The sequence below is a fragment of the Leucothrix arctica genome (genome assembly GCF_003172895.1).
Lineage (GTDB): Bacteria > Pseudomonadota > Gammaproteobacteria > Thiotrichales > Thiotrichaceae > Leucothrix > Leucothrix arctica.
Window position 1 is genome coordinate 115,343 of record NZ_QGKL01000039.1, and the last position, 55,389, is coordinate 170,731.

Annotated in this window: 63 protein-coding genes (2 of these 63 only partly in view); 38 read left to right on the plus strand and 25 right to left on the minus strand. The window is 43.1% G+C overall.

All coding sequences use genetic code 11. The annotated features are described in order from the left end of the window. A protein-coding gene (locus DKT75_RS14670; RefSeq protein ID WP_109824187.1) for a cation diffusion facilitator family transporter crosses the window boundary here: on the minus strand, nt 1-915 show its 5' portion. It extends 222 nt beyond the left edge of the window; only the first 915 of its 1,137 coding nucleotides appear in the window; its start codon is at nt 913-915; its stop codon lies beyond the left edge, outside the window. Next, nucleotides 912-1,148, minus strand: a complete 237-nt coding sequence (locus DKT75_RS14675; protein WP_109824188.1) for a BolA family protein — start codon at nt 1,146-1,148, stop codon at nt 912-914. Before DKT75_RS14675 ends, DKT75_RS14670 begins: the two co-directional genes overlap by 4 nt. Nucleotides 1,149-1,259: 111 nt before the next feature. On the opposite strand from DKT75_RS14675, the gene DKT75_RS14680 reads away from it, so the two are divergent. The 7 genes from DKT75_RS14680 (at nt 1,260) to aroC (ending at nt 7,312) form a co-directional block, all read left to right on the plus strand. Further along, nucleotides 1,260-1,748: a Crp/Fnr family transcriptional regulator gene (locus DKT75_RS14680; RefSeq protein ID WP_109824189.1), complete on the plus strand. Its 489-nt coding sequence runs from the start codon at nt 1,260-1,262 to the stop codon at nt 1,746-1,748. Nucleotides 1,749-1,805: 57 nt separating this feature from the next. Further along, complete coding sequence (locus tag DKT75_RS14685) at nt 1,806-2,885, plus strand: hypothetical protein (protein WP_109824190.1); 1,080 nt, start codon at nt 1,806-1,808, stop codon at nt 2,883-2,885. A gap of 29 nt (nt 2,886-2,914) precedes the next feature. Next, complete coding sequence (locus tag DKT75_RS14690) at nt 2,915-3,229, plus strand: YbjQ family protein (protein WP_109824191.1); 315 nt, start codon at nt 2,915-2,917, stop codon at nt 3,227-3,229. Between the two features lie 6 nt (nt 3,230-3,235). Further along, the gene (locus DKT75_RS14695) at nt 3,236-3,703 is read left to right on the plus strand and encodes a YbjQ family protein (RefSeq protein ID WP_109824192.1); all 468 of its coding nucleotides are present in this window, start codon (nt 3,236-3,238) and stop codon (nt 3,701-3,703) included. Continuing rightward, the gene (locus DKT75_RS14700) at nt 3,693-4,526 is read left to right on the plus strand and encodes a M48 family metallopeptidase (protein WP_109824193.1); all 834 of its coding nucleotides are present in this window, start codon (nt 3,693-3,695) and stop codon (nt 4,524-4,526) included. The genes DKT75_RS14695 and DKT75_RS14700 overlap by 11 nt, the downstream gene beginning before the upstream one ends. A 530-nt stretch (nt 4,527-5,056) precedes the next feature. Then, nucleotides 5,057-6,202: a ribonuclease D gene (gene rnd, locus DKT75_RS14705; RefSeq protein ID WP_109824194.1), complete on the plus strand. Its 1,146-nt coding sequence runs from the start codon at nt 5,057-5,059 to the stop codon at nt 6,200-6,202. Between the two features lie 12 nt (nt 6,203-6,214). After that, nucleotides 6,215-7,312, plus strand: a complete 1,098-nt coding sequence (aroC, locus tag DKT75_RS14710) for a chorismate synthase (protein ID WP_109824195.1) — start codon at nt 6,215-6,217, stop codon at nt 7,310-7,312. Between the two features lie 86 nt (nt 7,313-7,398). Here aroC and DKT75_RS14715 read toward each other — a convergent pair whose 3' ends face one another. The 3 genes from DKT75_RS14715 to pilB all read right to left on the minus strand — a co-directional run bounded on the left by DKT75_RS14715 (nt 7,399) and on the right by pilB (nt 11,314). Beyond that, nucleotides 7,399-8,283: a prepilin peptidase gene (locus tag DKT75_RS14715; protein ID WP_109824196.1), complete on the minus strand. Its 885-nt coding sequence runs from the start codon at nt 8,281-8,283 to the stop codon at nt 7,399-7,401. Between the two features lie 89 nt (nt 8,284-8,372). Further along, complete coding sequence (locus tag DKT75_RS14720; RefSeq protein ID WP_109824197.1) at nt 8,373-9,602, minus strand: type II secretion system F family protein; 1,230 nt, start codon at nt 9,600-9,602, stop codon at nt 8,373-8,375. Between the two features lie 2 nt (nt 9,603-9,604). Next, nucleotides 9,605-11,314, minus strand: a complete 1,710-nt coding sequence (gene pilB / locus DKT75_RS14725; protein WP_109824198.1) for a type IV-A pilus assembly ATPase PilB — start codon at nt 11,312-11,314, stop codon at nt 9,605-9,607. A 358-nt stretch (nt 11,315-11,672) separates the two neighbouring features. Between pilB and ruvC the strand changes: the two genes are divergently transcribed. From ruvC to ybgF, 10 genes are read left to right on the plus strand one after another with little or no spacing between them, the layout of a single operon-like run. Beyond that, nucleotides 11,673-12,179 (plus strand): crossover junction endodeoxyribonuclease RuvC, encoded by a 507-nt coding sequence (ruvC, locus tag DKT75_RS14730; RefSeq protein ID WP_342767360.1) that lies wholly within the window; start codon nt 11,673-11,675, stop codon nt 12,177-12,179. A 40-nt stretch (nt 12,180-12,219) separates the two neighbouring features. Beyond that, complete coding sequence (ruvA, locus tag DKT75_RS14735; RefSeq protein WP_109824199.1) at nt 12,220-12,819, plus strand: Holliday junction branch migration protein RuvA; 600 nt, start codon at nt 12,220-12,222, stop codon at nt 12,817-12,819. Continuing rightward, the gene (gene ruvB / locus DKT75_RS14740) at nt 12,816-13,832 is read left to right on the plus strand and encodes a Holliday junction branch migration DNA helicase RuvB (RefSeq protein ID WP_109824200.1); all 1,017 of its coding nucleotides are present in this window, start codon (nt 12,816-12,818) and stop codon (nt 13,830-13,832) included. The genes ruvA and ruvB overlap by 4 nt, the downstream gene beginning before the upstream one ends. Before the next feature lie 60 nt (nt 13,833-13,892). Further along, nucleotides 13,893-14,342 carry a tol-pal system-associated acyl-CoA thioesterase gene (gene ybgC / locus DKT75_RS14745; RefSeq protein WP_109824201.1) on the plus strand — a complete coding sequence of 150 codons (450 nt, stop codon included), beginning with the start codon at nt 13,893-13,895 and terminating at the stop codon, nt 14,340-14,342. Nucleotides 14,343-14,370: 28 nt separating this feature from the next. Continuing rightward, entirely contained in the window at nt 14,371-15,051 is a 681-nt protein-coding gene (gene tolQ, locus DKT75_RS14750) for a protein TolQ (RefSeq protein ID WP_109824202.1), read from the plus strand. A 2-nt stretch (nt 15,052-15,053) separates the two neighbouring features. After that, complete coding sequence (gene tolR / locus DKT75_RS14755) at nt 15,054-15,476, plus strand: protein TolR (RefSeq protein WP_109824203.1); 423 nt, start codon at nt 15,054-15,056, stop codon at nt 15,474-15,476. 2 nt (nt 15,477-15,478) lie between these two features. Continuing rightward, the gene (tolA, locus tag DKT75_RS14760) at nt 15,479-16,960 is read left to right on the plus strand and encodes a cell envelope integrity protein TolA (protein WP_109824204.1); all 1,482 of its coding nucleotides are present in this window, start codon (nt 15,479-15,481) and stop codon (nt 16,958-16,960) included. Next, nucleotides 16,960-18,213 (plus strand): Tol-Pal system beta propeller repeat protein TolB, encoded by a 1,254-nt coding sequence (gene tolB / locus DKT75_RS14765; RefSeq protein WP_109824205.1) that lies wholly within the window; start codon nt 16,960-16,962, stop codon nt 18,211-18,213. The genes tolA and tolB overlap by 1 nt, the downstream gene beginning before the upstream one ends. A 13-nt stretch (nt 18,214-18,226) precedes the next feature. Continuing rightward, on the plus strand, nt 18,227-18,985 hold the full coding sequence (gene pal / locus DKT75_RS14770; RefSeq protein ID WP_109824206.1) for a peptidoglycan-associated lipoprotein Pal: 759 nt from the start codon (nt 18,227-18,229) through the stop codon (nt 18,983-18,985). Between the two features lie 4 nt (nt 18,986-18,989). Then, complete coding sequence (gene ybgF / locus DKT75_RS14775; protein WP_109824207.1) at nt 18,990-19,898, plus strand: tol-pal system protein YbgF; 909 nt, start codon at nt 18,990-18,992, stop codon at nt 19,896-19,898. A gap of 86 nt (nt 19,899-19,984) precedes the next feature. On the opposite strand, the gene rplI is transcribed toward ybgF, so the two are convergent. The 5 genes from rplI to DKT75_RS14800 all read right to left on the minus strand — a co-directional run bounded on the left by rplI (nt 19,985) and on the right by DKT75_RS14800 (nt 21,805). Next, nucleotides 19,985-20,488: a 50S ribosomal protein L9 gene (gene rplI / locus DKT75_RS14780; RefSeq protein WP_109824208.1), complete on the minus strand. Its 504-nt coding sequence runs from the start codon at nt 20,486-20,488 to the stop codon at nt 19,985-19,987. Nucleotides 20,489-20,514: 26 nt separating this feature from the next. Continuing rightward, complete coding sequence (gene rpsR, locus DKT75_RS14785; RefSeq protein ID WP_109824209.1) at nt 20,515-20,742, minus strand: 30S ribosomal protein S18; 228 nt, start codon at nt 20,740-20,742, stop codon at nt 20,515-20,517. 15 nt (nt 20,743-20,757) lie between these two features. Continuing rightward, entirely contained in the window at nt 20,758-21,126 is a 369-nt protein-coding gene (gene rpsF, locus DKT75_RS14790) for a 30S ribosomal protein S6 (RefSeq protein ID WP_109824210.1), read from the minus strand. A 128-nt stretch (nt 21,127-21,254) separates the two neighbouring features. Then, a complete protein-coding gene (locus DKT75_RS14795; RefSeq protein ID WP_109824211.1) occupies nt 21,255-21,560 on the minus strand; it encodes a cell division protein ZapA in 306 nt (101 codons plus the stop codon). A gap of 14 nt (nt 21,561-21,574) precedes the next feature. Further along, on the minus strand, nt 21,575-21,805 hold the full coding sequence (locus tag DKT75_RS14800; protein ID WP_109824212.1) for a TIGR02449 family protein: 231 nt from the start codon (nt 21,803-21,805) through the stop codon (nt 21,575-21,577). A gap of 91 nt (nt 21,806-21,896) precedes the next feature. Here DKT75_RS14800 and DKT75_RS14805 point away from each other — a divergent pair, with 91 nt between their 5' ends. The 6 genes from DKT75_RS14805 to DKT75_RS14830 all read left to right on the plus strand — a co-directional run bounded on the left by DKT75_RS14805 (nt 21,897) and on the right by DKT75_RS14830 (nt 27,899). Beyond that, nucleotides 21,897-22,457, plus strand: coding sequence for a UPF0149 family protein (locus tag DKT75_RS14805; RefSeq protein ID WP_158278883.1), 561 nt, complete (start codon nt 21,897-21,899; stop codon nt 22,455-22,457). 17 nt (nt 22,458-22,474) lie between these two features. Further along, nucleotides 22,475-23,818, plus strand: a complete 1,344-nt coding sequence (locus DKT75_RS14810) for an aminopeptidase P N-terminal domain-containing protein (protein WP_109824214.1) — start codon at nt 22,475-22,477, stop codon at nt 23,816-23,818. A 4-nt stretch (nt 23,819-23,822) separates the two neighbouring features. Further along, on the plus strand, nt 23,823-25,070 hold the full coding sequence (gene ubiH / locus DKT75_RS14815) for a 2-octaprenyl-6-methoxyphenyl hydroxylase (protein ID WP_109824215.1): 1,248 nt from the start codon (nt 23,823-23,825) through the stop codon (nt 25,068-25,070). Next, nucleotides 25,067-26,248 carry a UbiH/UbiF/VisC/COQ6 family ubiquinone biosynthesis hydroxylase gene (locus DKT75_RS14820; RefSeq protein WP_109824216.1) on the plus strand — a complete coding sequence of 394 codons (1,182 nt, stop codon included), beginning with the start codon at nt 25,067-25,069 and terminating at the stop codon, nt 26,246-26,248. The genes ubiH and DKT75_RS14820 overlap by 4 nt, the downstream gene beginning before the upstream one ends. A 29-nt stretch (nt 26,249-26,277) precedes the next feature. Further along, nucleotides 26,278-27,513 (plus strand): cation:proton antiporter, encoded by a 1,236-nt coding sequence (locus tag DKT75_RS14825; RefSeq protein ID WP_109824217.1) that lies wholly within the window; start codon nt 26,278-26,280, stop codon nt 27,511-27,513. 158 nt (nt 27,514-27,671) lie between these two features. Then, on the plus strand, nt 27,672-27,899 hold the full coding sequence (locus DKT75_RS14830; protein WP_109824218.1) for a hypothetical protein: 228 nt from the start codon (nt 27,672-27,674) through the stop codon (nt 27,897-27,899). A gap of 18 nt (nt 27,900-27,917) precedes the next feature. Here DKT75_RS14830 and DKT75_RS14835 read toward each other — a convergent pair whose 3' ends face one another. Further along, entirely contained in the window at nt 27,918-29,048 is a 1,131-nt protein-coding gene (locus DKT75_RS14835) for a DNA alkylation repair protein (protein ID WP_109824219.1), read from the minus strand. Nucleotides 29,049-29,355: 307 nt separating this feature from the next. On the opposite strand from DKT75_RS14835, the gene DKT75_RS14840 reads away from it, so the two are divergent. Next, a complete protein-coding gene (locus DKT75_RS14840) occupies nt 29,356-29,580 on the plus strand; it encodes a hypothetical protein (RefSeq protein WP_146201390.1) in 225 nt (74 codons plus the stop codon). After that, on the plus strand, nt 29,577-29,999 hold the full coding sequence (locus DKT75_RS14845) for a hypothetical protein (protein WP_109824221.1): 423 nt from the start codon (nt 29,577-29,579) through the stop codon (nt 29,997-29,999). Before DKT75_RS14840 ends, DKT75_RS14845 begins: the two co-directional genes overlap by 4 nt. Before the next feature lie 15 nt (nt 30,000-30,014). On the opposite strand, the gene msrA is transcribed toward DKT75_RS14845, so the two are convergent. Together msrA and DKT75_RS14855 are read right to left on the minus strand one after the other, a co-directional pair. Next, nucleotides 30,015-30,500 carry a peptide-methionine (S)-S-oxide reductase MsrA gene (gene msrA / locus DKT75_RS14850; protein WP_109824222.1) on the minus strand — a complete coding sequence of 162 codons (486 nt, stop codon included), beginning with the start codon at nt 30,498-30,500 and terminating at the stop codon, nt 30,015-30,017. A 116-nt stretch (nt 30,501-30,616) separates the two neighbouring features. After that, nucleotides 30,617-31,336 (minus strand): YebC/PmpR family DNA-binding transcriptional regulator, encoded by a 720-nt coding sequence (locus DKT75_RS14855; RefSeq protein WP_109824223.1) that lies wholly within the window; start codon nt 31,334-31,336, stop codon nt 30,617-30,619. A gap of 143 nt (nt 31,337-31,479) precedes the next feature. On the opposite strand from DKT75_RS14855, the gene DKT75_RS14860 reads away from it, so the two are divergent. After that, nucleotides 31,480-32,202 (plus strand): sulfite exporter TauE/SafE family protein, encoded by a 723-nt coding sequence (locus tag DKT75_RS14860; RefSeq protein WP_146201391.1) that lies wholly within the window; start codon nt 31,480-31,482, stop codon nt 32,200-32,202. A gap of 193 nt (nt 32,203-32,395) precedes the next feature. Here the strand turns inward: DKT75_RS14860 and DKT75_RS14865 are convergent, their stop codons facing one another. From DKT75_RS14865 to pyrE, 3 genes are all read right to left on the minus strand, one after another. Continuing rightward, the gene (locus tag DKT75_RS14865) at nt 32,396-32,746 is read right to left on the minus strand and encodes a DUF1127 domain-containing protein (RefSeq protein WP_109824225.1); all 351 of its coding nucleotides are present in this window, start codon (nt 32,744-32,746) and stop codon (nt 32,396-32,398) included. Between the two features lie 104 nt (nt 32,747-32,850). Continuing rightward, nucleotides 32,851-33,723, minus strand: coding sequence for a Rossmann-like and DUF2520 domain-containing protein (locus DKT75_RS14870; protein WP_109824226.1), 873 nt, complete (start codon nt 33,721-33,723; stop codon nt 32,851-32,853). Nucleotides 33,724-33,858: 135 nt separating this feature from the next. Continuing rightward, nucleotides 33,859-34,506 (minus strand): orotate phosphoribosyltransferase, encoded by a 648-nt coding sequence (gene pyrE, locus DKT75_RS14875; protein WP_109824227.1) that lies wholly within the window; start codon nt 34,504-34,506, stop codon nt 33,859-33,861. 163 nt (nt 34,507-34,669) lie between these two features. Between pyrE and DKT75_RS14880 the strand changes: the two genes are divergently transcribed. Continuing rightward, nucleotides 34,670-34,888 (plus strand): DUF3622 domain-containing protein, encoded by a 219-nt coding sequence (locus tag DKT75_RS14880; RefSeq protein WP_109824228.1) that lies wholly within the window; start codon nt 34,670-34,672, stop codon nt 34,886-34,888. Nucleotides 34,889-34,946: 58 nt separating this feature from the next. Here the strand turns inward: DKT75_RS14880 and DKT75_RS14885 are convergent, their stop codons facing one another. Further along, nucleotides 34,947-35,717: a DUF1963 domain-containing protein gene (locus DKT75_RS14885; RefSeq protein WP_109824229.1), complete on the minus strand. Its 771-nt coding sequence runs from the start codon at nt 35,715-35,717 to the stop codon at nt 34,947-34,949. Nucleotides 35,718-36,005: 288 nt separating this feature from the next. On the opposite strand from DKT75_RS14885, the gene DKT75_RS14890 reads away from it, so the two are divergent. Continuing rightward, nucleotides 36,006-37,172, plus strand: coding sequence for a nucleotide sugar dehydrogenase (locus tag DKT75_RS14890; protein WP_109824230.1), 1,167 nt, complete (start codon nt 36,006-36,008; stop codon nt 37,170-37,172). 110 nt (nt 37,173-37,282) lie between these two features. Here the strand turns inward: DKT75_RS14890 and DKT75_RS14895 are convergent, their stop codons facing one another. Beyond that, nucleotides 37,283-38,287 carry a zinc-binding alcohol dehydrogenase family protein gene (locus DKT75_RS14895; protein ID WP_109824231.1) on the minus strand — a complete coding sequence of 335 codons (1,005 nt, stop codon included), beginning with the start codon at nt 38,285-38,287 and terminating at the stop codon, nt 37,283-37,285. A gap of 22 nt (nt 38,288-38,309) precedes the next feature. Beyond that, the gene (locus DKT75_RS14900) at nt 38,310-39,299 is read right to left on the minus strand and encodes a Fic family protein (protein WP_109824232.1); all 990 of its coding nucleotides are present in this window, start codon (nt 39,297-39,299) and stop codon (nt 38,310-38,312) included. Between the two features lie 269 nt (nt 39,300-39,568). Here DKT75_RS14900 and DKT75_RS14905 point away from each other — a divergent pair, with 269 nt between their 5' ends. From DKT75_RS14905 to DKT75_RS14920, 4 genes are all read left to right on the plus strand, one after another. Next, complete coding sequence (locus DKT75_RS14905) at nt 39,569-39,826, plus strand: type II toxin-antitoxin system Phd/YefM family antitoxin (RefSeq protein ID WP_109824233.1); 258 nt, start codon at nt 39,569-39,571, stop codon at nt 39,824-39,826. Beyond that, nucleotides 39,814-40,116, plus strand: a complete 303-nt coding sequence (locus DKT75_RS14910; RefSeq protein ID WP_109824550.1) for a type II toxin-antitoxin system RelE/ParE family toxin — start codon at nt 39,814-39,816, stop codon at nt 40,114-40,116. The genes DKT75_RS14905 and DKT75_RS14910 overlap by 13 nt, the downstream gene beginning before the upstream one ends. Nucleotides 40,117-40,211: 95 nt before the next feature. Then, complete coding sequence (locus DKT75_RS14915) at nt 40,212-40,892, plus strand: hypothetical protein (protein WP_146201392.1); 681 nt, start codon at nt 40,212-40,214, stop codon at nt 40,890-40,892. A gap of 5 nt (nt 40,893-40,897) precedes the next feature. Continuing rightward, complete coding sequence (locus DKT75_RS14920; RefSeq protein WP_109824235.1) at nt 40,898-42,016, plus strand: helix-turn-helix domain-containing protein; 1,119 nt, start codon at nt 40,898-40,900, stop codon at nt 42,014-42,016. Nucleotides 42,017-42,115: 99 nt separating this feature from the next. Here the strand turns inward: DKT75_RS14920 and polA are convergent, their stop codons facing one another. Continuing rightward, nucleotides 42,116-44,875: a DNA polymerase I gene (polA, locus tag DKT75_RS14925; RefSeq protein ID WP_109824236.1), complete on the minus strand. Its 2,760-nt coding sequence runs from the start codon at nt 44,873-44,875 to the stop codon at nt 42,116-42,118. Between the two features lie 46 nt (nt 44,876-44,921). Between polA and nadA the strand changes: the two genes are divergently transcribed. The 4 genes from nadA (at nt 44,922) to DKT75_RS14945 (ending at nt 51,583) form a co-directional block, all read left to right on the plus strand. After that, entirely contained in the window at nt 44,922-45,992 is a 1,071-nt protein-coding gene (gene nadA, locus DKT75_RS14930) for a quinolinate synthase NadA (protein WP_109824237.1), read from the plus strand. Between the two features lie 60 nt (nt 45,993-46,052). After that, complete coding sequence (locus DKT75_RS14935; protein WP_109824238.1) at nt 46,053-48,563, plus strand: DOMON domain-containing protein; 2,511 nt, start codon at nt 46,053-46,055, stop codon at nt 48,561-48,563. A 104-nt stretch (nt 48,564-48,667) separates the two neighbouring features. Continuing rightward, nucleotides 48,668-49,459, plus strand: a complete 792-nt coding sequence (locus DKT75_RS14940; protein ID WP_109824239.1) for a hypothetical protein — start codon at nt 48,668-48,670, stop codon at nt 49,457-49,459. 261 nt (nt 49,460-49,720) lie between these two features. Further along, nucleotides 49,721-51,583 carry a putative bifunctional diguanylate cyclase/phosphodiesterase gene (locus DKT75_RS14945; RefSeq protein ID WP_158278884.1) on the plus strand — a complete coding sequence of 621 codons (1,863 nt, stop codon included), beginning with the start codon at nt 49,721-49,723 and terminating at the stop codon, nt 51,581-51,583. Nucleotides 51,584-51,634: 51 nt separating this feature from the next. On the opposite strand, the gene yidD is transcribed toward DKT75_RS14945, so the two are convergent. From yidD to hslV, 5 genes are read right to left on the minus strand one after another with little or no spacing between them, the layout of a single operon-like run. After that, entirely contained in the window at nt 51,635-51,868 is a 234-nt protein-coding gene (yidD, locus tag DKT75_RS14950; RefSeq protein ID WP_109824241.1) for a membrane protein insertion efficiency factor YidD, read from the minus strand. After that, on the minus strand, nt 51,865-52,290 hold the full coding sequence (hisI, locus tag DKT75_RS14955) for a phosphoribosyl-AMP cyclohydrolase (RefSeq protein ID WP_109824242.1): 426 nt from the start codon (nt 52,288-52,290) through the stop codon (nt 51,865-51,867). Before hisI ends, yidD begins: the two co-directional genes overlap by 4 nt. Further along, nucleotides 52,287-52,658 (minus strand): gamma-butyrobetaine hydroxylase family protein, encoded by a 372-nt coding sequence (locus DKT75_RS14960; RefSeq protein ID WP_109824243.1) that lies wholly within the window; start codon nt 52,656-52,658, stop codon nt 52,287-52,289. The genes hisI and DKT75_RS14960 overlap by 4 nt, the downstream gene beginning before the upstream one ends. Nucleotides 52,659-52,689: 31 nt before the next feature. After that, complete coding sequence (hslU, locus tag DKT75_RS14965; RefSeq protein WP_211665451.1) at nt 52,690-54,057, minus strand: ATP-dependent protease ATPase subunit HslU; 1,368 nt, start codon at nt 54,055-54,057, stop codon at nt 52,690-52,692. A gap of 6 nt (nt 54,058-54,063) precedes the next feature. Further along, the gene (gene hslV, locus DKT75_RS14970; RefSeq protein ID WP_109824244.1) at nt 54,064-54,597 is read right to left on the minus strand and encodes an ATP-dependent protease subunit HslV; all 534 of its coding nucleotides are present in this window, start codon (nt 54,595-54,597) and stop codon (nt 54,064-54,066) included. 117 nt (nt 54,598-54,714) lie between these two features. Here hslV and lptM point away from each other — a divergent pair, with 117 nt between their 5' ends. Together lptM and lysA are read left to right on the plus strand one after the other, a co-directional pair. Beyond that, nucleotides 54,715-54,864, plus strand: coding sequence for an LPS translocon maturation chaperone LptM (gene lptM / locus DKT75_RS14975; RefSeq protein WP_109824245.1), 150 nt, complete (start codon nt 54,715-54,717; stop codon nt 54,862-54,864). Further along, on the plus strand, nt 54,864-55,389 hold the 5' end (the start) of the coding sequence (gene lysA / locus DKT75_RS14980) for a diaminopimelate decarboxylase (protein ID WP_109824246.1). The gene runs 725 nt beyond the window's last position; the window shows 526 of its 1,251 coding nt (coding positions 1-526); the start codon lies at nt 54,864-54,866; its stop codon lies off the right edge, out of view. Before lptM ends, lysA begins: the two co-directional genes overlap by 1 nt.

The window sequence follows — 55,389 nt, forward strand, 5'->3', positions numbered from 1 at the left end:
GTCTTTTGATGGCGCGGCTGTTTCATCATCCTCAGGGTCGATATGAACAACTATATCGCTAACTTCATCGTATTCCTGGTGGATTTCAGTCATTACCGTCTCAGCAATATGATGTCCTTCAGACACGCTGATGTGAGGCGCAACTTGAATGTGCACATCGACTAATACGTTATTGCTCATTTTTCTAGTACGAAGCATATGCACGCTTTGCACGCCTGTTATACCGGCAATGGTATTTTGCATGGCCTCAACTTTGTCACTATCCCAAGCAGTATCAACCAACTCCATAGCGCTATCTAAAATGAGTTTCGCACCCATATAAAAGATCAGTGTTGCTACTGCTATCGCCGCTAGTGCATCAAGCCATGGAATCGAGAAAACAACACTCGCAGTTACACCAATAGCCACTATGACAGAAGAGATCGCATCGCTACGGTGGTGTAGGGCATTTGCTTTAAGTAGACGTGAGTTTACTTTTTCTCCAGCACGAAGGGTGTAGTGATAAAGCCCTTCTTTACAAAGAATTCCGAATAGCGCTAACAAAATAGCGAGTTGGCTAGGCTGCATTAGGGTTTCTGGGTTTAGCAGGCGCTGAATAGCACTTAAGGCAATACCAACCGCTACACCTGAAAGTGCTAACCCAAGAACAACGGTGGCAATTGTTTCAATACGTTCATGACCATAAGGGTGGTCATCATCGGGATCTTTACTGGCCATTTTTGCGGCAATCAACACGACAAAGTCAGTCACTAAATCCGACAGGGTATGAAAGCCATCCGCAATGAGTGCTTGTGACTGTGCTAGGAGACCGCCGACTATCTGAGCGAAGGCCAGTATCAAGTTAACAATGGAGCCAACCAGCGTAACTTTTTGCGTTACGCGGTAGCGTTGTTCTTTAGTGTAGCTTTGCTTCAAGCGACTTCCTCAGGCGTTAAGGCAGTAATAGTTAAGGCATGAAGCTCACCAGAAACAATGGCCTCATTAACTGCTTTGTAAACAAGTTGGTGACGTTTTAATTTGCTCAAATCAGCAAAAGCAGCGCTGACAACAGTGGTTTCATATTTATAACCGTCGCCAGAAACCGTTACTTCAACGCTATCAAATGCTTCTGAAATAAGGGCTTCAACTGCTTCGTTACTAATGCTCATGGTTTTATCTTCCTGTATTGGGGTTCCGTCGGAACGGACATAATGACGCATTATATCTTTTTTAATCCTGACGTATAATGTTTATCCTTCTAGACTTAAATGGATATTCGCATGGACGCCCAATTACAAGCATTGGCGGATAAAGTAATCGATACTAGTCCCAAGTTTTGTGCAGCGCTTACGCGTGATGAGATAGAGAAGTTTGTAACCTTTACACGTTTCAAAGATGTTTCAGGCGATGAAATATTGTATGAAGTGGGTTCTATAAGTGATGAGTTCTATTTAATCGTTGGTGGTGAAGTCATTTTATATCGAGATGAGCTGGGTGAAGAAATTGAGGTTGGGCGCTTAAGTTCGGGGCAATTAACCGGCCATATGTCTTTTTTCGATCGTGAGCCACGCACAGTGCGTTTACGTAGCGGTAAAAATGGTGTTCAGTTATTAGCTATTTCTAGACCTATGTATAAGCGGTTATGTATTGAGCACCCATACATTAGCGTCAACCTTGTTGAATATGTTGTTTTGAGTCTCGATAGTCTACTCAGAAGTTCCAGTAGAGAGATTTCATCGCTTTATAAAAAGTTAAATTCTCCAAGTTGAACAATGCTTGAAAGCAAAGGTCGTAGTGTTTAATTATTCCGCAAACTTGGTCTTGGTATGTTAGCCGATATTCTATACGGTCTTTTGTTATTTGTGTGTGCGCTAGCTGTCATCGGTGTGTTTAGACATATTCGTAGTTTGAGGCGTTCCAACAGTATTCCTTCTGAGCAGCTGTTTATACTCATGTTTGTTTTGCTGTTAGGTGTCTGCTTGGGTTATTTGTTATTGAATAGCCAAATTAATAAATTAGACCTTGTTGAAGATGATCAAGGTCATACCGAAAAACAAGTATTTATTGAGAAGCTGTACCCGCCTTTAGTACTGAGTCAGGACCATCTCAACAACCAAGTAACAAGCCTTAAAAGCTTACAGAAACAGATTGTAGCGTTACGTGATGAGCATCCTCAGCAGAAGGAAAGGCTACAGTTTAGCTACTCTGTTTGGAGTCGTGAACGCAAAGAGTTGGTTATCCTCAAATCAGACCTTGATAAAGCGGTTCATAGGGCGTGGTCATATCGCAAGACTAAGGATAATAGTTTTGTTGAGAATAAATTTAGCCGTGAAGCTGTGGATTGGGATAAGGCAATAAAAAGTCGCCTTAGTGAGTACCAAGAAAGTCAACTTCAAGTGACGAACTCGATGCTTGATAATGTCATGTTGCAACGCCAAAACTTATCAGAACTAGTCATTGGAAATAAGGTTATTGCCAAGGCTAATGCTACCTTGACTCAATCCGCTTTCTCTATCGCTACAGTGGATAAGTTGGTTGAGGCGTTAGCGATCAGATCTCCGAAGCGAGTGGCTTTGCTGGAATCAATGACTCAAGCAATTAGTGTGGCGATCCAGAAGCGTCGGGAAGTGAGAAACTATGCACTGGATAAGCCTAATTTACAGACAGCGCTACAACGCGTAATGGATGACTGGTTTGCTTTAGAGAGACGCTCTATTTATTACCGGGATCAAGTATTGCACGCTGTTCAAGCCGACTACTTAGCGCGTATTCTTGGCGTTAATCAGCGTGATAATCAGATTGTTCGACTAGAGCGTGAGATAAATAAAGTGCTGCCGGTTTTGCTCAATAAGCTCAAAGCGTCCAACGTAAATCTGGAAAAAAGTTACCAACTTTCACCTAGTTAAATTAAACAACCGTTTTGGAGAATTCGTACATGCTGATATCAAATCTTGAAGTGATTCCTGACCGTAAAGTGACCAAGCATTTGGGGCTTGTGCAGGGGAGTTCTGTTCGTTCTAAGCACGTTGGTCGTGACATCATGGCAAGTGTGAAAAATCTATTTGGCGGGGAGTTGGTTGGCTATACGGAGTTATTAAGTGAGTCTCGCGAAGAGGCGATGGACCGTCTCAAGCAACAAGCAGAGTCAATAGGTGCTAATGCGATATTGAACGTGCGTTTTTCGACGTCCAGCGTTGCCCAAGGTGCTGCGGAAATTTATGTTTATGGTACTGCTGTAATATTGGAGTAATTCTGTATGATTTTTCAAATCCTACTTATTCTCGTTTTATTGATATTAGGCTATTTTGTCGGCTCTCATCTCGAGAAAAAACATTATCAGTCGATCATAAAACGTGAAGAAATGCTCCGAGATATCCCCGCTGTTGCAAGTAAAATACTTCCGCCAGGTTCGGAGAACTTCAATCAAGTGTTGGTTATGGGGAATGTCACCATATCGGTCGATTATTTCAAACGATTCTTAGCAGCTTTGCATAACTTTTTTGGTGGTCGAGTCACGTCCTATGAGTCACTGCTTGACCGTGCACGTCGCGAAGCTATCTTAAGAATGAAAGAAGAGGCGGCAGTCCTTAAAGCCACGCTGGTGCTCAATATAAAGTATGAAACCGCCTCGATCTATAAAGGTGGTGGTAAGGCAATTGGTTCTGTCGAGGTGCTTGCCTATGGTACGGCGATGATTCCTAAGGCAAGTATTGATGCAGTATGAAAACCCAAAGATACCAGAAGGTATTAATGTAACTAAAGTACACCCGTTAAAAACCTTTGCGATTTTAGTTTCAGGGCTATTAGTTATGTTGCTAGTAGGTGCTTGGTTGTTAGGCTTTGGTGGTGGGTATCTTGCGAGTAAAATCCCATATTCGCAAGAACAGCGCATAGCAGATAGTTATGAAGGTGATGCTGGGCTTGAGCAGACAGAGTTACTCCGCTATCTCCAGGCGTTGGCTGACAAGCTTAGTCAGCAAATGAATTTAGAAGACGGAATGGATATTACTATCCATTATGTTGATGAAGGAGTCGATAACGCTTTTGCGACCATTGGTGGTCATATTTTCTTATATCGTGGCTTGCTTGAGAAGCTTCCACATGAGAATGCCTTGGCGATGTTAGTCGCTCATGAAATTGCGCATGTAAAGCACCGAGACCCAATCGTTTCTATTGGGCGTGGTGCTGCGATTTCAGTCGGGATGAAATTGCTATTGGGGGATGCTAGTCCTAGCTTGCTCGGGAATGCAGGACTGTTAACTCAAATGCGCTTTGGTCGGGATATGGAAACTAAAGCTGATCAAGCTGGCTTGGTTGCGGTAAATACTATTTATGGTGGTGTGACAGGCGCATTGGCACTTTTCGAGATTCTTGATGGAATTGAAGATAATGGTTTAGTTAAATCACCTGAATTTTTATCGACACACCCGGCAAGTGAAAATCGCTTGGATGAATTAAGAGAAATTGCCAACCGCAATGGTTGGAGTATGGATAACACTCCGGTGCCTTTTCCAGAGTTTTTTAATCGAAGCTTGTTACTTAGGTAGCTTTTTTGCTAATTAGACTCCGATAAGTACAGCTTGCCTCCTATTACGGGCCATTGATCGCTTTTGTTACCGTTGGGACTTTTTGGGTTATAAATACGCTTTGGAATATGGGATAGTTACCCTACTAGCCACAAGGGCATAGCTTCTTAATTAGCTAGATTAAAAATAAATTTTCGGTGAAGGAATGAAAGTAACGTTTATATCCCCCTAAGACGTTATCTGCTCGACCTTCTCACGTGTTACGCGAATTATTAATTTCATATTGCCACAAATCTAAATATATATTTGGGTGTCACAAGCGCACCTGTTACCCAGTTTACTGTTGTTAGACCCCTAGAGTTCCTATGGACTCGTTTTTACATTAAGGTGCCCCCCTTTGTGTATACCTTGAGTCAGGCCTTTTTGGTCTGGCTTTTTTTATGTCTAATACAGTAAATCTAGCTGGGGTATTTAGACCAAAAACAAACCTCTTGTGTTAATATTCTTGTTTATTGGCAATTCTGCCAACCGACAGTTTAAGTGAGGTTTCCGTGTATCAATATATTGACACTCAACAGGCACTGACAGACTTTGTAGCTCAAATTCGGTCATGTGAATGGATTGTGATTGATACCGAATTTATTCGCGAAAAAACCTATTACCCGCAACTTTGTTTGATTCAAATTGCAGCGGGTGAGCATATGGCGTGTATTGATCCCATTGCCATTGAGGATTTGTCAGAGTTAGATGTCATTTTCCATGACCCTAAGGTGGTGAAGGTGTTCCATGCCGCTCAGCAAGATCTAGAAATTCTGTATTACAGAAGTGGCAAAGTACCAGCACCGATTTTTGATACTCAGCCTGCTGCTTCAATTTTAGGTGTTGGTGAGCAAATTGGTTACGCTGGCTTAGTCGAAAATTTACTGGGTGTGTCTTTAGCTAAAGCTGAGTCGCGTACAGATTGGTCTAAGCGCCCGCTAAGTAAAGCTCAGCTGGAGTATGCGATTGACGATGTACGTTACCTACAACAGCTATATCCGGTTATATTGGAAAAGCTGAAAGAAGGTGGTCGTACTAATTGGCCAAGTCGTGATTTCGATCGTTTAACAAATTCTGATACTTACCAGTTAAATTCAAGAACTCGCTGGCAAAAGGTTAAAGGTTTACAAAACTTAAACCGCCAACAACTTTCAATTTTACGAGAGTTGGCCGCGTGGCGTGAAGAAGAAGCGGCTAAGCGAAATCGCCCAAGACGCTGGATTGTTGCTGATGAGATTCTAGTCGATTTAGCGCGATTACAACCATCGGACCTTGATGGTGTTCAAGCTATTCGTGGTTTAAATTCAGACCAAGCAAAGCGTTATGCAGAGATTTGGTTTGACTGCATGATTGCTGGTCGTGAAGCGCCTGAAAGTGAGTGGCCAGAAATGAAGCGTCGTATGAAGCCTTCGCTTGATATTGATATTTTAGCTGACTTATTAATGGTGGTGATTCGTTTAGAGGCTGAAAAACAAGGAATCACTGTGTCGGCAATTGCGAGTAAAAAACAAGTTGTTACCATGCTTCAAGAAGGTCGCAGTACGTTGTCGGATGATTGGCGTGGTGAGTTGGTCAATGAAGCGATTGCTAGTGTGCGTGAGCAACAATCAGTGTTGACTGTGATTGATGGTAAAGCACAGTTATTAACAAATTCATAATTAGAGTTAGCTATGTCTGGAAACAGTTTCGGAAAATTATTTACAGTGACTTCCTTCGGTGAGAGTCATGGTTTGGCAATTGGTTGTATTGTGGACGGTTGTCCTCCAGGTATGGCGCTGACGGAGGAAGATATTCAAGGTGATTTGGATCGTCGTCGTCCGGGTACAAGTCGTCATACGACTCAGCGTCGTGAGCCAGATGCTGTGCAAATTTTGTCGGGTGTATTTGAAGGTAAAACAACAGGCGCGCCAATTGCCTTAGTGATTAACAATGTTGATCAGCGTTCAAAAGATTATTCTAATATTTTAGATCGTTTTCGTCCTGGTCACGCTGACTATACGTATTATAAAAAATATGGTTTCCGCGATTATCGTGGTGGTGGTCGCTCTTCTGCGAGAGAGACAGCCGTTCGTGTTGCCGCTGGTAGTATTGCGAAGAAATATTTATTAGAGCGCTGTGGTGTTCAAGTTCGAGGTTACTTGTCTCAGCTTGGCCCGATTAAAGCTGAAAAGTTTGACTGGGAAGAAGTAGAGCGTAATCCGTTCTTTTGTCCAGATGTAGATAAAGTAGAAGAAATGGAAAACTACATGGATGCTTTGCGTAAAGAAGGCAATTCTATTGGTGCGAAAATTTCGGCTATTGCAACGGGCGTGCCTGTTGGTTTAGGTGAGCCTGTATTTGATCGCTTAGATGCGGACTTAGCTCACGCGATGATGAGTATTAATGCTGCAAAAGGTGTTGAAATAGGTGCGGGCTTTGATTGCATCACTCAAAAAGGAACGGAGCATCGTGATGAGATTACGATGGAAGGTTTCTTAAGTAATCATGCTGGTGGCGTGTTGGGTGGTATTTCTTCGGGACAAGATATTATTGTTCACACGGCATTTAAACCAACATCAAGCATGCGTTTGCCAGGCCGAACAGTTGGGCTTGATGGGCAACCAAAAGAAGTCATTACAAAAGGTCGTCATGATCCTTGTGTTGGTATTCGAGCAACACCTATTTGTGAAGCAATGCTTGCGATTACATTAATGGATCACTTGTTAAGACATCGTGCTCAAAATGCTGATGTGACTACTGAGTTACCTGATATTCCTGCACAGGCATAATAAGTAAGACTTATATTATTTGTTTTGTAGGTATAAAAAAAGCCCCTTGATATTTAGCATATCACGGGGCTTTTTCGTAGGCTGCTTTATGAAAGGCCGTAATAAGTGTGCATCGCGACTAGTATCTCATCTCGCCAAATCATCCCAATCAATCCAGCAAGTGCCAGCCAAGGCCCGTAAGGAGTAGGGTGGCTATCTTTCTGTTTACGCATTTTCATCATGATAATCCCTATGACGGCACCCAGAAGAGCAGATGCAAAAATAGTAAAGGGTAGAATTTGCCAGCCACCCCATGCGCCAAGTGCAGCCAGAATCTTAAAGTCACCAAACCCCATGCCTTCTTTTTTCGTTAATAGCTTAAATAGCTGATAAACAATCCATAACGACATATAGCCGACAATCGCACCTAGCACTGCTTCATGTAGACTGATAAACAGGTTGTTGTAGTTAGCGATTAAACCTAGCCACATGAGCGGTAATGTTAGGCTGTCTGGTAATAGCATTGTCTTGGCATCAATCATTCCTAGTGTGATCAATGTCCAAGTGAGTATTAGTAGACTCATCATTTGCCAGCCATAGCCAAACTTCCATGCGATCAACATAGATACTAATGCTGTTGCAATCTCGACAAGAGGGTACTGGATTGATATACCCGTTTTACAACCTTTGCACTTTCCTTTAAGGAGCAAGTAACTAAGCACCGGAATATTCTCTAGCGAAGAAATTTTGTGGTTGCAGGTTGGACAAATAGAGCGAGGAACAAATAAGTTAAAACGTTCTCTTTCTTTGGGTACAAAGTCAGGGTTGTCTTGATTTATGTGAGCATCACACTCGTCATCCCACTCACGCTCAAGCATGACTGGGATTCTATAAATAGCAGCATTAAGAAAGCTACCAATGAGTAATGAAAAAATACCAACAACAATAATCAGAAACACAGGATATTGCTGAAGGATTGCAAGTAGTTGCATGCGAAAAGTCCCCTAGTCACGCGGTAACGTGGTGATACAATTAATATCAGGCCTGAAAGACCTGATAAGTTTTAGTGTGTCGTTTGCTGTTAACCAACAACGGCGCCCAGCTTGAAAATTGGTAAATACATCGCAATAACAAGTCCACCAACAATGACACCAAGAACAGCCATAACTAAAGGCTCTATTTGTTTAGATAATGTATCAACTAAATCATCAACTTGCTCTTCAAAGTAGTCAGCCACTTTATTGAGCATTTCTTCTAGTCGTCCAGACTCTTCACCAATTTTGGTCATTTGAACAACCATGCTTGGGAAGCGTTGAGACGTTAACATAGAGGTGTTTAATTGCACACCTTTTGAAATGTCATCTTTGATCTGTAGCGTTGCATTAGCAAACAAGCGGTTGCCTGTACTGCCGGCAACAGAGTCCATAGCTTCTACCATAGGAACACCAGCTGCGAACATTGTTGATAGGGTTCTAGAAAAGCGGGCTATAGCCGACTTCTCTATAATAATGCCCATGACAGGTATTTTTAATACAACAGTATCAATAAGCACATTGAACTTTTCTGATCGTAGCTTTGCTTGCTTAAATGCAAAGCCTATGACTACCACTCCTAAAATCGGTTGCCACCATGACGATTGCAACCATTCAGACAGGCCAATAACCCATAGGGTAAAGGCTGGTAAGTCGGCACCAAAGCCATCAAAGATACTTTGGAATTGTGGGATAACAAATATCAACATGATTGCAGATACTACTAAAGCCATAATTAACACCATGATTGGATACATCATGGCCTTTTTAACTTTGGCTTTCATCGATTCGGTTTTTTCTTTGTAAGTGGCTATTTTTTCTAGCATATCTTCAAGTGCACCAGAGTGTTCACCGGCTTTTACTAGGCTTACAAATAAATCGTCAAAGTGTTTAGGGTGATAACTTAGTGCTGTTCCCAAGTCTGCACCGCTTTCTATATCTGAGCGAAGTTTTTTGATCAAGGTTTGCATTGCAGCATTCTCATGACCATTGCCAATTAGCTCTAAGGATTGCACAAGAGGTATACCAGAGCGCATCATTGCAGTAAGTTGTCTAGCAAAGTGTGCGATATCGGCAGGTTTAATTGTCCCCCCCATTAGTGGCTTACGCTTAGGTTTTATCCATTTAGGATTAATGCCTCGACGTCTCAATGTTGCACGTAGCATGTTGGCATTAGCCGACTGCTCCTCACCGCGAACTTTTACGCCAGCCTTATTCTTTCCCTCCCAAATAAACGTAGGAACTTCTTTCGGAGCAGAGCTTTTTGCTAGTGTTGCCATAATTAATCCTTAGTCACTCGTTCGACTTCGTCTATTGTAGTAATACCTTCGCGTACTTTTTCGAGGGCTGATTGTCTGAGGTCGCTGATGCCTTCTGTTTGTGCAAGTGCAGCAAGTTCAATAGCATTTCCGTTTTCCATTACCAGTTTTTCCATATTTTCAGAGATGGGCATAACTTGGTAAATACCGACTCGACCTTTATATCCATTCGAACATTGTCCGCAGCCGACAGCCTCATATATCGTTAACGTATCAAGCTCACTTTCCTCAAACCCCATCTGGGTAAGTGTGTCATGTGGAATGTCAGCAGGACGTTTGCAGTGTTTGCATAGGCGTCGTCCAAGTCGCTGAGCAACAATTAAATGTACTGTTGAAGCGATATTAAAAGGCGGGATACCCATGTTTAAAAGACGGGTCAATGTCTCAGGCGCACTGTTGGTATGTAGTGTTGATAGAACCAAATGACCTGTCTGTGCCGCTTTGATTGAGATCTCAGCAGTAGGTAGGTCTCGTATCTCACCAACCATAATTATGTCGGGATCTTGACGAAGGAAGGCGCGAAGAGCGCTAGCAAATGTGAGTCCGACCTTCTCGTTAATATTTACCTGATTAATGCCCGCTACCTGAATTTCGGCAGGATCTTCAGCGGTTGAAATATTCTTCTCTGAAGAGTTAAGTAAGTTCAAGCAAGCATAGAGGCTTACGGTTTTACCACTACCTGTTGGGCCTGTAACGAGAACCATTCCGTCAGGTACTGAGATAGCCTCTAGTAAATCTGACTTTTGCTTAGGGCTAAAGCCTAGGTTCTCGATACCTAATGATGCAGTATCCGAATCTAAGATACGCATAACGATCTTTTCACCGTATAGCGTTGGTAATGTGTTTACACGAAAGTCGATGAACTTATCTTCGCCCATTTGAAAGTGAATACGGCCATCTTGTGGGATACGTCTTTCCGATGAATTAAGCTCTGACATCACTTTGATTCTAGAGGTCAATTTACGAGAAATGCCCTTTGGCGGCATACTAACAACCTGCAAGATGCCATCTATTCTAAAACGAACCCGAAGGATTTTTTCATAGGGCTCAATATGTATATCCGAAACGCCTTTTCTGATCGCGTGAGACAGTAGTTCATTAACAAACTTGGTGACGTCAATAACCTCATCATCGTCATCTTCGTCTTTCTTCTGAAGGGTTGCCGTTCCAACAACTAAATCTTGTGTGTGTGACGTTGAAGATATGACTAATCCAGTTGCAACATCTTCACCTCTGTCCGCCCCGAAAACCATTTTACATAGCTTGTCATGCTCAACGATGACGGGCTCAGGCACTAGTTTAGTGGTGACTTTTATATCACCAAGCTCGAAACCAAAGTGAGGGTCTGATACAGCAATAAATAACGCACCACCTATTTGAAATAGGGGAACTGCCATGAGCTTGCGCATCATTTCTTCTGGGATTAACTGTTGTACTTCAATAGAAATATCGACTGCATCTAAATCAACTAAACTCAAACCGTATTGATTACTGCAAGCAACCGCTAGCTCTAAAGGGTCAACAAGTTGACGCTCCAGCATGTGAGTAACAATAGGTTTTTTTCGGTCAGCTGCATCTCGTACCGCACGAATTGCATCTTCACGATTAAGTTCGCCACTAGTGACAAATGTCTGGACGATTGCGGGCAATGAGAGATCAGTATTAGTGGGCATTTTTTATAATTATTTTTATGATTTATAAGGTCATGCTACGACGATTTAATGGCTGGAAAAAGCTTCATCAGATAGTCGGTTTGTCGTTACATCAACCTTGACAACTGCCATTTTTTATTTGTACTAAAGTATGCCTAATGCTTTTAAACCTCAGCTGAATAGCTACACACATAGTTCGAAGGCGCTAGTGATGGTAAGTATGTTATTATGCGTTAAAACAAAATAAAGAGAGATTCATGCCAGTACACGGGGATAAGCGGGGGCTTTTTCAGCACAATAATACCGCTCACAATACGCACATCATGTGTATTGTAAAAAATGTTGAACAGTTTAATAGCGTTACAGGAGTATGTGTTTAATGGCCATGACACGTATTATAGGTATAGATCCAGGTTCACGTATCATGGGTATTGGGATCATAGACAGTGATGGACGCTACAATAAACACGTCTTCAGTACATGCGTTCGTATGGGTAAAGAGTCATTTCCAGAGCGCTTAGGTATTATCTACCGTGCGATTACAGATGTCATTCAAACTCACCAGCCACAGCAAATGTCGATAGAAGATGTTTTCGTATCCAATAACCCATCCTCCGCGTTAAAGCTTGGGCAAGCACGAGGGGCTGCGATTTGTGCTGGGGTTATTAATGGGTTGGAAGTTCACGAATACACGGCGCGTGCGGTAAAGCAGTCAGTGGTGGGTAAAGGAAGTGCTGATAAAGACCAAGTTATGCACATGGTGAAGATATTATTAAACCTATCAGGCAAGCTTCAAGTGGACACTTCTGATGGCTTGGCTATTGCACTTTGCCACGCACACAACGGTGCCTATAAAACTAAAATTGCACAGGCCTTAGGAAAGTGATAACAATGCCAATTATCTGTAAAACTAATGAGAAACTCGCATGATAGGAATGCTCCGCGGCAAACTGATTTATCGACAAGCACCTGAGTTAATGCTGGACGTCAATGGTGTTGGTTACGAGCTACAAGCCTCGATGACAAGTTTTTATGACTTGCCTGAATTAGGGGAAGAGGTCACGCTTCATACTCACTTTATCGTTCGTGAAGATGCTCAGATACTGTACGCATTTAGCTCAACCACTGAGCGTGAACTATTCCGTACACTATTAAAAGTAAATGGTGTTGGTCCAAAAATGGCCTTAGCTATTGTCTCTGGAATGACAGTTAATGAATTTGCTGAACGTGTTCGTGCTGGTGATGCTGCAGGTTTAACGCGCCTACCGGGAGTGGGTAAGAAAACAGCGGAACGTTTAATTATTGAGATGCGTGATCGCTTACCTAAAGATGATGGTACGACACAGTCGATACCAAAGCAGGATCAGCTTGACATGCAGAGTGACCCAGAGGAAGAGGCGATCAACGCCTTATTAGCGCTAGGTTACAAACCAACTGAAGCAAGTAAAATGATCAGTCGTCAAGGTAATCAAGGGTTTTCAGTGGAAGTCATGATTCGTAATGCGCTTAAGGACTCCTTGTCATGATGGAAGATGACGGTCGGGTAATTTCGCCTGTTGCAGGGCTAGAAGAGCTTGTTACGGAAGAAAAAATTCGTCCGCAGTATTTAAAAGACTATATTGGACAGCCCGCCGTTCGCGAGCAAATGGAAATATTTATTCCTGCGGCAAAGGCGCGAGGCGAAGCGCTGGATCATGTGCTAATTTTTGGCCCACCGGGTCTGGGTAAAACCACACTTTCACATATTATAGCTAACGAGTTAGGCGCTAATTTGCGTCAAACATCTGGGCCCGTGTTAGAAAAAGCCGGTGATTTAGCTGCATTGTTGACGAATTTAGAGCCTCATGATGTGCTATTCGTGGATGAGATCCATCGTCTTAGCCCTGTTGTAGAAGAGATTCTTTATCCTGCAATGGAGGACTTTCAGCTAGACATTATGATCGGAGAAGGGCCAGCCGCACGTTCAATTAAGTTAGACCTTCCGCCATTCACTCTTGTCGGTGCGACAACGCGAGCGGGTTTACTTACTTCTCCATTGCGTGACCGATTTGGTATTGTCCAGCGGCTTGAATTCTATAATGTTCCTGACTTACAATACATCGTATCTCGAGCTGCGGGTATTTTGGGTGTCGATATTGATGACGCAGGTGCTTATGAAATAGCCCGCCGTGCACGTGGAACGCCACGAATTGCTAACCGACTGTTAAGACGAGTGAGAGACTATGCTCAAGTAAAGGCTAACGGGTCTATTGATGCAGAGGTCGCAGATCAAGCATTGAATATGTTGAATGTAGATCAGCAGGGCTTTGATCACATGGATAGGCGGCTGCTATTAGCCGTGCTAGAAAAATTTGAAGGCGGGCCTGTGGGTGTGGATAATGTTGCTGCCGCCATTGGTGAAGAGCGTGGCACGATCGAAGATGTACTGGAGCCATACTTGATCCAGCAGGGTTATTTAATGCGCACTCCTCGGGGTCGTATGGCGACTAAGCTTGCTTGGAATCATTTCTCACTCTCCATACCGGATGAGAAAAAGTAATCGTAAAGCTTTGTAAATGAAAAGGCTCCTTAAGTAATAAAATGATAATTTGGAGAAATTGTGCCGGACACTAAACTAAATCCAGAGTTGTTTGTATTTCCTCTACGGGTCTATTACGAAGATACCGATGCTGGAGGGGTGGTCTACCACTCTAATTATCTGAATTTTTTTGAACGATGCCGTACAGAATGGTTACGTCATTTAGGTTATGAGCAAGACGAATTGCGAGGTAGCCATTCCGTTCTGTTTGTTGTTCGTAATATAAATATAGATTATTTGAAACCAGCACGGTTTAATCAGCAACTAATGATCACAACTGAGGTCACAGAGTTGGGTGCGTGTAACATTATCATGCATCAGCAGGTACTCCTTGGTCGAGGCTCAGGGGAAGTTGAGGTACTTGCAAAGGGCAGTGTTAGCCTAGTGAGTGTCGATAGTGAAAAATTTAAACCAAAACGGATTCCTGACATGATCAGGCAGTCATTATTATCAACGGAAGTTCAAACGTAGCTTGCCAAACGCCAAGGGGAATACTTGAATGTCATTTGACCATTCAATTTTGTCATTAATATTAGAAGCTAGCATCGTCGTGCAAGTTGTTATGGGGCTGTTGTTGTTAGTCTCGTTGATTTCTTGGGCTATCATTTTTGTTAAGTCTTCTCAGATTAGTAAAGCTCGACGCAGCCAAGAGCGTTTCGAAAAGCGTTTTTGGAGTGGTGTATCCCTCGATAAGCTTTACGATGATTTGTCTGCAACGCATGCTAAAAGCGGACTGGAAAAAATGTTCTTTAGCGGCTTTCACGAGTTTTTAAGAGCACGCCATACCGGCGGTGGGTTACAAGTGCCTGCTGTTGTTGGTGCACAGCGTGCGATGCGTGTAGCTGAGTCTCGTGAATTAGAAAAACTAGAAAACAACTTATCTTTCCTTGCAACCGTTGGTTCAACAAGTCCTTATGTAGGTCTTTTTGGAACGGTTTGGGGCATCATGAATTCCTTTTTGTCGCTTGGTCAAATGCAGCAAGCTTCTTTAGCCGTGGTTGCACCAGGTATTGCAGAAGCTTTGATTGCGACAGCAATGGGTCTTTTTGCAGCGATACCTGCAGTTATTGCCTACAATAAATTCAGTGATGGCGTCGACCGTGTTGCAACAAGTTATGAAAACTTCCGTGAAGAGTTTACGACCTTGCTAGAACGTAACAATAAATCTAGCGGAGTATAGTCATGGCGCGTCGTAACCGTGGCGGTCGCAGAGCGATGGCTGAAATGAATGTTGTTCCCTATATTGACGTGATGTTGGTGCTGTTAGTTATCTTTATGGTAACTGCCCCAATGATGCAAACGGGTGTTGAGCTTAATCTGCCAAGTGCAGACACAACCCCTATCGTCAATGAGAGTGGTAATAGTGCATTGATTATTTCAGTGGATGAGTCTGGACAGTATTTTATTGATGATAGTGAAGCGTTGAACTTAGAAGGGCTAAGTGATCGAGTGAACTTGGAGCTTAAAGGTGTTACTACGCGACCTATTTATATCCGTGCTGACAAGGAAGTCGCTTATGGCTTCCTGATGCAAGCAATGGCTGTTGCTCAGCAAGCGGGTGCAACTAATATCGGCCTGATGGCTGATCCTGACGCGCTTAAATAATCATGATTAAGTCGTTGCTCAGGCATCCAGTTGCGTTGCTGCTAACAATCATTTTACATGTGCTTATTGCGCTATTGTTTGTGGTTAGTTTCAATATTAATGTTATTGATAGTGGAGATGGTCAAGTAACGCCAGTGCAGCTTATTGTTGATAACGCTGCTGTGCCTAGTGTGACGTCAGATGTTGCAGAGTCTTTAGCTGATCTAAAGCAATCTGAGTCGTTAAGAATTGCGGCAGAGGAGCTTGCAAAAGCAGAGCTGGAAAGGAAAGAGCAAGAAGACGCTGAAAAAGCATCAGCTGCAGCGGCAAGTCAGGCGGCAGTATTAAGAAAAGAAGCAGAGGATGCCGAAGCGCGTACTCAACGTGCGGCAGAGGAAGCGAAACAAGCAAAGCTTGAGGCTGAGCAAGAATCGAAAACGAAAGCGGCGCAAGAGGCAAAAGTAAGAGCAGCACAGCTAGCTGAAGAAAAAGCTAAGCAGGCTGCGCAGGAAGAAGCAGATAGAAAGCGTGTTGCTGAGGTCGCTAGAAAAGAAGCGGCAGTTCAAGCAGCGTTAGCTGCAAAGAAAGTAAAGGAAGCTGCAGAAGCTAGAGCCGCGCAAGAAGCAAAGAAAAAAGCTGCTGAAGCTAAGCGGATACAAGAGATAGTTGCGGCCAAAGTACGTGCTGAAGCGTTAAAGAAAAAACAAGAACAGGATAAAGCACGAGCCAAGGCAGCAAAAGAAGCCGAAGCATTACGTGCAAAAAAACAGCGAGAAGAGCAGGCGAGAATTGCCAAGCAAAAAGCTGAAGAAGAAAAGCGTAAACGGGATGCTGAAAATAAACGATTAGCCAAAGAGCGAGCTGATAAAGCATTGGTCGCTAAGCGTCGTGCTGAGTTTGAAGCTAAGAAAAAAGAAGATGCACGTCAGAAAAAATTAGCAGCAGATAAAGCTGCTGCTGAGAAGGTGCGTTTAGCGGCAGAAAAAGTGCGTTTAGCCGCCGAGCAGGCACGTAAGAAAAAAGAAGCAATTGCAAAAGCTCAGGCTGATAGGGCGCGTAAAGCAGCAGAAGCAAAGAGAGCGGCTGCGGCTGCGAAGAGGGCTCAAGAGGCAAAGAGAGCTAAGGCAGAAGCAGATCGAAAGCGTGTTGAAGCAGCCCGACGAAGAGCAGAAGAAAAACGTAAAATAGAGGCCGCTGCGGCAGCCGCTGCAAACCAGCGACGAGCAGATCAGCAAGCACAGCAAAGAGCGTTGAAGCAGTGGGGCGATCAGATAACCCGACACGTTAGGCAGCGTTGGTACCCGCCACCGGGTACGAGTGGGTTGTTAGCAAAAGTACAGGTTCAAGTGAGTTCAAGTGGGTATATTAAAGGGATTCGTTTTGTAGAGTGCCGTGATCAAGGTTTTTGTGCGTCCATTGAGGATGCCTTCAAGCGCTCGGAGCCTTTACCTAGCCCACCACGAAATGTATTTGAACGAACATTAATGATTACGATGGATAACTGATGAAAATTAATAAAATTCGTAGCTTGATATTTTTATTGGCAATAAGTGTCATGGGGTCTGCATTGGCAGATCTAGAATTAAGAATATCTAAGACAAGTAGCCGAGGTATTCCAGTCGTTATAGCGCCAATGGCTGGTGGAGCGCATGCGATTATTGAGGCTGATCTTAACCGAAGCGGTCGTTTTAAGATCGTTAGCTCACAGCGAGCTACAAATATGGCGACGTTTGGCGGTGCATTAGAGCCGGGGCGCTTAAAGATGCTAGGTGCTGCTTTCTTAGTCCGTGGAAGACGCACCGGTGCAGGTTTGGATATTGAGATTGTGTCAACAGCAACCGGTAAGCGTGATGCCAGTTATCGGATTGGCAATCTACCTAATCAGCGTAGAGTTGCTCACCAAGCGGCAGATAAGATATTTGAACAACTAGTAAAGATCAAAGGCGCATTTGATACGCGTTTAGTATACGTTACAGTAACAGGGCGAGCGATTAGTGATCGGGTATATAAGCTATTTGTTGCTGACGCAGATGGGTATAATCCACGTGCAATATTGACGTCTCGAAAGCCAGTAATGTCCCCAAGTTGGTCGGCTGATGGTAGTCAGATTGCTTATGTGTCATTTGAGCGCGGTACACCAGCCATTTATGTACAAAACATATTTACTGGTCAGAAGCGTATGGTATCTTCTCGACGTGGAATTAATGGTGCGCCAAGTTGGTCACCGGATGGAAGTAAGCTGGCTTTAAGTCTATCAGTTGATGGTAACCCTGAAGTCTATATATTGAGTCTTACTAACGGTGCTTTTAAGCGGCTGACTAATTCTCGTGCAATTGATACAGAGCCGAATTGGACGAAGGATGGTCGATCGATTATATTTACCTCTGATAGAGGCGGAAGACCACAGCTTTATAAAATGTCAGCAAGTGGTGGCAGCTCGCGAAGAGTTACATTTGATGGTAGTTACAATTCAGCGGCAGATGTCGTTGGTGATAAAATCGCGTTTGTGCGCCGAGTGTCAGGTGCCTTTCGTGTTGCTATAATGGAGGACGGTCAGCGTGGGGCTAGAGTTGTGTCAGATGGGCGTTTTGACGAATCCCCTTCCTTAGCACCGAATGCAACAATGGTTGTATACGCCACGCAAAATAAAGGGCGCGGAACCTTATCGGTAGTTAGTGATAATGGTTACGCTAAGCAAGAATTATTATCTCCAGGGGGCGACGTTCGCGAGCCTGCTTGGTCACCTTATTTAAGATAAAAAGGAAATACCAATGAAACCTATTAAATGGATGATTCCTCTGGTTGCGGTAAGCGTACTAGTGTTGAGTGGTTGTTCTCAAATGCAGCAAAAAGTTGAAACAGCTGAAGCTGGTAATCGTATTACAACGGGTACTGGGGCTAACTTATCTGGTCGTACTGGTGTAACAACAGCAGGTAATGCGTTACGTGGATCATCTGCGTTAGGTAATCGCTCGACGTCTAGCTTTGGTGGTGCATCAAGCAGTACTTATGGTGATGGCCGTGGTAATCTAGTTAATGGCATCGGATCTAATGGATCATCTCCGTCTACTACTGGCTTAGGTGGTTCTGGAATTGGTGGGTCGAATTCTAGTAGCTTTGGTGCTTCTGATAACCGTTTAGGTGGTTCAGGCGGAGACTATAAGGTTACAGATCTTAATGACTCTAATAGTATCCTGTCTCGTCGTGTAATCTACTTTGCATATGACCAGTCGACTATTGAGCCAGAGTATTTTGAAATTCTTGATGCTCATTCTGAACTTTTAGCGAGTAATCCGAACCTAACTGTTAGATTAGAGGGTCATGCTGACGAGCGTGGTTCACGTGAGTACAATGTGGCACTATCTGAGCGTCGTGCTCAGTCTGTTAAGCAGTTCATGGACTTGAAGGGTGTAGGTTCTGAACAGAATCAAACAGTTGCATACGGTGAAGAGCTTCCAGTTGATCCAGGTCATACTGAGGCTGCATGGAGTAAGAATCGCCGTGTGGAGATTAAATACATAGGACGTTAATTATATGCTTTATATCTTGCGCAAATCTCTAATGAGCGCAGGTTTGCTGTTTGTGCTGGTGTCATCACCAGCACAGGCTGTTACACCTGACGAATTATTTGAAGTATTGCAGCGTATTGAATCGCTAGAAAACGAAGTAAGATTTCTTCGTGGTGAAAATGAACAACTTCGATATGACATTGAAGATGTGAAGAGTACACAGAAGTCTACTTTCATCCGTATCGATGACAGAATGGATGACTTGATGCGATCAGTAAGCTCTTCAAGTTCACGTATGTCTGCACCTGTTGCGCCAAAAGTTCCTTTAGCACCTACTAAGCCAGCTAAAAAAGTGGTTAAACCTATGTTGCAGCAGGTTAGTGTTCCTGCAGTAGTTAAACCTGTTGTGAAGGTTGCTGAAGATAAAAAAAAAGCACCAAAAGTACAGTTGGTATCAAAGCCAGTAGTTAAGCAGGTAAAGCCTGTTGCGCCATTGCCTATTGTTAAAGTATTGCCGGCTACAATAAAGCCAGTAACACCGGCGAAGCCAGAAGAGCAGCGTGAGTACAATATTGCATTTGCTAATATTAAACCAAAACCTTCTCAGGCAATTCGTCAGTTTCGTGATTTTCTAAAAAAGTACCCTAAGAGTCCACTTGCTGCAAATTCGCAGTATTGGTTGGGTGAGGTAATGTACTCAAGTAGGAATTATCGCGGTGCAATTGATGAGTTTGTGGTTGTACTTGAACAGTACAGTGATAGCTCAAAAGCACCTGATGCTGCTATTAAGTTGGGCTACAGTTTTTACGAAATGAAAAACTGGGTTTATGCGCGTCGAACATTGCAAGATGTTGTGCGTAATTTTCCAAAGACTCAGGCGGCTGGTTTAGCAGAAGCTCGTTTGGCAAAGATGAAGAAAGAGAACTTATATTAAGTTATAGTTTTTTAGTTTTCGATAGAAACAAAAAAGCCTGATCATTGATCAGGCTTTTTTGTTGAAGCGGTTATTGAATAAAGAAATTAATCTTCCTCAACAAACGTTCCGATTGCACCAACTTTTTCTCTCACTTCAATAACGTTATCTGAGTGAACAACTACAGTAATTGCTGCAGTAACGTCAGTGAATAGGTGAACGCCAACTTCGTGCTCACCCACTGTGCGGATCGGGCCTTCTGGCATACGAATATCGCGACGCTCAACTTCAAAACCAAGTGCTTTAAGTGACTCTGCAACTTCGTGGTTTGTAATTGAACCGAACAGTTTACCTTCTTGACCAGCGTTAGCTTCAAGCTTGATAACAGTACCGTCGATTTTAGCGCGGATAACTTCAGCAGCAGCAGTTGCTTCAGCAGCAACCTTTTCTAGTCCAGCACGAATCTCTTCAAAAGCTTCAATGTTAGCTTTAGTTGCGATTTTAGCTTTACTACGTGGTACTAAATAGTTACGTGCAAAACCTGCACGTACGTTGACAACTTCGCCCAAAGAGCCAAGGTTATCAATTTTTTCCATCAAAATGACTTGCATGATAATTTACCTATATTGAGCAGGTTTTACTTGTGCTGATCCGTATAAGGGATCAGAGCCAGGTAGCGCGCACGCTTGATAGCAGTAGCCAATTGGCGCTGGTATCTAGCTTTCGTGCCAGTTACACGACTAGGTACAATCTTACCTGTCTCAGTAATGTAGGCTTTTAGGGTATCAAGATCTTTATAATCGATCTCTTTAACGTTCTCCGCCGTGAAACGGCAGAATTTTTGACGTCGAAAATAACGTGACATAATTGACTCCGAGAATTAGGCGTTAGAGACTGGTGCAGGCTTACGAGTAGGCTTCTCTTCAGCTTTTTCTTTGCTAAGCAAAGACGCTTCAGTATCAGCACCACCGTCGCGACGGATTGTCAGATTACGCAAAACAGCATCGTTGAAACGGAAAAGATCTTCCAATTCAAATAATGTCTTGCTGTCACATTCGATGTTCATAAGAACGTAATGTGCTTTATGTAACTTAACAATTGGGTAAGCCAAAGGACGACGTCCCCAGTCTTCCAAGCGGTGTACAGCGCCGCCGTTGTCAGTCATCAACTTGCTATAACGCTCGATCATAGCAGGAACTTGTTCGCTCTGGTCTGGATGAACCAGGAACACAACTTCATAATGTCTCATTTAGAGATTCCTTATGGTTTAAACAGCCCTCTATATTTATAGGAGGGCAAGGAAGGGCCGAAACCCAGTAGGGTCGCGATTATCTTTGAATTAGCGAGTGTTGTCAATGCGTAGAATACGCCACTGCTTTAGTCGGAGATTTTTTCGAGTGAATCGTGAATTTTTGACTGCAAGTCATCAAGCCGAGTAATCACATCAATGTCGATGTTTTGAACCTGGCTTTGTGACTTCAACATGTCATGGGCTATATTGATAGCGGCCATAACAGCAATCCGCTCAATCCCAATCACTTTGCCGGTATTGCGGATTTCGCGCATTTTTTTATCGACGTGCTCTACGGACGCCAGTAATGCGTCCTGCTCACTCGGTGGGCAGGAAATATTGTATTCTTTATCAAGAATTTTTGCTGCAACGGGTATTGGAGTGTCAGACATATAATATTTAGGTCCTAGGAATTTTCCATGGCTTTCAAACGCATAATCATTGCTTCCACTTGGGTGCGAATTTTATCGTTCTTGGCATGCAGCTCGGCACGGTCTTTAATGAGCTGCGTTTCTTTGAGTTTCAAGGACTGATTATCCTCAAACAAGCGATTACTTATTAGCATCAGCTTCTCTAAGGTTTGTTCCAATTCAAGCACTTGTTCTTTTAGTCGTGCGTCTGTGTTGTTTGTATCCATAATAACTCATCTTAGTCTAGAGCAGAAAGGCGGGTCAAACAATTTGCTAAATGATACTATAGGCCACCTTTAAATGTATCAGAAGATTGTTATGGATCAAGCACTCAATTACGCCGATGTGGCAGACTGTTTAGATAGAGCCGGCCTAGATGTACTTGCTTCTGAAGTACATGCTATTGCCTGTGGTATTTTAATAGGCAACATCTCGGCAGATAAAATCAAATGGGTACAAGAGTTAGTGCCTAACCTAGAAGCTGGCGATGTGCTGCAGCAACAAGGTGTGCGTGAGTTAGGTAAGCTGTTTGATAGCGCTCAGCGCGATCTGCAAGATAGCCAACTGCGTTTTGAACTTTTTTTACCTGACGAAGAAGAATCACTTGTAAGTCGTATGGAAGCATTGCAGGACTGGTGTCAGGGCCTTATTCTTGGCTTAACCATGGCCGGCATTACAGATTACAAAAACTTACCTGAAGACTCTCGAGATTTACTAGAAGACTTCGTGAATATCGGCACATCCGGTGAGTTTGATTTTGATGCGGACGATCAAGAGTCTGAAATAGCTTATACCGATATCTCACAATATGTACGCGTTGGTGTGTTGCTCATTAATGAAGAGTTACAACCAATGAAACAGAGTAATACAATTCACTAATTTGTTGGAACGAAGGTATGAAAAATAATAATCCCAATTTACCTGCGACAGAATTTGCGGAACGTCGCAAACAGCTGATGGAAATGGTCGGGCCTGACGGTATTGTGATTGTGCCATCAGCGAGTTTACTCACCCGTAATCGTGATGCTGAGTTTCCATTTCGTCAAGATAGTAGCTTTCAATACCTGACTAATTTTAATGAGCCAAGTGCCGTTGCTGTCTTTATTCCAGAGCGTGAAGAAGGAGAGTTCATACTCTTTTGTCGTGAAAAAGACCCACTGACAGAGCGCTGGACTGGCCGTATGGCAGGTCTTGAGGGAGCAAAAGCTGATTATCAAGCAGATGACGCATTCCCAATAGATGATATTGACGAAATTTTGCCAGGCTTATTAGATCGTCGCGAAACAGTTCACTATAGTATGGGTGAAAATACTGAGTTTGATCAAAAGGTTATGTCTTGGGTGAATACCCTTAAAGCACAAGTCAGACGGGGTGGCCATCCGCCACAAGAGTTCATATCGCTCGACTTAATTTTACACGATATGCGTTTGTACAAAACTAAAGCTGAAATCAAATTAATGAAGCATGCTGCAAAAACATCGGTGAAAGCCCATGAGCGTGCAATGACAATTTGTGAACCAGGTTTAAATGAAGGCCAGCTAGACGCTGAATTCTTACATGCATTTCGTTGGGATGGCATGGTGCCTGCCTACACTTCTATTGTTGGCGGTGGTGAAAATGCCTGCGTCCTGCATTATATAGATAATAATGAAGTGCTAAATGATGGTGACTTAGTGCTTATTGATGCAGGTGCTGAATACCACTGTTACGCGAGTGACATCACACGTACCTTTCCAGTAAACGGTAAGTTTAGTGAGCCGCAGCGTCAAATTTATCAGTTAGTTTTAGACTCACAATACGCTTCGATTGAAGCCTCTCAACCCGGTAACACTTGGGATGCACCACACTCAGCCGCAGTTGAAGTCATTAGTAAAGGGTTGATTGAGTTAGGCTTACTCGAAGGTGACCTAGAAAGTGTCATTGAGTCTGGCGCGTACCGTGAATTCTTTATGCACAAAACTGGCCATTGGTTAGGTTTGGACGTACACGATGTTGGTGATTACAAAATTGACGATGAGTGGCGTGTACTTGAAGCAGGTATGGTACTGACGGTTGAGCCGGGTATTTATATTTCTCCTAGTGATACTGTTGATAAAAAATGGTGGAATATCGGCGTTCGTATCGAAGATGATGTTGTCATTACACGTAAAGGTAATGAGGTACTTACCGGAGCTCTAATTAAAGAGGTGGCTGATATCGAAGCGCTGATGGCAAAAGGTCAGGCCGCTAGAGGCGGGTAAATTCATGCAAACAGCTTCCTATGATGTGTTGATTGCAGGTGGTGGAATGGTAGGCGCAAGCCTAGCCGTTGCACTGAGTCGTTTACCCTTAAAAATTGCTTTAGTGGAAGCGTATCCTTTAAACGATAGTGGTCAGACAGCTTATGATGATCGAGCCATTGCACTGTCTTATGGCTCTAGCCAAATCCTTAAAGGTATGGGTGTTTGGTCTTCGATAGAGGCTGCTGCTAGCGCAATTAACAGTATTCATATCTCTGATCGTGGTCACTTTGGTGCGACACGTTTAACGGCTGAGCAACAAAAAGTGCCAGCGTTGGGTTACCTGATTCAAAGCCGTGATTATGGGGAGGTCTTGCAGCAAGCTTTAATCGATAGTGATGTCAGTCTGCTGCAACCTGCTTCTGTTTCAGGGTTATTAAATAATCACTCTGAAATTGAAGTCTCTATTCAAAATAACGATGACAAGCTTGATGTTAAACAGGTGACAACAAAACTACTCGTCGCTTGTGATGGTGCTAACTCAGCAATAAGAGAAATGTCTGGGATAGAGTCTACCGTTCATGATTACCAGCAAGTCGCTATCATCGCGAATATCAGTACGAGTAAACCCCACAAAAACCAAGCGTTTGAACGTTTTACCGAGCAAGGGCCAATCGCGCTGTTGCCAATGTCTAAAAATCGAAGCTCCTTAGTTTGGACGCTTACAGTCGATAATTACCAAGCAATTTTAGACTTAGATGATGCTTCATTTTTAAAAGCTCTAGGCGAAGCGTTTGGTTATCGCCTCGGTCGCTTTACTAAGGTTGGAGCGCGTAGTGCCTTTCCTTTAAAGCTAACGACCGCGAATAATCTGATTGCTCCTCGTGTTGCGATTGTCGGTAATGCAGCGCATGCACTTCACCCCGTTGCAGGACAAGGTCTGAATTTAGCGTTGCGTGACGTTGCCGATTTGGCAGAACAAGTAGCACAAGCGTTAGATAATGATCAGGATATCGGCAGTATGAGTGTGTTGCACGAGTATGCTGAACAACGACAGTCAGATACCCAAGCGACGGTACGTTACACCGACTCGTTAGTTAAACTATTTTCCAATGATAACTTTTTGCTTGGTCACGCACGTGCGGTAGGCCTAATGGCGGTCGATCGTTTGCCACTATTTAGACAGTTATTAGCCAAACAAAGTATGGGTTTAACGCACCGTAAATCGCGCCTGTCGCGAGGCTTACCCTTACTAAAGGAGCCGTTAAAATGAGTGTGAAGACTCAAGAGTTTGACGTCGTTATTATTGGTGCTGGAATAGTCGGTGCTACTTTAGCTTCGCTCTTAGCAAAGACGAAATGTAAAATTGCAGTGGTTGAGTCAAAGCTTGCAGAAACGTTTAACCCTGACAGTGACTTTGATTTGCGGGTTTCTGCTATTAGCCGTGCCTCTCAGCGAGCGCTAGAAAGCGCAGGGGCTTGGCAAAGTATCTTAGACAAACGTGCTCACCCTTATCAGACTATGCATGTCTGGGATCAGGGTGGTAGTGGTGAAATACGGTTTGACGCACAAGATGTTGGTGAGCCAGATATTGGTTGTATTATTGAAAATACCGTCATTCAAAGTAGTTTGTTTGAAGTGTTACAAGCAAGTACCGCGATACAGCTTTTTTGCCCATCACAACTGACGAGTTTATCCCAAAGTGGTGATGCGCATATTGTTATTTTAGACACGGGTGAGCAACTCAAGTCACGACTAGTGATTGGTGCGGATGGTCCTAGATCACCAGTGCGTGAGCTAGCAGGTTTGTCAGTCAGTCGTGAAGACTATGCTCAGAAAGGGTTGGTTACTGTTGTTAAAACAGAAAAACCTCATCAAGATACTGCATGGCAGCGTTTTTTGTCAGGCGGCCCATTAGCCTTTTTACCGCTAAATCAAGGCTATAGCTCAATCGTTTGGTCATTACCTGCAGATGTGGCTGACCGTATGTTGACGCTTGATGATGATGAATTTAAGCGCCAACTAGCAGAAGCTTTTGAGAATAAACTTGGGCAGGTGACAGAGGTAAGTACGCGTGTCGCTTTTCCTTTGGTCGGCTCTCATGCTGAACATTATGTTGTACCAGGTGTTGCCTTATTGGGTGACGCTGCTCATACCATTCACCCGCTAGCAGGTCAGGGTGTAAATTTGGGGATTAAGGATGCAGTTGCCTTGGCTGACATACTATTGCCGCTATCAACACGAGAGTGGGGGAGCTTTAAGCGATTGCGTCAATATGAACGTGCTCGTAAAGGCGATAATCTCGTCACGCTAAAAGCAATGGAAGGGTTTAAACTACTGTTTGGACACCATTCTTCTATCGTAAAACAGACTCGTAATACGGGGCTGAACGTACTTAACGCCATGCCTATGGTTAAGCAAAAAATAATGCGTCAGGCGATGGGCTTATAAAACACTTATAAAAAGTAAGAAGGGTACAAATGGATCTGATTCAAACATTTGCAGCACTCATTAGTTTAGCCGCCTTGTTTAGTTATATAAATCATCGCTTTGTGAAATTGCCAACGACTATTGGTCTACTCGTGATTTCGCTATTGCTTTCTTTGGCTTTAATCGGCTTAGGTAAGCTGGGTTTTCCGTTAGAGTCTTACGCTCAAGCGTTGCTCGAGGAAGTAGATTTTAACAAAGCACTGATGCAAGGGATGTTGAGTGCCTTGCTCTTTGCGGGTGCTTTGCACGTTAGTTTAGAGTCACTGAAAGAACAGCGATGGCTAGTGGCAGTACTGGCTAGTGTGGGCGTTATAAGCTCCACGTTTATGGTTGGCTTCGCGTCCTTCTATGTTTTTGAGTGGTTTGGGCTGGGCATTCCGTTGATTTACTGCTTGCTGTTCGGTTCATTGATTTCACCAACAGACCCGATTGCCGTACTCGGTATTCTTAAGCATTTAGGTGCACCTAAGTCACTTGAAACTAAGATCGCTGGTGAGTCGTTATTTAATGACGGAATCGCGGTTGTAGTGTTCTTAGTGTTGCTTGGCATCGCAGGGGCAGGTCATGACAGCGAGCCTGTCAGTGTATCAAGCGTGATGATCTTGTTCCTTCAAGAAGCCGTTGGTGGTGTTGGTTTTGGTTTGATCGCGGGTTATATCGTATTCCGTATGCTGGCTAGTATTGATAATTACCAAGTAGAAATTTTGCTAACTCTGGGTTTAGTCTTCGGTGGTTACGCGCTAGCAAGTGCGTTGCATATCTCAGGGCCAATCTTCGTTGTTGTTGCAGGTTTGCTAATCGGTAATCGTGGCCGTAAATATGCAATGTCAGACAAGACTCGTGAGCATCTAGATGACTTCTGGGAACTGATCGACGAAATTTTAAATGCGATTTTATTCGTGTTAATTGGTTTAGAAGTACTAGTATTAAGCTTTGATGTGACATACATCTATGCTGGTTTAGTGATGATTCCATTGACGCTTACCGCACGTTTCATCAGTGTGGGTATTCCCGTTTCAATCATGAAAAAGCATAAGACATTCACACCTAAAATTATTCGTATTTTGACATGGGGTGGTTTGCGTGGTGGTATTTCAATTGCTTTGGCACTAACGCTGCCTGTTGGCGAGTCACGAGAAGCATTACTAGTCATCACTTATGTTGTTGTTATCTTCTCAATTATTGTTCAAGGTCTAACCATTGGTAAATTGGTTAACCCAGAGTAGTCACTTTACATTTCTAGTGACTTGTTGAATAATTAATACACAAAATAATGGTTTTTATCTTCCCCCCGATTATAGATAAAGATCATTATTACTTTTGAATGATGTTGTGTGTGTGTAAATGGATTTGCAGGCACACGGTTGATACCAGAGGTTTTAAAATGCACGAAATTATTCTACCTGTATTTGTCGGTGTATTACTTGGCTTAGCGATAGCCCTTGTGACGTTTAGACTTGCATCTAATCAACAGATCAAAAAAGCCAAGGAAACAGGCATGCACACGATCTATGAAGAGATAGTGCTTAAGCGAAAGCATGGTGACTATCAGTACAGCCCTGAGACCAAACGAGTCATGGAGAAAGTTCATCTTTCCCAGATTTTAGAATAACGTGTGTGAGCGCGATTTTTAGTGCTCGCTCATTATTAGATCAAACTCGATATAGCCAAAGTCATTACCGTTGATACGTAACGACAGTGCATGTAACCCTGCATAGCAGCGGCGTGTTGTAATTGGTTTAATGGCGTGCCTTTTTTGAAACTGGTAACTTGCTCCAGCTTCAAGCGTCACTTTCGTTCCCTTGAATACCTTGGGTGCTAGTTTGCCGTTCGCTTTTAAGAAGTGAATGCTGTAATCGATAATTAATTGCTGTGCTTTATCACTGTTTGATTTCAAGTTCACGTTAAATTCCAAGCTACTTCCGAACGCTACTGTGCTACTTGTAAGGCTTAGGTCTATTAGCGTGATGTCTGGAGGCTCTATTCCAAATGCTTTCAGTGCCAGTGGGTGTCCTTGTTTTATTAGCGAGCGACAGGCGTGACGAATGAGTTTTTCACGATTTTTATCCGCACCTTTCATCCAGTCATTCGCAATTGTCGCAACCAAGTCAGGATGGTCTTTAGCAATATCATTGAGATGGTTAGCAACCGAGCGCCTAACATATTCTTCTTTATCGTCACGAAGGGCTTCAAGCACAGGCAGCATCGGTGTTGGGTCTTTTATCAACTCAGGTAGTTGTTTGCCCCAAGGTAAGCGAGGGCGTGTACCTTCAGAAATTAATCGGCGTACATGTTTATTAGGGTCCGTTAGCCATTGCTGCAGAACCATGAGTGCTTTGCTTTGATCAGCTATCAGTAAGTCGCGAATACCGAACTCAGATGTAAAGCGCTTAGTCATGGCCTTAAGGAGAAGTAGTGACTCCTCAATATCGTGTGTGCCATGTTGGCCGACGACTAGTGTGAGCGGGAAAATTCCCCAATTTCGAATGCCATCCTCATCACTTGGTTTATCGCCATTATCTAATTCTTCAGGGTGCAATATGGTGTAGAGAACTTTTTGTCGTGCCTTGTCGTCATTGGGTAAAACCACATGTAACTGATCTGAAATTAACTGTGCTCGACCTTTCAGTTCAAGTGTTTCTAAGGTCTCCAGAATATTATTTTCAAACCCTTCGGCGTCAAAGTTAATGATGTGTTTGTTTAGATGAAAAGCGATGCACTTAACAAGGCTAGGTGAGAATAAGTTCTTGAATGGTTCCATATCTAACTCACTTCAGTCATGCAAAAAAGGGTTTGATTAAACTGTAACATACGTTTTTTTTTACTCGCGTGTAGTGAAATTGACTTAATCATTTAAAAAACACATACCTTAGATAATTAATAATAAGCGTCATTTTTTAAGCAAAGTAGATGTATTACATGTGATAAATTAGTGGGCTCTTAGTGTCTTAGCTTATAAGGTTTAGGGTATGGGTGTATGTGGAGCAGATTTTTTCTGCGATTTTTTATCCCAATATATAAAAATATATTCGCCATTACAGTACACACTAATTCAGGTCACATTGACTGTGACAGTAGTACTTGGCTCGTTTCTCTTTGGTAGAGTCTATGCGACCGCCAGCGGAAAAAAAGATAAAGAAGAGGCTTTTATTAATGGCATTATGTACCACATAAACATTCTGGCTTATAATGACGCTAAAATCCCCCATAAGCACGACGCTGAAAGTGATGAGCACTTGGTTAAAGCACAGAGTCGTCTTGCTAAGAAAATAAAGCCGAAATTACCCTCATGAAAGATAAAAAAATTGCAGCTTATTCGACCGTTGGAATTGGTGTATTCGTCGTATTAATACTACTACTTTGTCCGCCTGAAATTTGGGCAAAAGTGGGCGCTACAGGAATGTCAAGCGGTGCTGCGATATCTAAGACGTTCCGTTCATGGGATGTAGGTGGTCGAGAACGAGTGGTAACAGCTGCACGTCCAGCAAATACTAGGCCGCAGAATTACTCAACTCGAAAAAGGCCTGCCTGTTTTAGGTGGCATACGGTGCAGCGTGGCCAGACACAATGGTTTCTTGCGACGGCTTACTCTCAACAAAAAGACAAACAGCAATGGCTTCGTAGCATGCGATGGATATCGCGAAAGTATCAGGGTGACACCAAATTGAGCGTAGGGGAGTCAGTTTGTGTGCGTTGGGCAAGTACAAGCTGACCCCCTGTTAAAGTCTTAGTCGTATGACTTGAAGTACTCAACATGGCAAGTATAACCACCTGGATTCTTCACTAAATAATCTTGGTGATAATCTTCAGCGCTATAAAAAATATCAAGCGGCTCCAATGTCGTCACTACAGGGTTAGGCCATTTACCTGACTCGTTTACAAAATCAATCATGTCTTCCGCATCAGTTTTTTCTTCATCATCCTGAAAAAAAATAGCGGAGCGATATGAGCTACCTTTGTCATTACCTTGACGATTCACTGTAGTTGGGTTGTGAATACGGAAGAAAAACTCTAATAACTGACGGTATCTTGTTACTTCGTCATCATACTCAATCAGCATCGCTTCAGCGTGGCCTTCATGGTTACGATAAGTTGGATTTGGCGCTTCGCCACCGGTGTAACCAACTTCAGTATTAGTGACACCATTTTCTTTTCGAAAAAGGTCTTCAAGACCCCAAAAACAGCCACCTGCTAAATATGCTTTCTTAATCATGTCACTTTCCTTTTAAAGTTAACTCAATACTACATTGAGCAATAAGCAGATACAAAAAAGGCAGTAATCGTTAAGGATTACTGCCTTTTTATAAACACCGAAACGTAGTAACCGTTTTAGACTTCTACGTTATGGTAAACATTTTGTACGTCGTCTAATTCATTTAGCATGTCCATGAATTTTTCAAACATAGCGATATCTTCTTCATCCGTCAGCTTAGTTTCAGCTTGTGGCAAGAACTGAATCTCGTCTACGTCAAAGTCAACATCTGGAATGGTCGCAACGATTGCTTGTCTGGTTTTTCCATACTGATCATCAGGTGCGAATACAGAAATTTTACCGCCATCGCTTTCGATATCAGTCACATCAACATCTGCTTCCATCAACGCATCAAGAATTGCTTCTTCATCATCGCCTGCGAATACAAAAATCGATAAGTGATCAAACATGTGGCTAACAGAGCCTTGAGTACCGATTTTGCTGTTTGTCTTAGTGAAACAAACACGAACATCACCAAATGTACGATTTGGGTTGTCAGTTAAGCACTCAATAATTGCCATGCAGCTACCCGGGCCATACCCTTCGTAACGTGCTGGAGCGAAGTCTTCACCGCCGCCGCCTTTGGCTTTATCAATCGCTTTGTCGATAACATGTGTCGGTACTTGGTCTTTCTTCGCTTTGTCGATAAGACTTCTTAGCGCCAAGTTACCGTCAGTGTCAACACCACCTGCTTTAGCGCAAACATAGATCTCACGTCCGTATTTACTATAAACCCTGGCTTTTTGGTCTGACGTTTTCGCCATAGATTCTTTACGGTTTTGATACGCTCTTCCCATTACGCTTATGCTCCATTGAAACTGATCAAAAATAGAATTCTAACGCGTTGCTCCGACAGAGGGAATATATAATGTGTAAGCATTACCGACTGCGAGGTATAATTCACACTGTTATTAATTAAACCGACAGGGCTTTGCTTACCGTGGGATTTCTCTCAGCCATATTATTAGGCCTTTTGGCTAGCTTACATTGCGCAGGAATGTGTGGTGGCTTGCAAGCAGCGCTTAATCGTCCGCAAGCACTTCGCAAGCCAATAGAAAATCAGCTTCATTTGTTATCAATGAACTTGGGGCGAGTGACGCTTTATATCATTGCTGGCACAATTATTGGTTTTGTAGGTTTAAGTCTAGGCTCTGTACTCGACTTTCCTGACTGGTCAACATGGTTACGCAGGCTTGCGGCCATTATGATTATTGTTATCGGCTTTCAGCTACTCTTTAGTATTGATAAACCGTTTAGCTTTTTGGAAAAGTACGGCAATAAGCTATGGGAAAAAGTTAAACCTTACTTAAATATAGTGACGCCAACCACTTATGTGCAGTCATTTAGACAAGGTTTAGTATGGGGTTTCTTGCCCTGCGGGCTGGTATATTCGGTGTTATCGGTTGCAAGCTTAAGCGGTTCCGCGTGGGGCGGAGCGATAACGATGCTTGGATTTGGAATTGGAACATTACCGGCCATGTTATTAACAGGGCAGATGTTCTGGGGATTCAAACGTGTATTGCAAAAAGGGGCTGTACAGAAAAGTGGTGGTGTATTTTTTATTTTAGTCGGAACACTAATATTCTTAGCGCCTCAGTTGGCAAGCCACAAAGGCTTACAGCAACATCCCATTTTTCATACTTTAGCTAGCTGTTTTCTTTAAACGGTGTATGCGCAACTGACGTTGCCATCATGTTGCGCTTACTTATTCCGTTTGAGACTCGGTGTATCCGAACCACACATTGATGCCTTTATCGCGCCAATGTAATGTGTGTTACAACAAGAGTTACCTTGGATGTTCAACAATTGACTCATTAATAGTTTCTTTCAATTGACGGTTAGTCAATTAACAGAAATTAAGCTGCGTGGAAAGAATCGTCGTTACGACCGTTGATTACTGCATCTTCGATTTCATAACGTGCGATACCGATATCTGCAAGATCTCTGTCGTTGTAAGCTTGAAGTTCTGCGATTGCTTCTTTGATTTCTTGAGATGTTGCGCGAGTTTCAGTAAGTGTCGCCAAGTTATCAAAATCTTGTGCTTTCCAAGGAAATGCTGCAAGACCTTGGTTCATTAGTTCACGTGAAAAACCTAAGTCTTCAAGTTGGCTGTCACCTAATGAGTTAAGGTAGCTAAGTGTCTTGCTACGACCTGATAATTCAAAAGCTGTCATTACTGCGCTAGATAGTTTGCTTAAAAAAGACATTTTAATTACTCCGTTTGTTTGTTAGTGATGTTGCGTTGGAAGTAATAATATGCTTTTGGGATTTTCTCACAAGCGACATGTTTTTGTCTTTTGGGTTAGAAAATCTAACCTTTCTCCAGTAAGTCCCGTATTTGCTTGAGTTTGGTTATATCTGCGCCTTCTTTTTTACTTGCAATATCTACAGAGACCTTACCCAATAGCTGATAAACGGTTGCAAAGTCTTGATTCCAATCACTAATTGCATTTAATTGATTAGATACGATATCTTTATCTCCCCGTGCGATAGGGCCGGTTAATGAAGAAACTGTACCCAGAGTAAAGATATTCTCTACTGTTCCTCGCACGATGGGCTGCAAAATCGCCATCGCCTGTCCTCTTTCTATCCCTGCTTGTGCAAAGGTATTAATACTCAGCTCTTGAAGTGCGACTAAGTAGTTACAAGCAATCACACTGGCTGCATGATAAAGCGACTTATTGTCAGAGTTTATTTTTACCAACCGAGCACCAATGTTGTTAAACAAAGGTTCGAGCTTTTGCAAAGCTATCTCGTCACCTTCCATGCCACAATACGTTCCTTCAAAGCTATCTACTGCAAGTTGAACGTTAGCAAAGCTCTTGATAGGGTGGATACTGGCAATATAAACGCCTTTATCTTTGCAAGCGCTAAGTAGTGAAGCAGGCTGAGCACCACTGCAATGGAAGACAATGCCACCTTGTTTTAATAGACCACTATTTGCAAGATCCTGACTGCATTGTTCAATCGAATCATCACCGCAACCAATCATATACACATCAGCGCACGTCATATGCACAAGGTTATCCACAGGTTTTCCAGCGTTAATCACTTCTACTGCCGTTTCTGAGCTTAGCAGTGACTGATTAAGCACGTCACCAATTTTAAGATGACTCCCTTTGTGCCAGAGCTTTCCTAGTGTTTTTCCTACTTGTCCGCAGCCAATAAAGTTTATACGTAGCATTTTTATTAATTTCCTTTACTGCTCTGAGGTATTCATTTTAAACGGTTTATAGCGGATAAAGAAAACCCTCAGTCTATATTAATAAACTAAGGGTTTTTTTAAAACGTTGGGCGCTTAATAGGCGTGCTCTAATCGCTAGTCAGTCACACCGTACGTATTTCTGTACTCAGTAACACGTGCCAGAAGATCAGCATCATTAGCAGTCGCTTCAATGTGCTTCACGACTTCTTGAAGTGCGATGATGTGTAGCACTTTAATACCGTAAGAATCTTCAAATTCTTGAACGGCTGACTTCGTGCCGGTACCACGTTCTTGGCGATCTAATGAAATAGCAATACCAGCAAGCTCCGCACCGTTTGCCGCAACAATATCAGCCGCTTCACGACAAGCTGTTCCTGCACTAATCACGTCATCAACAATCAACACACGACCTTGAAGTGGTGCGCCAACAATCGTTCCACCTTCACCATGAGCCTTTGCTTCTTTACGGTTGTATGCGTAAGGAAGGTCGATGCCGTGCTTTTCATAAAGAGTTGCAGCAACGACTGAAACAAGTGGAATACCTTTGTACGCAGGGCCAAATAACATGTCGAACTTAAGGCCAGAGTCGACAATCGCTTGTGCGTAGTAGTCACCCAAGCGTGCAAGTGCCGAGCCTGTTTGAAATAGTCCGAAGTTGAAGAAATAAGGACTAAGACGGCCCGACTTAAGTGTGAACTCACCAAAGCTAAGTACGTTGTTATCGATGGCAAAGTTAAGGAATTCGTTCTGATAATCTTTCATAGGTAGCGTCGCTATAGGCCAAAAGAGGCGTGATTATAGCGGCCACAGGTAACGTTATAAAGGCATGTAATACAAACTGCTAATTTCATGACTTTGATTTACAATAGCGACACTGCGCATCGGCGCAAATAAACAGTGATATGTAATAGGAAGTAAAATCAGCATGGCATCAAGTACAAAATACTCCGTAATTCTTGAAGAAGACGAAAATATTTGGACATCAAATGTAGTTCGTCGCGCCTCACGTAAAGAGCTTATCGTTTCTAAAACAGAAACAGGCTTTAAGACTGAGGAAGAAGCACAGGCTTGGGGCGACGAAGCGCTAAAAGAGTTTGTTGAACAGCAAGGTACACGTAACAAGCGTCATAACGAAAAGCGTTAAGACGTCTTGAATTAGACACTGCTTCTATGTTTTTTAAGCAGTGTCTAATATCTAACAATTACCCACACGCCCAAGCGATAGTTAATTGTTCTTTGTGCTCTTCGCACTGAGTGATGTGAGCGCAGCCAGCGTCTCCAAACATAAACGGCAGGTTATCTTCTGAGTCTATTTGGAAGACTAATTTCATCGCCTTGTTACACTCTGGGCAGCTTGGATATTCCACGCCTTGTATCCAGTTAGGCCACCCAAGTAGTTTATCTTTCTCCCTCGGAAAACCCATTTCACGCATTACGCTTACGTGTTCTTCTGTGAGTTTAACGCCTAAGTCTTCTAGCTCTTCCCAGTTAGGATAGTCATCTTGCGCTTCCCAATCGGTAATTTGCTTCTCTGGGAATGTTTCTTCTACTAGGTTTCCAGTGTGTTCAACCAACTCACTTTCATCTAAGGAGATCAAACGTGCTGATGTTGCTTTGCTAAAAGGGAAGTATGACTCACAAATTTCGTCGCACTCATCTTCTGAATTAGTGCAATAAAAGGCCTGTAACAACCCATCACCAAAGATACCTTTGACCGAGTCAGGAAGGTTGTTTGAATTGAGTTGTACAAATAATTGCATAGGTTTTTTGCAACTACCGCAGCACGGCCATTCTTCACCTTTAAGCAATGCTGGAATACCTGAAAACTTTGAAGCAAGGTAGCTAGTACTGCCTTTTGTAGTTGCAGGAACCCACGTTTCTTTTTTGTAAGGGGCAACAAGTGGCTCAACTTCACTCCATAACTCAGGAGGAGTATCACTTTTATTTTTAAAAATATCGAATATTTTAGTCATTAATGCTTACCAAGTCGGGGGTCTCAGTGTTAGTTGTTTTTAGTAACGATCATGATTGAAAGTACTGATGGATTGTATATTTACAGTGGATTAATCAGATAGCAAGTACCTAACGATATTAGGTGTGATTTATGGGCAGTCGTTACTTTGTCATTGAATAACAACAACTCCTCTAGAGTCAGAGCATACAAGTTGTATAACGCCAGATAGTTTGATCTAATCTCTACCCACTGACCTGCTCAATTTTAAATATTAATTGGGTCGAATGAAGCTAACACTGGAGCATCTATGAAAATTGCAGTCGCGGGAACAGGCTATGTGGGCCTTTCTAATGCTGTGCTTTTATCGCAAAACCATGAAGTTGTATCTTTAGATATCGACCCTCGTAAAATAGAGCTGTTAAATGCGGGTAAAGCACCGATTGAAGATGCTGAAATCGAAATGTTTCTGGCGAGTGGTAAGCTGAATTTGATTGCAACACTTGATAAGCAGCTGGCTTATGAAGGTGCAGACTTCGTCATTATTGCAACACCAACAGATTATGATGAGGTGACTAATACCTTCAATACAAAATCTGTTGAGTCAGTCATGCGGGATGTTATTGCTATCAACCCAAGTGCGGTGATGGTGATTAAATCAACGGTACCTGTTGGCTACACGAAAAGTGTTAAAGAGAAATTGGGTTGCGACAATATTATGTTTAGCCCTGAATTTTTACGTGAAGGTAAGGCGCTATATGACAACCTTCATCCATCACGTATTGTCGTTGGAGAGGACTCTGACAGAGCGCGTGCTTTTGCTGATTTATTAGTAGAAGGCGCGGAAAAGACAGAAATTGAAGTTCTCTTTACTGATTCAACCGAAGCAGAAGCGGTCAAGCTGTTCTCTAATACATACCTTGCGATGCGTGTTGCTTACTTCAATGAGTTAGACACTTACTGTCAAGCGCATGAGTTGAATACTAAGCAGGTAATCGATGGTGTCAGTTTAGATCCACGCATCGGTAATCACTACAATAATCCGTCATTTGGTTATGGCGGCTACTGCTTACCGAAAGACACTAAGCAGTTGCTAGCTAATTACAATGAAGTGCCAAACAACTTGATTGGTGCGATTGTTGAAGCGAATAAAACGCGTAAGAACTTTATCGCTGACTCAGTGTTAAAGCGTGAACCGAAAGTTGTTGGTATTTATCGTTTAACCATGAAAACAGGGTCTGATAACTTCAGAGCGTCTTCTATTCAAGATGTCATGAAATTGATTAGAGCAGAAGGCGTAGAAGTCGTTATTTATGAGCCAGAGCTGCATGAAACAGACTTTAACGGTTTTCAGGTTGTTGCTGACTTCGAAGCCTTTAAAGAGCAGTCAGATGTTATTGTGGCGAATAGAATCACTGATGAGATTCGAGATATCAAAGATAAAGTTTATACCCGCGACTTATACACTCGAGACTAATTTAGTCTAGTGTTGAGGCATAAAAAATGCGACCTAATAGGGTCGCTTTTTTGTATCTACGATAAAGAGAAAGTCGTATTTATCGTATGATGAATGTCACCGTTTTTTGATTAAAAGCCAGCTAGTACAATCTTACCTTTTGACTTGCCTGACTCTAATAAAGCATGTGCTTTCATTAAGTTTTCCGCATTGATCTTACCAAAGTCACTTGCCACCGTCGTCGCTAGCGCACCAGCATCCATCATTCGTGCGACTTTAGATAAAAGCTTATGCTGCTCAATCATGTCATCTGTTTGGTATAACGATCGTGTGTACATAAACTCCCAATGTACAGAGACGCTTTTTGACTTAAATGGCATGATATCAAACGAAGCAGGGTCGTCTATCAATGCAAACTTACCTTGTGGTGCAATGACGTCAACAATCGCTGGCATGTGCTGGTCAGTATGGGTGAGGCCGGCAATATAAGACACGCTATCAAAGCCTATTGCTTTTAGCTCCTCGTTAAGCGGCTTGCTGTGATCAATAACGTAATCAGCGCCAGTCTGTTTAACCCACTCCTGTGTTTCAGGGCGAGAAGCTGTACCTATGACGGTGAGCTTAGTTAGCTTCTTGGCAAGCTGAACCATGATAGATCCAACACCTCCTGATGCACCAATGACAAGTAGCTCGCCTGTACTGTCTGAATTGAGTGCTAAACGATCAAATAACATCTCCCACGCTGTAATCGTCGTGAGTGGCATGGCTGCTGCTTGGACAAAGCTGAAAGAACTTGGCATTTTTGACACGATACGCTCATCAACAAGGTGATACTCCGCATTAGAGCCTGAACGATCAATTGCACCTGCGTACCAAACTTTATCACCTGCTTTGAATAGGGTGACGTCTTCACCGACAGACTCAACAACACCTGCGGCATCCCAGCCTAAAACTTTGTATTCACCCTCTGGCGGCTGAGCACGCATACGTATTTTAGTATCGACTGGGTTTACTGATACTGCGGCTACGCGCACTAGAATGTCTTTACCCGTTGCGACAGGTGTTGGTAACTCAATATCCAGCAATGCGTTTGGTGAGTCGATTGTCAGTGATTCTTGGTAGCCGATTGCTTTCATGGTGTGTCCTTTGGAAGTTACGTTATCTTGGTAAAGTGGTTTTTCTGTACTTTTGTTTAGGGCTGCGTGGTGACTCAGGGTAACGCATCTCGATTAAACCTAACGCTAGGGTAGGGTTTAAGTAATTTTTGCGGAAACTGGTGCGATGGGTAAGTGATAATAGCTCCATCATTTCAGGTACGCTCAAGTAGTCTTCAGTCAATGTCGCGAGTAGTATTTTTACTTGGTCACTTACTTGGTCACTGTCGGCAGCTATGTTCTGTCTGTTTTCCTGAAGCACACTATCAATTGCGTCGAGAATAAATTCAATAAAAGGCAGGCTATCGGTTACATCATCTGCTTTTTCTAAAGCATCGTAATATGCCTGCTGACGGTCTTTGATTACACTTTCAAGCGGCAATAGAAAAAATATTGGTTTCCATTGCCCAAGTAATAGCGTCTGCCATAAACGCCCAATACGGCCATTACCATCCATAAAAGGGTGAATGAATTCCAGCTCGTAATGTACGACACTACTAATAATCAGCGGGTGTTGATCTGACGTTTTTGCCCAGTCAAATAAATCAGCGACCAAGTGAGGTACACGACCTGCGGGTGGGGCGATATGGACGACTTGCTTACCCTTATGTATACCAACACTTTTGTTTCTAAACTTTCCAGCATCGCTGAGAATTTCTCTCATCAGCAAACCATGTGCTGCGAGAAAGTCTGCTTCACTACTAGCATCCCATTCGGTTAGCTTTTCATAAGCAGCAATTGCACCATGAACCTCGGCAATTTCCTTCGGCTCTCCAAGTACACTCTTACCATCTACAATTGCGGTGACTTGCTCCAGACTCAGCGTGTTGCCTTCAATTGCGAGTGTCCCCGCGATAGTTTTAATACGGTTTTGCTTTCGAAGCTGTGGTGAACTTTGCAAGTGTTCTTGGTTTATTTCGCCCAGCGCCTCACTAATGCTACTCACCAAATGAATAACTTTTGCTGACAGAGTAAATGGAGGTTGGTATGGCATAACTAGGCCGCGTTGAGTGAGACTGATTAAGCATAATTATACTATAGTTTCTCACTTATAGCGGAGTCTTCAGTGTTAGGGACTGTTAACGACTTTCAGTTATCTTTTGCGCTTAAACTTAAAATGTATAGACATACTCTAGCTATAAATGATTTGAAGTCTAGACTTCATTTACTATGTATTATGGGTGTGATGTACACAATAGGCTATTTGATCTACTTGGTTTAAAGTGTCACTATAGTGATACTATTTAAGTAGAGGCAGGCCTTATGAAAGTTGAACTTGTTACAACCTTGAAGCGGCAAGCAACAAGAATTCTCAGCGAACTTCAAGCTTCAAAAGAACCGGTGTTGATCACTGAGCACGGCCGACCATCTGCCTACCTAATTGATGTTGAAGACTATGAGTTTATGCAGCAACGCTTAGAGCTGCTAGAAGGTATTGCTCGTGGTGAAAAAGCGATTACGGAAGGAAGAACCCTCTCTAAAGAGAAAGCAAAAGAAAGAATGTCTAAATGGCTGAGCTAATTTGGACGGAGCCAGCCTTAGCCGATTTAGATGAAATTGCAGACTACATTGCTTTAAGTAATTTGCCAGCCGCTAAAGAGTTAGTGGGACGAGTGTTTGGTACGGTAGATCGCTTAGAGCAGTTTCCTGAGTTAGGGCGTGTTCCGCCTGAGTTGGAAGGGTTTAGTTATCGAGAGGTGATAGTTAATCCTTGTCGAGTACTTTACAAGGTTGAGTCTGAAAGTGTGCTTATTCTGCATGTTGTTAGGCAAGAGAGGGAGTTGAGGCGTTTTATTTCAGCTCGAGTGTGAATCTAATATAACGCTACTGGATAATAAATTATCATTTTCTTGTTTCTTTCCCTCATTTGTGGAATGATAATCGGAAAATGGTAACTGGTAGAAATATGCATTTATTTGAAAATAGTATTTTAAATGGTTTTATTGAAGAGCGAGAAGTTGATACAGAGTTAAATAAGCTGTTAGGTATTGATGATCAAGAAATTCTGGTTGAAGTTCTGAACAGAGCGATTGCTAAATGGCGTGGTGCTATTACGCCCAACCATCCGGCAACAGCTAAAGGTGATGATTTTTATAACCACTCTGTAGTGGCTTTAAGGGAGATGTTAAAACCATTTGGTTTTGCTCCGTTGTCAAAAAGCAACGTTCAACTAACTATCAATAAGGAGAGAGGGGTTGCCATTTATTGCTGTAGAGGAGATGAAAGAATAGGTATATCAGAGGGGAAGCCAAGAACTTTAAGAGCTCGAGGAGATTGTACTTTGAACTTATTAGGCTTATCCGAAGATACTGACCCAACAAGTCTTGATCTTTTTCCAAGCGACCCTGAGTTGAGGCTAGCAGACTTTGATGTTTGGGTTCTTTTGACCTATATTGATCAAAGTGGTGGAAGATCTAGTTTTAGGGCTGAACTTTCACATCCCAAATCTCATACGAAAGGCTTTATTAATTCTTTTGACAAAAGAATAATCTTAAATACAACGTCACGAGATGTAGTTGAGGAAAAGTCAGGTTCAGAAAGTTTCAATGATGCTATAGACTTCGACCTCCCCGAAAAGACAGCCTAAAGAAAATGTTTAACAGTGAAAGATTGAAAATTGCTCGTGAGCGACGTGGTATGACTAAAAAGGCTTTGGCAGACGCAGCAGGTATTAGTTCTAGAACATTGTCGACTTTTGAGAATGCTGGTTATGGTACGCCTCCAGAAAGTGAAACACTGTCAAAGATCAGTCAGGCTTTATCTTATCCAGTAAATTTCTTTTTTTCTGATTCAGTTTATGAAATTGACCAGACAGGGATTAGTTTTAGAGCTATGAGCAAGTTGAGTGCAGCCAAAAAAAATGCGGCTGTTAGTGCCATTCCTATAGCTCTAGAAATCAATAAATGGATAGAAAACCGATTCAATCTCCCTGAGCCAAACTTAGAAGACTACAGCGCGGATTCCTACGCAGACCCTGAGAGCTCGGCACGAGATTTACGTGAGCGTTGGGGGCTGGGAGAGCTATCTATATCGAATATGGTGCACTTATTAGAGCTACATGGAATTAGAGTGTTTTCTCTGGCTGAAAATTGCCTTGAAGTTGATGCTTACTCCTTTTGGAGAGATGAGGTACCTTTTGTCTTTTTGAATACTATGAAGACTCCCGAGCGTAGCAGGTTTGATGCAGCACATGAGTTAGGGCACTTAGTTTTGCATAAGCATTCTTCAAACCATGGCCGGCAAGCTGAGGAGCAGGCAGATAAGTTTGCATCGGCTTTTTTGATGCCGAGGAGTGCTGTGATTGCAGCTGTTCCTAATAGTCCCACGTTAAGTGAATTGATTGAATTGAAAAAGCGTTGGAAAGTATCACTCTCAGCATTGGTGAGGCGTTGTTTTGATTTAGGTTTGGCTTCGGAGTGGCACTATAGACAGCTTAGCATTGAGCTATCTGGAAAAGGTTATCGAAAGAGTGAACCAAATGGACTTAGAGATCGAGAAACATCTTTAGTCATCAAAAAAGTGCTCGAAAAGATTAAATCAAAAAGTCTCTCTAGGTCTAGTTTATTAAAAGAGCTAAATCTTCCTAGTGATGAAGTAAGTGCACTTACATTTAACAATATATTGTTTGATATGGAACTAGTTTCTAGTAATAAGAATAGTCCAAAAAGAAGCCAGCCAATCCCTTCTTTTTTAAAAGTAGTGGATAAGTAGGCCGCTTCTGAAAAGTATCAGGTGTTTACTTCGCGTAGACCTTCCGAGCAGAGCGAGGGGCGAAGCGAAGTGAATACCTGATACGACTAGGTTCGAAGCTTAATGCGCCTCATCCCAATTAATACCAACGCCAGTATCAACCACCAACGGCACAGCCAAATCAGCCGCATTAGTCATCAGTTCAACCACCTTATTGCGCACCAAATCCAACTCATCATTATCAACCTCAAACACCAATTCATCATGCACCTGCATAATCATCTTAGTATTCGTCGTCCCTTCACGCAACCAGTCAGCAACCGCTAACATCGCCAGCTTAATAATATCCGCAGCTGTTCCCTGCATTGGCGCGTTGATCGCAGTACGCTCAGCATGGTTACGCAACATGGCATTGTTCGCATTGATGTTCGGCAAGTACAAACGACGTCCAAACAAGGTCTCAACATAGTCAGCTTCTTTAGCCTGTTCGCGAGTATCTTCCATATACGCTTTCACGCCAGGGTAGCGCGCAAAGTAAAGGTCTACATATTTCTTAGCTTCACCACGTGATACATTCAACTGCTTGGCTAAACCAAACGCTGACATGCCGTAAATCAAACCGAAGTTAACTGCTTTTGCCGCACGACGTTGATCAACAACGACCTCTTCAAGTGGCACACCAAATATCTCAGCAGCCGTCGCTTTATGGATGTCTGTACCAGAAGAGAATGCGCTCAATAAGCCTTCATCACCTGACAAGTGCGCCATAATACGCAGCTCAACTTGAGAGTAATCGGCCGCCAATATGCAGCGACCTTCAGGTGCAACAAATGCCTGACGAATACGACGACCTTCAGTATTTCGCACCGGGATATTTTGTAGGTTAGGCTCGGATGATGACAAACGACCCGTTGCCGCAACCGCTTGGTGATACGAGGTATGAATACGGCCAGTCGTGTCATTAATCTGTAGTGGTAGCTTGTCTGTATAAGTCGATTTCAACTTGCTCAAACTACGGTGTTCTAGCAATAAACGCGGCACTTCATGCTCTAGCGCCAGTTCTTGCAGCACATCTTCCGCAGTTGACGGTTGGCCTTTTGGCGTCTTCTTGATAATAGGAAGGTTGAGCTTTTCCTCATCAAAGAAAATCGCCTGAATCTGCTTAGGCGAGCCAAGGTTAAATTCTTCACCGGCTTGCTCGAAGATTTCTTTTTCCAGCTCAGCCATGCGAGTCGTTAGCTCGACACTTTGAACAGCCAGCATTTCTTTGTTAACTAATACACCGTTACGCTCGATATCCGATAATACTTTTAATAATGGGATTTCGATTTCGCGATATAGCTTTTCTTGGTTAGGTACGTCGCTCTTTAGTGCTCTAATTTGTGGTGCAAAGAAACGGTGTAAACGTAAAGTTACATCCGCATCTTCCGCCGCGTAAGGCGTGGCTTCTTCAAGTGTGACTTGGTTAAACGTCAGCTGCTTTTTACCTTTACCCGCGATGTCTTCAAACTTAATGGTTTGATGATTGAGATGCTTTGAACACAGTGTATCCATGTCGTGACGGTTTGAAACCGAGTCCAATACATAAGACTCCAGCATCGTGTCGTGCACGATACCTTTTAACTCAATGCCGTGGTTTAGCAACACAGAGCGGTCATATTTTAGATTTTGACCGACTTTGAGCACAGTAGGGTCTTCAAGTAATGGTTTGAAACGTGCCAATACCATGTCGTAATCCAACTGCTGTGGCACGTCTATGTAGTCGTGACCAATCGGCAGGTAAGCAGCTTTGCCAGGTTCGATAGAGAAACAAAGTCCAACAACACGCGCATCCATGTAGTTCAGGCTTGTCGTTTCAGTATCAAATGAAACCAGCTTTGTAGTGCTTAGCTTGTCCATCCACTCGTCTAACTGTTCTTCTGTGAGGATGCATTGGTAATCAACGTCAGTGATCTCCTCAACTATCGGCATGCCGCCTTCTGTAGGCGCTAATTCGCCTAACTCAGCCATCACTTCAGGATTGCTTTCTTTTAGCTTTGACAAACGAGTACGGAAGCCGAACTCTTCATATAACTCAACCAAGCGAGCGGTATTTTCCTTAGTAAAACTAAGTGATTCACCCGTGCAGCTAAGGTCAAGGTCACATTTGATTGTCACTAGCTCATAAGACAGCGGTAAACGTGGAATCGCTTCACGAAGGTATTCACCGACTTTGCCTTTAAACTTGTCAGCGTTGGCAATGATGTTGTCTAGTGTTTCGTATTCGGCGAGCCATTTTACGGCTGTTTTAGGGCCAACTTTGTCAACACCGGGAATGTTATCGACCTTATCGCCCATCAGCGTTAGATAGTCTTTTATTTGGTCAGGACGCACGCCGTACTTATCAATAACCCCTTGAATATCATGGAAAGCATCATTCATGGTGTTGATCAAGCTAACGCGTTCGTTAACCAACTGCGCCATGTCTTTATCACCAGTGGAGATGATGACGTCGCCGTCATAGCCCGTTGCTAATGTTCCGATAACATCATCCGCTTCCACGTCAGGGACGACCAACATTGGGTAACCTTGCGCTAAAACAATCTCGTGCAGCGGCTCGATTTGGTAGCGAAGCTCCTCAGGCATTGGCGGGCGCGTTGCCTTGTATTCAGGGTATAAGTCGTTACGGAACGTTTTTCCTTTGGCATCAAATACCACCACCATGTGCTCAGGGTCATACTTTTTACGCAAGCTGTCGAGCATGTTGAGCACGCCGTGTATCGCGTTGGTTTGTCTACCATCTGGCCCTGTTAAGGTGTTCGGCATGCCGAAAAAGGCACGGAATAGATAGGAGGAACCATCAACGAGTACAAGCGGCTTTCGAGTATTTTTATCTGTCATGGTTTATTTGGTATGATGTTCGGAAATAATAGACCGAGTATAAGCGATGTCCACCCAAGTAACAGCCCCTGTTCTACCTGAGATTATTTATCCTGCGACTGCAAAGATTGAGTCTTTGCGTCCTGTGTACTCGCCAGAGCAAAAAGTTGAAGTTAAGGCAAAGATCAAAAAACTGCTTAAAGAGCAAGACGCTGTCTTGGTTGCTCATTATTATGTGAGTCAAGAGTTACAAGAGTTAGCGGAAGAGACGGGCGGTTATGTGTCTGACTCGTTGGATATGGCACGCTTTGGTAATGAGCATCCTGCAAAGACATTGATTGTTGCTGGTGTGCGCTTCATGGGAGAGACTGCAAAAATTCTAACCCCTGACAAGCGTGTACTGATGCCAACGCTAGAAGCTGAGTGTTCATTAGACCTTGGTTGCCCAATTGATGAGTTCAATGAGTTTTGTGATAAACACCCTGATCACACTGTGGTGGTTTATGCCAACACCAGTGCAGAAGTTAAAGCCCGTGCTGACTACGTGGTGACATCAGGCATCGCATTGGATCTCGTGTCTTGGTTAGCTGATCAAGGTAAGAAAATTTTGTGGGCGCCAGATCGTCACTTAGGGACTTACATTCAACGTGCTACTCAAGTTGAAATGGTTCGCTGGCAGGGTGCTTGTATCGTTCATGATGAGTTTAAATCAAAAGCTTTAGCTGAATTAATTGAACAAAATCCGGATGCAGGTGTACTAGTACATCCAGAGTCACCAACAGATATTATTGCTTTAGCAGATTATGTGGGTTCAACCTCTCAGATTATTAAGGCTGCTCAAACGTTACCAAATAAAAAGTTTATTGTGGCAACAGATAAAGGCATCTTCTATAAAATGAAGAAAGCGGCTCCCGATAAAGAGTTCATTGAAGCGCCAACTAATGGTGCGGGTGCAACCTGTAAAAGTTGTGCGCACTGTCCTTGGATGGCGATGAACGGGCTGGATAACTTACTGTCTGTGCTAGAAAATGGTGGTAATGAGGTATTTGTGGACGAGGACGTACGTGTTAAAGCGTTGCGCTCGACACAGCGAATGTTAGATTTTGCTGAAGATCGTGATGCTGGAAAGCATAGCTAAGGTTTTTTAGCGTTACCGGCCTGAAGGATACGGGCCGGTAAATTAATTATGGAATAATAAATGCGCTTGTTAAAAGATGTAGTTTTATATGTCTCGTTTTTTGGGATGCTCTGCTTTGCAGGGCTGTCCTATTATTTGTTTTCAAAGTCAAACCAAGCTCCCATGCTTGTGAGTACTGCTAATAACGCTCAGTTGAACACACAAAAAGCAGGTATTGGCGACCCTTTTGCTGAGCCAACTATCCCTTTGTCACGGACTAGTGATGTTGCTATTCGTATGCCACCTGTTGTTCAGGAGACTGAAGTCCGTGGTGACACCACAGGCTTTAGACGTGCCAGCAATATTATGGGAATCAATACGGCTGACATCAAAGAAGATACCTCTGCTATTCAGTTTGTAGATCTCTTTAGATCATCAATCCCGTTTTCGGAGACCTCACCGTGGGGTAGTGGAAAGCAGGTTGTTTACGATAAACATGGTTGGCCAACAGACTTAAAGGGTGGCCAGGCATTGACTAAATTCTTAAACCGTTTGCCTGCAAAGACAGTGCCCGACGGTTTCTATACCGTACTTTTCGATGGTAAAGGTACGATTCATTACGGTAACGATGCCTCGTTGGTCGCTCACCGAAATGGTATGGATATTATCGAGATCAAAGCGGGTAAAGACGAAATATTGAATGCGTCATTGGTTATTAGAGAAACCGATGCCACAGACTATATTCGAAATATTCGTGTGCTACTTCCTGGTGGTATTTGTAACGGTAACCCTTATATTCGAGTGGACGATGAAACGGAGTGTAACCCGGGTCAATACATGTCGTTTGCTATGCACCACGAAGAGATTCGTTACAACCCTGAGTACCTGAACTTCGTCAAAGATTTTCAAGTTATCCGCTTCATGAATATGAGTGGTATGACTCGTAACCCTATTGAAAAGTGGGAAGATCGTCATAACATGCAGGAGTCAACGTGGGGTGGCCGTGAGGGTACTTATTCACGTGGCGCGCCTGCTGAGATCATGATTGATATTGCTAACCGTGTGAACTCAGATGCGTGGTTCTCTATGCCTTTTAAGGCCAATGATGACTACGTGCGTAACTTTGCACGACTCGTTAGCAAGGAACTCAAACCGGGTTTGAAAGCGTATATTGAGTACAGTAATGAAATCTGGAACCCAATCTTCTCACACCATGATTATGCGATTAATCAGGGTTTAAAACTGGGTCTTTCTAAAGACAAAAACCGTGCGCGTGAGAAGTACCATTCTTATCGTAGTGTGGAAGTGTTTGATATATGGGAAGAGGAGTTTGGTGGTACTGACCGCTTAGTTCGCGTGATGGGTGCTTGGACAAGTAACCCACGTATGTCGAACGCTATTTTGAGTTACCGTGACGCCTTTAAAAAGACCGATGCGTTAGCAGTTGCTCCTTACTTTGGCGCTACGATTAAAGAAATTCAACGCGCTAAAAATGTTGATGACATATTTAAAGCAATTAACGACAAAAACTCTAAGAAGGGTTTCGCCGCAAGTGTTCGTCAAATGCAGCAGCAGGCGAAAGTCGCTGAAGTGTTTAACGTCGATTTGATCGCTTATGAAGGTGGTCAACACTTGGTAGATTGGAACACACGTAAGGCGAGTGATGGTAACAACGAGTTATTGTACAAGGCTAATCGTGATCATCGCATGGGTGAGCTGTATAAGAAGTACCTTGCAGCATGGGAAAAAGCGGGCGGTAAGATGTTCGTTCAGTTCAGTGCACCACGTATCTTTAGTTGGTATGGAAGCTGGGGTATTAAAGAGTATATTTCTCAGTCACGCTCAGAAGCACCAAAGTACGATGCAATCTTGAGTTATATGGAAGAGAAGGCGGGTATTGAGTCTCCTGACTTCAATGTTTCAAAAATGAATACGTCAACAGCACGAAATGGCGTATCAATTGCTAAGGTGACATCACCCGATGAAATTTGGTCCTTGGATGATTACTGGCCGATTTATGCGGCAACAAAAGATTCGTCAAAACCAACATCCGTTGCCGCTAAATGGCAGGCACATTGGGATGAGCGAAACCTTTATCTCAGTATCTCTGTGAATGACGGTCATGTGGAAACAGGTGACGGTGTCGAGGTAGTTATTGAAGCAGAGGGGCAGCGAAACGAATTAAGTATGATGTTCACTGAAGACGTAACAACCAATACCTTGTTTACTGAAATTGATAGCGGTTATCACATCACATCCGTTATTCCGTGGAAAGACGTGAAGGGTAAGCCTCCGGAAGTAGACAACGTTGAGACAGCGGAAAAGCCTGCGGCAAAGACGACATCTAAAACTGAGGAAGAAGTGGTTCCTGAAAAGGTTGTTCCAGAGTCTGGTAGTAGCATCTACTTCGATATTAAGATATTTGATGTAGACAAGGAACGTGAGAAAAAGCCGCTCTACTTTGCTGACCGAGTGGACTCTAAAGCAGGCGATAGAAAGTTGATAACGTCTGTTGTGAGTAGCGCAAAAAAACTAGGTCACAAAGAGCAAGAAATCGAGAACCACTTAAAGCAGGTCATACTTGTAGATTAATGGTTCTCTAACGAGCTGCGCACTTATCGGGTAAACATTGCCAAGTGAGTGCGTAGCCTGTTTAAATCTAGGTATCGATAATTATAAAAATAAGGTGCCCCACGATGGAGATGCTTACATTTCCAGTAATTATAGCGGTTTTTTTAGTCACGCTATTTCTTACTAGTCACATTGCCAAGCAAGTACACGGTAAGTATTGGAAGATGCCAGTGGTCTTTATGTCATGGGTTGTGGGTGGTCTGCTTGCTTTCCTAGCGTTAGTTTCAATTGACGTGTTGCCGGTTGCAGAGCTTGATCCAACGATTATTTTAGTTCTGAAATATGCACTTCCGTTCTTAGTCTCTACTATCGTATTAATGGTGCTAGTCCGTCTGGACTTCATGAGTGCGTTTACCGTTAATGCAGCCGGTTTATTCATCGGTTTAATATTAGCGGTAGTGGCTATCGTCAGTTTAGGTCACTCGATTGAAAGCACCGTCAACACTGGAAATATCGTGCTACAAACGGCTAAAGCAAATGTCGTTTCGATGATTACTGGAAAGCCAGTTAACCAAGAAGCATTGGCGAAACTAAGTCCCGTTGAAGTAGAAGAAGAGATCGAATTAGAGCCAGTCTATACAACGAAGGATTTCTTACCACCAAGCGCACAAAAGGCGCTAGAAGTTAAAGAGCAAAAGATTTATACCCAACCGCATTATCGAGATATCAATGTATTGAACGCTCGCCGAGTGATTGGCAAGCGTGTCCGTGCCTCATGGAGAGACGGGAAAGTTTCAGTAGGTAAGCTTGAAGCGGTAGAGGGTGGTGATCTCATTGTCAGCTTACGTCGTGAAGAGGGTATTGCCCAAGTACCGATTTCGATGTCCAGCCTGAAGAAGCTCGAAGTTTTTAGATAAACGAGTTTCCTCTAACGTCAGGCTCACAGTTAATCTTGAAAGACTTAATTTAGATGGTGCTGGTGAGTTTTGGTATATAAGCATAAATAGTGCTTTTAAGGTTGTAGACCGTTTGTGCCCTAACAAGTGAAATAGTTAGAGAGAATCTGTATAGGTATATAAATGATACGTTGGCAATCCACAGAGAAGGGCTCACCTTTTTTAATGAAAATGTTTCAAAGGATTCTGATTTTTTGCCAGGTTGCAATGATATCAGGGGCTTTGATTTCTTTATTTTTAGGCGTGGCCGCTGTTGAAGGCAATAGTGTACTTGGCGTTCGCTACATGACTATTGCGCTATCGACGGGGGCTTTATTGTTGCTCTATTGCTTCAAGTTACTGAGAGATGGCAAGCAGGTGCAAGCGGGTGCCGTATTTCTTTGGGTGACAACGTTTGTTATTAGCTATGCGGCTTGGGTGGGTGGTGGGCTACTAAGTATCTCTATAGTGTGTTTTCCTGTGTTGCTCCTATTCGCCGGTTTATTTGCCGAAGCATTTGTTTTCTTCTCCGTCGGTTCTTTCCTTGTTGGCGTGGTTGTTTACTTGGGAATGATGGATGTTTTAGATACCTCCTTTAATCCCATTGAAGCACTTGTTCCTGCTGAAGCGCGTCTGGGTGGTTTTGTATCTATCCTGTTAACGTCCGGCTTTTGTGGCTGGACTTTTGGTCGTGACATGCGTGGCGCGTTTAAAGCGCTTAATAGCGAACACCAACTTGTTGTTGAGTCTCAGGCTGTGATTCAAGAACTAGCTTACAAGGATGCATTGACGGGACTTTTAAATAGAGCCGCGGCAAAAGAAGCTTACGAAATAATGCTGACAAACATAAATTTCAATGAGGAACGTATCGCGTTCTACTTTATTGATCTTGATAATTTTAAAGTAATCAATGATCTATTTGATCACGAAGCAGGTGATCAGTTGTTGATTACGATTGCCAATCGGCTTCAACGGCTAACACGTCAAGAGGACATTGCTTGTCGCTTGGGTGGTGATGAGTTTGTTGTGTTTGTCAGAGCTAAAGCGAGTTTTGATTTTGACGGTTTAGCGCAAAGAGCGATGAGTGCCGTTGCACAACCGCATTATATTTTGGGGGCTGAGGCAGAGGTGACAGCCTCCATAGGTATAGCCCTTGTTTCTGAAAAAGGCCTAAGCTTTGATGAGGTGCGAAAAAAGTCTGACATGGCAATGTACAAGGCCAAGCAGTCAGGAAAAAATAAATACCACTATTACAGCGAGTCACTTCATACCGAATATATGAAAAGTCTTAATGTATTGAATGGTTTAAAAGACGCGTTATCAGAAGGTTTCCTCGACTTATACTTTCAGCCTCAGATTAATTTAGAAACAAACAAAATAGACAGCGCTGAAGCCTTGTTACGTTGGAACAGAGGTAACCCTTACGGCTTTAATCCCGATGATTTTATACCTGTTATTGAGTCGACTGAGTTGATTCATGATATTGGCGCGTGGGTGATACAAGAAGCATGCCGGGCCTGTAAAAAATGGCACGAACAAGGTCATCATATTAGTATCGCAGTCAATGTTTCAGCACTACAAATTACCCGTTTTAACTTTTACTCTATCGTAGAGGATGCTTTAAAAGAGAGTGGTTTAGACGCTAATTTTTTAGAAATAGAACTCACAGAGCATGTTCTGTTAACTGAAAACATGGAAGTGCGATCACGACTGAAAGCGTTGAAAGATTTGGGTATCAAATTAGCCATTGATGATTTTGGCACTGGTTACTCAAATATGAATTACCTGACTCGCCTGAGGGTTGACGTGCTTAAGCTTGATAAGAGTTTTATATCCGAGATCAATGTATCCAAAGACTCACGTGTCATCGTTACAGCGATTATTGAAATGGCGAATGTTTTAGGTATGCAGGTAATTGCGGAAGGTGTTGAATCAATCATTCAGCGAAATACATTAAGAGAGCTTGGTTGTGGTTTAGGGCAAGGTTTTTTATGGTCCAAAGCATTGCCTAACCTGGCCTTACTGGCGTTTTTAGATAGTTCTCTAAAGAGTGGCTATTTGAAGGTTCTTGATGATTATGAACAGAGTAACTCCGTACTAAACTAAAGGATATCGTTAAACTACCTTAAATGTAATGAGTGGGTTAGTTGATGTTAGCTAGTCTGGTTTTTTCTTTTCTAATGGCGGTACAGGATCGTAGCCCCAAGTACCCCAAGGCTGGCACTTTACTACTCGTTTCAAAGTCAGCCATAAACCTTTCAGTGCACCAAATCGTTCAATCGCTTCAAAGGAATACCGTGAACACGTTGGTTCATGTCGGCAGTTTGCGCCGATAACAGGGCTCAGCACTAGCTGATAACCCCGAATCATCCAGAGTAAAACTCGTTTCATTTACCGTAAAGTGTAGAAGGGTCGATAAGCGGCTCAGAGTCCGTTTTAAGCGTACTGCCTTCAACGACACGGTAGAAACACGTTCGGCGACCTGTGTGGCACGCTGGGCCAGTCTGATCCACTTCTAGTAGCAATGTATCGGCATCACAATCAACGCGGAAGGCTTTTAACATTTGTACCTGTCCAGAGCTTTCGCCTTTACGCCACAGTGACTGACGAGAGCGTGACCAGTAACAGACACGATAATTACTGAGCGTTTCACGAATCGATGTTTCATTCATCCATGCCATCATTAACACTTCACCCGTGTCATGCTGCTGAGCAATCGCTGGTATCAAACCATCGTCATTAAATGTCAGCTGCTTGATGAAGTCCTCAACAAACTCAGGACTAGGAATGATCGGTTGTGTCTCTGTACTCATGATGGGTCGCTCTGTTCGGTAGTGTTACGGACATAGTTTGCTTTATCGCAACGGCTTAGGTAGTCAGCCCAATGTTCGGCTTGCTTATCACCAAGGTCGCGAAGGTAGTTCCAGTCAAATAAGCCACTGTCATGGCCATCGTCAAAGGTGATTTTAATAGCGTAATGACCAACAGGATCAATCGCAGTGATGTTCACCTGTTCTTTACCTATTTGTAGTGTTGCCTGACCAACGCCGTGTCCACGCACTTCCGCAGAAGGTGAGTAGACACGGAGCAGTTCGCACGGAAGTTGATGCACCACATCGTCAGGCCAAGTCAGTTCGAGTAGGCGTGACTTTTGGTGTAGGGCTATTTCAGAGGGTGTCATAACAAGCTTCCGTGTAATTAATCCGCTAACTTTACAAGATGTAGCGAGATAGGTCTTCGTCTTTCACCAATTCGCCTAAAGTATCGTCAACTTTCTTAGCATCAACAAGTACCGTTGCTTCACAGTCTGGCGCGCGGAATAATTCATCTTCCAGCAAACGCTCAACAATAGTGTGTAGACGACGTGCACCAATGTTCTCAGTAGACTCATTCACATCAAACGCATGTTGTGCAAGACGCTCAATACCGTCAGCCGTGAAAGTCAAATCAACACCTTCAGTCTTTAGTAGACCAATGTACTGCTCAGTCAATGACGCGTTAGGCTCAACCAAAATACGCTCAAAGTCTTTAGCCGTTAATGCTTCTAACTCAACACGAATCGGTAGACGACCCTGTAACTCAGGAATCAAGTCAGACGGTTTCGCAAGGTGGAATGCACCCGATGCAATAAACAAAATGTGATCCGTTTTGATAACGCCGTATTTAGTCGTTACAGAACAACCTTCAATCAGTGGTAGCAAGTCACGCTGAACACCTTCACGAGAAACATCTGCGCCGCCGCTATTGCTTCCTTTACGAACGACTTTGTCGATCTCATCAAGGAATACAATACCGTTTTGCTCAACGTTATGAACGGCTTTTTGCTTAATCTCTTCTTCGTTAAGCATCTTCAGCGCTTCGTCATCAGCAAGCAGTTTCAACGCTTCTTTGATTTTAACTTTACGCTTTTGTGTTTTGCCTTTGCCCATATTGGCAAACATGCCCTGAAGCTGGTCAGCCATGTCTTCCATGCCTGGAGGCGCCATAATGTCTACGTTGCCTGCAGCTTGGGCGACATCGATTTCAATCTCTTTGTCGTCTAGCGTGCCTTCACGTAATTTCTTACGGAATTTTTGGCGCGTAGCATTATTTTCAGGAACTTTTGCTTCACCATCGTCATTATCAAACCAGCTGTCACCATTATCAGGAGCAGTCGACTTTGGTGATGGCAATAAAATGTCTAATACGCGCTCTTCAGCAGCATCTTCAGCACGGTATTTGTGCTTCTTTACTTCTTGTTCGCGAGTCAGTTTGATCGCAATCTCTGCTAAGTCACGAATAATGGTATCGACTTCTTTACCGACATAACCCACTTCTGTGAACTTAGTGGCTTCAACTTTAATGAATGGCGCGTTTGCTAGCTTAGCTAGACGACGAGCAATTTCTGTTTTACCAACACCGGTTGGCCCAATCATCAAAATATTTTTTGGTGTTACTTCGTGACGTAGCTCTTTGCCCAACTGCTGACGACGCCAGCGGTTACGTAACGCAATAGCAACAGCACGTTTAGCATTTGCTTGACCTACAACGTGGTTGTCGAGTTCCTGTACGATTTCTCTAGGAGTCATTGACATGATCATGTTTCCTTAAAGTTCTTCAATAGTTCGGTTGTGATTGGTATAGATACAGATGTCAGCCGCAATGCCGAGACCTTTCTCGACGATGTCACGCGCTTCCATATCTGTATTGTCCATTAGCGCACGTGCTGCAGACTGAGCAAATGGACCACCTGAACCTATCGCAATCAAGTTATCTTCTGGTTCGATAACATCCCCATTACCCGTAATGATTAATGACGTCTCACTGTCAGCAACCGCTAGTAATGCTTCTAGCTTCCGCATAGCGCGGTCACTTCGCCAATCTTTTGCAAGCTCAATGGCTGCACGGGTTAGGTTACCATTATGTTCGCCGAGTTTTGCTTCAAAGCGTTCAAATAGAGTAAAGGCATCCGCAGTACCACCAGCAAACCCCGCAATGACTGTTCCATTGTGCAAACGTCTTACTTTTTTTGCGTTGCCTTTCATGACGGTATTGCCTAATGACACCTGTCCATCACCACCGATTACTACTTTGCCGTTACGGCGAACCGACAGAATGGTTGTACCTCGATATTGCTCCACGATCAAACTCCGTTTTTATTTGGTTTAAGGGTTTTATGTTGGGGTTGAAAGAACGTATTTCAAGCATGTTGCAAAATTGGGTATACTGCCTCCTTTATAAAGCGCAGGGAGATTTCCATGGTTAAGAATATTTGCTTCGGAAACTGGGTTTTTTTATTCATTTCGGTTGGCCTGTTAACTGTCACACTTAGTGGTTGTGGCAACAAGGGTGATTTGTATTTACCTGATACAACAGAGACGACCAAAGACAAGAAGAAAGTAAATTAATGGATTATTTTAACTATAAGCAAGGCCAGCTTTATGCTGAAGATGTATCGGTAAAGGCGATTGCAAATACTTACGGTACACCTTGTTATATCTACTCTCGTGCCACGTTAGAGCGTCATTGGCATGCATTTAATGATGCATTTGGTGATCAAGATCACCTGATTTGTTATTCAGTGAAAGCGTGTTCAAACATTGCGATCCTTAACTTGTTTGCACGTTTAGGCTCAGGCTTTGACATTGTGTCAGTGGGTGAGTTGGAGCGTGTCCTTGCTGCCGGTGGGGACCCAAGTAAGGTCGTTTTCTCTGGTGTTGGTAAGCGTGAAGATGAAATGCGCCGTGCGCTTGAAGTCGGCATTCGCTGTTTCAACATAGAGTCAGAAGGCGAATTAGATCGCTTGAATAATGTGGCTCGCGAAATGGGTAAAGCTGCTGCGATCTCTATTCGTGTAAATCCTGACGTTGATGCGCAGACTCACCCATACATCTCTACAGGCTTAAAAGAGAACAAGTTTGGTATCGATATTG

Coding starts and splice junctions, on each gene's coding strand:
- DKT75_RS14675 (WP_109824188.1), bottom strand. CDS start 1,148: ATGAGCATTAGTAACGAAGCAGTTGAAGCCCTTATTTCAGAAGCATTT.
- DKT75_RS14680 (WP_109824189.1), top strand. CDS start 1,260: ATGGACGCCCAATTACAAGCATTGGCGGATAAAGTAATCGATACTAGT.
- DKT75_RS14685 (WP_109824190.1), top strand. CDS start 1,806: ATGTTAGCCGATATTCTATACGGTCTTTTGTTATTTGTGTGTGCGCTA.
- DKT75_RS14690 (WP_109824191.1), top strand. CDS start 2,915: ATGCTGATATCAAATCTTGAAGTGATTCCTGACCGTAAAGTGACCAAG.
- DKT75_RS14695 (WP_109824192.1), top strand. CDS start 3,236: ATGATTTTTCAAATCCTACTTATTCTCGTTTTATTGATATTAGGCTAT.
- DKT75_RS14700 (WP_109824193.1), top strand. CDS start 3,693: ATGCAGTATGAAAACCCAAAGATACCAGAAGGTATTAATGTAACTAAA.
- aroC (WP_109824195.1), top strand. CDS start 6,215: ATGTCTGGAAACAGTTTCGGAAAATTATTTACAGTGACTTCCTTCGGT.
- DKT75_RS14715 (WP_109824196.1), bottom strand. CDS start 8,283: ATGCAACTACTTGCAATCCTTCAGCAATATCCTGTGTTTCTGATTATT.
- DKT75_RS14720 (WP_109824197.1), bottom strand. CDS start 9,602: ATGGCAACACTAGCAAAAAGCTCTGCTCCGAAAGAAGTTCCTACGTTT.
- pilB (WP_109824198.1), bottom strand. CDS start 11,314: ATGCCCACTAATACTGATCTCTCATTGCCCGCAATCGTCCAGACATTT.
- ruvC (WP_342767360.1), top strand. CDS start 11,673: ATGGCCATGACACGTATTATAGGTATAGATCCAGGTTCACGTATCATG.
- ruvA (WP_109824199.1), top strand. CDS start 12,220: ATGATAGGAATGCTCCGCGGCAAACTGATTTATCGACAAGCACCTGAG.
- ruvB (WP_109824200.1), top strand. CDS start 12,816: ATGATGGAAGATGACGGTCGGGTAATTTCGCCTGTTGCAGGGCTAGAA.
- tolQ (WP_109824202.1), top strand. CDS start 14,371: ATGTCATTTGACCATTCAATTTTGTCATTAATATTAGAAGCTAGCATC.
- tolR (WP_109824203.1), top strand. CDS start 15,054: ATGGCGCGTCGTAACCGTGGCGGTCGCAGAGCGATGGCTGAAATGAAT.
- tolA (WP_109824204.1), top strand. CDS start 15,479: ATGATTAAGTCGTTGCTCAGGCATCCAGTTGCGTTGCTGCTAACAATC.
- tolB (WP_109824205.1), top strand. CDS start 16,960: ATGAAAATTAATAAAATTCGTAGCTTGATATTTTTATTGGCAATAAGT.
- pal (WP_109824206.1), top strand. CDS start 18,227: ATGAAACCTATTAAATGGATGATTCCTCTGGTTGCGGTAAGCGTACTA.
- ybgF (WP_109824207.1), top strand. CDS start 18,990: ATGCTTTATATCTTGCGCAAATCTCTAATGAGCGCAGGTTTGCTGTTT.
- rplI (WP_109824208.1), bottom strand. CDS start 20,488: ATGCAAGTCATTTTGATGGAAAAAATTGATAACCTTGGCTCTTTGGGC.
- rpsR (WP_109824209.1), bottom strand. CDS start 20,742: ATGTCACGTTATTTTCGACGTCAAAAATTCTGCCGTTTCACGGCGGAG.
- rpsF (WP_109824210.1), bottom strand. CDS start 21,126: ATGAGACATTATGAAGTTGTGTTCCTGGTTCATCCAGACCAGAGCGAA.
- DKT75_RS14795 (WP_109824211.1), bottom strand. CDS start 21,560: ATGTCTGACACTCCAATACCCGTTGCAGCAAAAATTCTTGATAAAGAA.
- DKT75_RS14800 (WP_109824212.1), bottom strand. CDS start 21,805: ATGGATACAAACAACACAGACGCACGACTAAAAGAACAAGTGCTTGAA.
- DKT75_RS14805 (WP_158278883.1), top strand. CDS start 21,897: ATGGATCAAGCACTCAATTACGCCGATGTGGCAGACTGTTTAGATAGA.
- DKT75_RS14810 (WP_109824214.1), top strand. CDS start 22,475: ATGAAAAATAATAATCCCAATTTACCTGCGACAGAATTTGCGGAACGT.
- ubiH (WP_109824215.1), top strand. CDS start 23,823: ATGCAAACAGCTTCCTATGATGTGTTGATTGCAGGTGGTGGAATGGTA.
- DKT75_RS14820 (WP_109824216.1), top strand. CDS start 25,067: ATGAGTGTGAAGACTCAAGAGTTTGACGTCGTTATTATTGGTGCTGGA.
- DKT75_RS14825 (WP_109824217.1), top strand. CDS start 26,278: ATGGATCTGATTCAAACATTTGCAGCACTCATTAGTTTAGCCGCCTTG.
- DKT75_RS14830 (WP_109824218.1), top strand. CDS start 27,672: ATGCACGAAATTATTCTACCTGTATTTGTCGGTGTATTACTTGGCTTA.
- DKT75_RS14835 (WP_109824219.1), bottom strand. CDS start 29,048: ATGGAACCATTCAAGAACTTATTCTCACCTAGCCTTGTTAAGTGCATC.
- DKT75_RS14845 (WP_109824221.1), top strand. CDS start 29,577: ATGAAAGATAAAAAAATTGCAGCTTATTCGACCGTTGGAATTGGTGTA.
- msrA (WP_109824222.1), bottom strand. CDS start 30,500: ATGATTAAGAAAGCATATTTAGCAGGTGGCTGTTTTTGGGGTCTTGAA.
- DKT75_RS14855 (WP_109824223.1), bottom strand. CDS start 31,336: ATGGGAAGAGCGTATCAAAACCGTAAAGAATCTATGGCGAAAACGTCA.
- DKT75_RS14865 (WP_109824225.1), bottom strand. CDS start 32,746: ATGTCTTTTTTAAGCAAACTATCTAGCGCAGTAATGACAGCTTTTGAA.
- DKT75_RS14870 (WP_109824226.1), bottom strand. CDS start 33,723: ATGCTACGTATAAACTTTATTGGCTGCGGACAAGTAGGAAAAACACTA.
- pyrE (WP_109824227.1), bottom strand. CDS start 34,506: ATGAAAGATTATCAGAACGAATTCCTTAACTTTGCCATCGATAACAAC.
- DKT75_RS14880 (WP_109824228.1), top strand. CDS start 34,670: ATGGCATCAAGTACAAAATACTCCGTAATTCTTGAAGAAGACGAAAAT.
- DKT75_RS14885 (WP_109824229.1), bottom strand. CDS start 35,717: ATGACTAAAATATTCGATATTTTTAAAAATAAAAGTGATACTCCTCCT.
- DKT75_RS14890 (WP_109824230.1), top strand. CDS start 36,006: ATGAAAATTGCAGTCGCGGGAACAGGCTATGTGGGCCTTTCTAATGCT.
- DKT75_RS14895 (WP_109824231.1), bottom strand. CDS start 38,287: ATGAAAGCAATCGGCTACCAAGAATCACTGACAATCGACTCACCAAAC.
- DKT75_RS14900 (WP_109824232.1), bottom strand. CDS start 39,299: ATGCCATACCAACCTCCATTTACTCTGTCAGCAAAAGTTATTCATTTG.
- DKT75_RS14905 (WP_109824233.1), top strand. CDS start 39,569: ATGAAAGTTGAACTTGTTACAACCTTGAAGCGGCAAGCAACAAGAATT.
- DKT75_RS14910 (WP_109824550.1), top strand. CDS start 39,814: ATGGCTGAGCTAATTTGGACGGAGCCAGCCTTAGCCGATTTAGATGAA.
- DKT75_RS14915 (WP_146201392.1), top strand. CDS start 40,212: ATGCATTTATTTGAAAATAGTATTTTAAATGGTTTTATTGAAGAGCGA.
- DKT75_RS14920 (WP_109824235.1), top strand. CDS start 40,898: ATGTTTAACAGTGAAAGATTGAAAATTGCTCGTGAGCGACGTGGTATG.
- polA (WP_109824236.1), bottom strand. CDS start 44,875: ATGACAGATAAAAATACTCGAAAGCCGCTTGTACTCGTTGATGGTTCC.
- nadA (WP_109824237.1), top strand. CDS start 44,922: ATGTCCACCCAAGTAACAGCCCCTGTTCTACCTGAGATTATTTATCCT.
- DKT75_RS14935 (WP_109824238.1), top strand. CDS start 46,053: ATGCGCTTGTTAAAAGATGTAGTTTTATATGTCTCGTTTTTTGGGATG.
- DKT75_RS14940 (WP_109824239.1), top strand. CDS start 48,668: ATGGAGATGCTTACATTTCCAGTAATTATAGCGGTTTTTTTAGTCACG.
- yidD (WP_109824241.1), bottom strand. CDS start 51,868: ATGAAACGAGTTTTACTCTGGATGATTCGGGGTTATCAGCTAGTGCTG.
- hisI (WP_109824242.1), bottom strand. CDS start 52,290: ATGAGTACAGAGACACAACCGATCATTCCTAGTCCTGAGTTTGTTGAG.
- DKT75_RS14960 (WP_109824243.1), bottom strand. CDS start 52,658: ATGACACCCTCTGAAATAGCCCTACACCAAAAGTCACGCCTACTCGAA.
- hslU (WP_211665451.1), bottom strand. CDS start 54,057: ATGATCATGTCAATGACTCCTAGAGAAATCGTACAGGAACTCGACAAC.
- lptM (WP_109824245.1), top strand. CDS start 54,715: ATGGTTAAGAATATTTGCTTCGGAAACTGGGTTTTTTTATTCATTTCG.